Genomic DNA, 55422 nt, shown 5'->3' on the forward strand with positions numbered 1-55422 from the left:
CCCCCCGCCGCCCCCCCCCCCCCCGCCCCCCCCCCCCCCCCCGCCCCCCCCCCCCCCCCCCCCCCCCCCCCCCCCCCCCCCGGGGCGCCCCCCCCCCCCCCCCCCCCCCCCCTCCTGCGCTCCCGCCCCACCCCGACCCCGTTGATCAAGAGGTTTGCGTCACCACGACCGCGATTCCTGACCCAAACCTCTTGATCAACACGGGTGGGCGGGGGTGAAGGGGGTGGAGAGGTGGGGGGTGGCTAGGAGGGTGGGGTTGTGGGTGTGCAGGGCCGTTAGGCGGGAGGCGCGCGCTTCGTCGGGGTCTACCTCGTGGGCGTACGCCAGGGTGGGGTCGATCAGTTGCACCAGGTGCACCAGGAGATCGCCGGTGAGCAGCATTCGCTCGTCGGCCGCTGTCAGGAGCACCGACTGGTGGCCGGGGGTGTGCCCGGGAGTGGGCAGCAGTCGTACCGCAGGGGTCAGGGTTGTCTCGCCGTCGACCACCCGGAGCTGGCCGGCGGCGCGCAACGGCGCGACCAGCCCGGCCGGCAGCCCTGGGTTGATCGCCTCCGCCGCCTCCAGTTCGGTGCGCTGGAGCAGGTAGCTGGCGTTCGGGAAGTACGGCCGGCCCGGTGTGCCGGTGACCGCCCAGCCGATGTGGTCGCTGTGCAGGTGGGTCAGTACGACCGTGTCGACGTCGACCGGGTCGATGCCGGCGGCGGCCAGTTCGGCGGGTAGCCGACCGGGCACCGGCGCCCAGCTCGCGGCGGGTGCGTCGGTCGGGCCGATCCCGGCGTCGACAAGGGTCACCGGCCCGTCACCCGAACGGATCGCGAAGCTGCGAAACGGCAGCCACCACCGCCCGTCGGCGGTGACCGAGGCGGGGTCGCGGCGGTCGGCCTCCTGCCACTGGGCCGCCGTGGCGTGCGGAAACGCCTCCGCGCGGGGCTGGAAGAAGGCACCCTCGCCGTCGGTGAGCGCGGTAACCGTGATAGACCCGAGGGTGCGGCGAAGTGGCATCGAGCGATGGTGTCAGGGAACTGCTGTGTCGTGCAGCCCGGTTCTCCGGTCGGTCGAGGCCGGCTGAGGGCTGCCGGCCCAATTGCAGTACGCTCGTACTGCTTGAGCACGTGTCCCCCGAGAGGAGCGCCGGCCGATGGCGAAGATCAAGGTAAACAACCCGGTCGTGGAGCTCGACGGCGACGAGATGACCCGGATCATCTGGAAGCAGATCCGGGAGCAGCTGATCCTGCCCTACCTCGACGTCGACCTGCACTACTACGACCTGTCGATCCAGCACCGCGACGAGACCGACGACCAGGTCACGATCGACGCCGCCAACGCCATCAAGGAGCACGGCGTCGGCGTCAAGTGCGCGACCATCACCCCGGACGAGGCCCGGGTCGAGGAGTTCGGCCTGAAGAAGATGTGGCGGTCGCCCAACGGCACCATCCGCAACATCCTCGGCGGCGTCGTCTTCCGTGAGCCGATCATCATGTCCAACGTGCCGCGGCTGGTCCCCGGCTGGACCAAGCCGATCATCATCGGCCGGCACGCCCACGGTGACCAGTACAAGGCCACCGACTTCGTCGTCCCCGGCCCGGGCACGGTGACCATCACCTACACCCCGGCAGACGGCGGCGCGCCGATGGAGATGGAGGTCGCCAACTTCCCCGGCGGCGGCATCGCCATGGGCATGTACAACTACGACGAGTCGATCCGGGACTTCGCCCGCGCCTCGTTCCGGTACGGGCTGGACCGCAACTACCCGGTCTACCTGTCCACCAAGAACACCATCCTCAAGGCGTACGACGGCCGGTTCAAGGACATCTTCGCCGAGGTGTTCGAGACCGAGTTCAAGGACGAGTTCGCCGCCGCCGGCATCACCTACGAGCACCGGCTCATCGACGACATGGTCGCCGCCGCGCTCAAGTGGGAGGGCGGGTACGTCTGGGCCTGCAAGAACTACGACGGTGACGTGCAGTCCGACACCGTGGCGCAGGGCTTCGGCTCGCTGGGTCTGATGACCTCGGTCCTGCTCTCCCCGGACGGCCGTACCGTCGAGGCCGAGGCCGCGCACGGCACGGTCACCCGGCACTACCGGCAGTACCAGAAGGGCGAGAAGACCTCGACCAACCCGATCGCGTCGATCTACGCCTGGACCCGGGGCCTGGCCCACCGGGGCAAGCTGGACGGCACGCCGGCGGTGACCGAGTTCGCCAACACCCTGGAGCAGGTCATCATCGACACCGTCGAGGGTGGCCAGATGACCAAGGATCTCGCGCTGCTCATCTCGCGCGACGCCCCGTGGCTGACCACCGACGAGTTCATGAACGCGCTCGACGAGAACCTGGCCCGCAGGCTCGCTGCCTGATTCGACCGCACCAGCACCGGAGCCCGTCGGCACCCGCCGGCGGGCTCCGGCGTGTCTGCCGGCTGACACGCCTGCCGCGTCACCCGGCCTCGCGCGCCTCGTTGACCAGGGTGGACGAGATGCCAGTCGCGTCCAAGGAAGGTTGACCGCGGTCGACCGCGGATGCGTGCCGATCAGCCAGCCTTCCCGGCTGTGTCGAGCACAGCCAGCCGTCCCTTCCCTGCGGGGGGCCCTGTCCCGGGCCCCCCGCGCCCTGTTTCCCGCCAGGCCCGGAACGCCGGCTCTGCCGGCTCGCCAGGCTCAGGCGGCGCGGAGCAGTTCGGCGGCGCGCTCGGGGGAGATGTCGTTGATGAAGACGCCCATCCCCGACTCGGAGCCGGCCAGGTACTTCAGCTTGTCCTTCGCCCGTCGGATGCTGAACAGCTGAAGGTGCAGGTGGCCCAGCTCGCGGTCGATCCGCACCGGCGCCTGGTGCCACGCCGCGATGTAGGGCATCGGCATGTCGAACAGGCCGTCGAAGCGGCGCAGCAGATCCAGGTAGAGCGGCCCGAAGGCGTCCCGCTCGCTTTCGGTGAGCGCCGGGATGTCCGGCACCACGCGGCGCGGCGCGACATGCACCTCGAACGGCCAGCGGGCCGCCGCCGGCACGAACGCCGTCCAGTGCTCGTTCTCGGTGACCACCCGCTCGCCGGCCGCGCGCTCGGCGGCCAGCACGTCCGCGTACAGGTTGCCCCCGCCGGTCCGCTCGGCGTGCCGGCGGGCCGCGGCCAGCAGCGCCCGGGTGCGCGGCGTCACGAAGGGGTACGCGTAGATCTGCCCGTGCGGGTGGTGCAGCGTGACGCCGATCTCGACGCCCCGGTTCTCGAAGCAGAACACCTGCTCCACGCCGGGCAGCTCGCCGAGCACCTCGGTCCGGTCGGCGAGCGCGTCCAGCACGGTGCGGACGCGACGCGGCGGGAGGCTGGCGAAGGAGGCGTTGTGGTCGGAGGTGAAGCAGACCACCTCGCACCGGCCCAGGCCCGGCCGGACCGGCGTGAACGGGGTGATCTCCCCGGGCTCGTCGGCGACGCGGCCACTCAACGACGGGAACCGGTTCTCGAAGACCACCACGTCGTAGTCCGGAGCGGGGATCTCGGTCAGTCGGTCGCCCACCGAGGGGTCGAGCGGGCACTCGTTCGCCGGCGGGAGGAAGGTGCGGGTCTGCCGGTGCACGGCCACGGCCACCCACTCGTCGGTCAGCGGGTCGTAGCGCAGTTGCGACGCGGGTGGCGGTGGCGGCAGGTCCCGGCGGTCCGGCTGGTCGCGGACGGCGTCGTCGTCCTCGTCGAAGTAGATCAGCTCCCGGCCGTCGGCCAGGTTGATCGCGGTGCGCTTCACGTCGCCGTCTCCTCACTCGTCGGCGTGCGCGTCGCGCGGCCCGCCCTTGTTGCCTTTGCCATGATCAATTCGCCCACCTGTTCGCCGAGTACCCGTCGTGCGGGCGGGGGCAACGCCTCGTCGCTGACCAGCACGTGGGCTGCCGACAGCTCGACGATCGAGGAGATGCCCACGGTGCCCCACTTCGTGTGGTCGGCGAGCACCACCAGCCGGTCCGCCGCGGCCACCAGCGCCCGGTCGATCTCCGCCTCCATGAGGTTCGGGGTGGTGAAGCCGGCCCGCTCGGTGATGCCGTGGACGCCGAGGAAGAGCAGGTCGAGGTGCAGCCGCCGGACGGCGCCGACCGCGAGCGGGCCGACCAGCGCGTCCGACGGTGTCCGTACGCCGCCGGTGAGCACCACCGTCTGATCGGGCCGGCCTCCGGCGTGCAGGATCTCGGCCACCGGCAGCGAGTTGGTCACCACGGTCAGGCCGGGAACGTCCACCAGTCGGCGGGCCAGTTCGGCGGTGGTGGTGCCGGCGGAGAGGGCGACCGCCGCACCGGGCCGGACGAGCCGCGCCGCCCGGTCCGCGATCGCGGCCTTCTCCGGCAGTTGCCGGACCGACTTGGCGTGGAAGCCCGGCTCGTCGGTCGAGCTGGGGCCGGCCGCGGTGGCGCCGCCGTGCACCTTGGCCAGCAGGCCGCGCTCGTGCAGGGCCTCCAGGTCGCGGCGGATGGTCATGTCGGAGACGCCGAACTCGGTCGCCAGGTCGCTCACCCGAACGCCACCGGCGGACCGGACCCGATCCAGGATCGCCGACTGCCGCTGCTGAGCGAGCATCAGCCGTGCCTCCCAGGGGTCCACGTACTCTCACGCGGTCGAACGTGTTCCAACAAAGATGAACACTAGCGCGTGCCCGGAACCGGCGGAAGGAAAGGGGTGGGACGACGCCTCAGGCCGACTGGATCTTCAACTCCACCCAGCCGCTCTCGGTCAGGTGGTGCAGCACGGCCTGCACCGCGTCCGCGACGCTCAGGTGGGTGGTGTCGAGCACCAGGTCCGCGTCCGTCGGCTCCTCGTACGGGTCGTCGATGCCGGTCATGCCGGTGAGCAGACCGGCGCGGGCCCGCGCGTACAGGCCCTTGCGGTCCCGCTGCTCGCACACCTCCAGCGGCGTCGCGACGTGCACCAGCACGAAGCCCGCCCCGGCGGACAGGGCCATCTCCCGCGCCGTCGCGCGGGCCGCCGCGTACGGGGCGATCGGGCAACAGATGCTCACCCCGTGGTGCCGGGCGATCTCGGCCGCCACCCAGCCGATCCGCCGGACGTTGAGATCCCGGTCGGCCTTGCTGAAGCCCAGCCCGGCGGAGAGCTCCCGACGTACCACGTCCCCGTCGAGCAGGGTCACCGTCCGGTCGCCGTTCTCCCGCAACGCGTCCGCCAGCCCCCGGGCGATGGTGGACTTGCCGGAGCCGGAGAGGCCGGTCAGGAAGACCACCAGCCCCCGGTGCCGGCGCGGCGGCCGGGCCCGAGCCAACTCCTTCGCCACCGCCGGAGGCGTGTGCCACTCCGGCAGCGGGAAGCCCCGGTCGAGCAGGTCGTCGATCTCGTCCTGGGTGAGCGCGAGGCGGCGGTTGCGCGGCGGGATGTCCTCCCGCCAGCGCCACTGCCCGTCCCGGTTGTCGTACGCCAGCTCGCGCGGCACCAGCACCCGCAGCCCGGCGCCGGAGAGCATGTCCCCGGTCGAGAGCAGGTGGGTGACCCCGTACGCGGCGGAGACGCGCGCACGCAGCAGCGCGTCGCTGATCTCCTCCCGCCGATGCGACAGCGGCACGGCCACCAGGGTGGCCGGGGGCATCCGGTCCCGGGCGGCGAAGATCGTACGCACCAGCGCCTCCGGTGCGAGCCCGCCGACACCGCCCTCGCCGACCGGGATCATCACCAGCAGGTGCGCGGCCAGGGTGCGGGCCGCGTGCGCGATCTGGGCGAGCTGCGGCCGGTGCAGCGGACGGTCGGCGATGACCCCGAGCACCCGACCCGGAGGCAGCAGCGCGCGGACCTCCGCCGGGCTGCGCCGCAACCGCTGGAACGGGCCGTGACCGCCCTCGCCGAGCCGGCGGAGCTGGCCACCCAGGCCCGCCACGCCCTCGCGTACCGGCCAGACGTCCGCGACGTCCAGGGCGGCGACCGGCGCCCCCTCGCCGTCGGTCAGCACCAGGGCCCGGCGGGCCTCATCGCGCGGGTCGAAGCCCTGCGCCAGCGCGGCCGGCACCTGCAGGGTCACCGGAACCTGCCACGGCGTGCCGTCGGCCAGCCGGCCGCGTCGGCTCACCGACACCAGGTCGGCGCGGGTCATGAAGCCGGTCAGGGGGGCGTACGCGCCGGTCAGCAGCAGCTCCAGATCCGCGAGCTCACCGGGACGCGGCGTGTACGCCGGCGCGTCCCGGAGCACCTCGTCGGGCAGCACCCAGCCGTTGCTCATCCACACCCCCCACTCGCTGACCGGCACACAGTTTCGCAGCCGACCGCCGATCGGTCGAGGCCGCCACTCCACGACCCGGACGGTCGGGTCAGCGACGGACCCGGCGACCCACCGCGGACCGCAGCCAGTTCCAGACCTTTCGCTCGTCGCGGATCCGCGGGGGCGCGCCGTCGGCCGGGCAGATGAAGAGCAGCGGCAGCCGCGCGTCCTCGGTCCATCCGGCGTTGGTGATCCGTGCCTTGAGGAGCCAACTGCCCCGCGTACGACCGCCGTTGAGGGCGCGGAAGTCGATCGTGGTGGTGGCGCGGTGCACCAGGTGGACGGTCTCCGCGCCGCCGGGACCGGCGACCCGCTCGGTCTGGAACTGCACCGGCAGGAAGATCTCGTCGCCGGTCTCCCGGCGGCGGGCGACCACGTCGAGGCGGGCCTTGCGGACCTGCGCGGTGGAGTCGAGCACGTCGGGGGAGATCTCACCGACCGGAAGCACCAGCACGTCGCGCCCGTCGTCGGCGCGGAACCCGATCGGCTGGTCCGCGGAGCGCAGCTCGGCGGCAACGGTGACCGTGACGGCGTGCTCGTCCGGCTGGAGCTCGTCGATCCGGCCGTGCCCGGCGATGCCCGCCTCCCACCGGGCCAGCCGCCGCAGGTCCTCGACCCGGCCCCGCTCGGTCAGGTACGCCACGGCCCGTTGCAGCGGCGGCAGGCCGCCGGCTACCCCGGGAGCGAAGCGCTCCTGGATGATCTTCTGGACCTCGGCGGCGACCTGGTCCACCCAGTCGTGGGGAGCCTCCAGCAGTCGCTTGCCGCGCAGCCGGTTGATCATCTCGTTGCGCAGCCACCGCCGGTGCAGCCGGTCGCGCAGCGGTCCCGGTTCGGTGTGGGCGTCGACGATGTCCAGCGCGTCGCGCACGCTCGCGAAGTAGCTCGACGGCTCCAGCCGCGCCGCGGTGACGTTGCGGGCGTCGCCCCGCTGCGCGTGGTGGTAGCAGGTGTAGTCGGACAGCACGCAGGTGCGGCGGGACAGGAAGTAGGCCCGTACGACCAGGGAGTGGTCCTCGAGCCGCCGCTTGCCGCCCTCCGGGAACCGCAGCCCGTGCTCGTCGAGGAAGGAGCGGCGGAACAGCTTGTGGCAGGTCAGGCTGTCGATCAGCGGGGCGTTCGCCAGGGTGGCGTCGAAGCGGTTCTTGCGGAACAGCTCCCGGGGCACGCCGCGCCCGTGCCCGGCCATCTTGCCGATCACCACATCCGCGTCGTACGTCTTCGCGCAGTCGTAGAGCCGTTCCAGCGCCTGGTCGGCGAACCAGTCGTCGTCGTCGGCGAAGAAGACGTACTCGCCGCGGGCCCGCTCGATGCCGAGGTTGCGCGGGCGCGACGGCCAGCCCGAGTTCTCGATGTGCACCACGTGGATGTGCGGGTGCTCGGCCGCCAGCCGGTCCAGCCGCTTGCCCGTGTCGTCGGTCGATCCGTCATCGACGAAGATCGCCTCGAACTCGTCGGCCGGTAGCGACTGGCGCAGCAGCGACGCCACCAGCTTCTCGATGTGGGGGCCGCAGTTGTACGCGGGCACCACGACACTCACCTTGGGGACGCCAACCTCGACCATCACGATCCTTCCGCTTTGGCGGTCGAATATCCCCCGGAACACTGCCCGGTGAACGGGAAGTGAATCGTGCCACTCGGCAGGGGTCTTTCCGGCAGCGGGGTCTGGCCGAACGCACGACCGGCGCAAACGTTCATCGTCGCCGTCGGCGGACCTTAGGGGTGGGTCGCCGCGAGGATCAGGGGAGCACCGGGGGCGCGCCGGTGTCGGTGCGGGGCATCGACTCCCTACGCTGGCGTCGTGACACTGATCGCGACCCAGTCGCTCACCAAGACGTACGGAGGTCGGGTCACCGCGCTCACCGACCTCACCGTCGCCGTCGAGCCCGGGATCATCGGCCTGGTGGGCGCGAACGGCGCCGGCAAATCCACCTTGATCAAGATTCTGCTCGGCCTGATCGCCCCGACCAGCGGTCAGGTCTCGGTGCTCGACATCGACCCGACCACCGAACCGGCGGCGGTCCGTGCCCGCGTCGGCTACATGCCCGAGCACGACTGCCTCCCACCGGACCTGTCCGCCGCCGAGCTGGTGACCCACCTCGGCCGGATGAGTGGCCTGCCGCGCACCGCGGCCCGCGAGCGCGCCTCGGAGGCGCTGCGCCACGTCGGGCTCTACGAGGAGCGCTACCGCCCGGTCGGCGGCTACTCCACCGGCATGAAGCAGCGGGTCAAGCTGGCCCAGGCGCTGGTGCACGACCCGGACCTGCTGCTGCTCGACGAGCCGACCAACGGGCTGGACCCGGCCGGTCGGGACGCGATGCTGGCGCTGGTGCACCGGATCGGCACCGAGTTCGGCATCTCCGTGCTGGTGTGCTCACACCTGCTCGGCGAGGTCGAGCGGATCTGCGACACGCTGATCGCCATCGACGGCGGCCGGCTGCTGCGTGCGGACCACATCTCCGCGATGACCTCGGCCACCGACGTGCTGGCCGTCGAGGTCAGCGAGGGCACCGAGGAGTTGGCCGCCCGGCTCGCGGCGCTCGACCTGCCGGTGGCGCGGGACGGCCGGCTGCTGCTCGTACCGCTCGCCGACGACAGCACCTACGACCTGATCCTCGGCGCGGTCGCCGAACTGGACCTGCCTCTGCACCGGCTGGACCAGCGCCGGCACCGGGTGGCCGAACTCTTCGCCACGAGGGAGCTCACCCATGCCTGAGCTGTCATCCGCCGCCGTGCGGCCCACACCGACCGGCGTCATCCACGACATCGGCTATCAGCGCTACGAGGGCCCACGGCTGGGCCGTCGGCACGTCTTCGGCGCGCTCTACCTGCACGGGCTGCGCACCATCTTCGGGTTCGGGCGCAGCGCCAAGGCCAAGATCTTCCCGTGGCTGGTGGTCGGCATCGTCACCCTGGTCGCGGTGGCCCTGGCCGCCGTCCGCAGCCAGCTCGGCGAGCCGGTCGCCACGTACGCCCAGTTCGCCGACGCGATGAGCTGGCTGGTCCTGTTCTTCGTCGCGGTGGCCGCGCCGGAGCTGGTCTCCCGGGACCTGCGCAGCGGTGTGCTGCCGCTGTACTTCTCCCGACCGCTGCCGCGCGCCGACTACGCGCTCGCCAAGTTGCTGGCGCTGGTCACCGGCCTCTGGCTGCTGCTCGGCGGGCCGCAGCTGGTGATGTTCCTGGGTGCCGCGTTCACCACCAAGCAGGGCATGCGCGGGGTCTGGAACGAACTGCTCGACCTGCTTCCCGGCCTGCTCTACGCCGGCCTGTGGGCGGTGGTCTTCGCCTCGGTCGGGCTGCTGGTCGCCTCGCTGACCGGCAAGCGCGCCTTCGCCGCGGGCGGGGTGGTCGCGGTCTTTTTGATGACCACGCCGATCGTGGGCGTGCTGAGCATCCTGCCGTCGAACACGGCCAACGAACTGGCCGGCCTGGCCTCGCCCTCCACCCTCGTGCAGGGGGTGGGCATCTGGTCGCTGGGTGACCTGCTGGTCGAGGGCGATCCGGGCGAGATGATGATCGGCGACTTCGGCCCGGTCTACGCCCTGGTCGCGGTGCTGCTGGTCGCCGGCGCGACCGCCCTCCTGCTGGCCCGCTACCGGAAGGTCGCCTCCTGATGAGCACGCTGAGCCTGACCGGGGTGTCCCGGTGGTACGGCAACGTGGTGGCCGTCAACGACATCAGCATGGCCCTCGGGCCGGGCGTGACCGGTCTGCTCGGTCCGAACGGCGCCGGCAAGACCACGCTGCTGCACATGATGGCCGGGTTCCTCGCCCCGTCGCGCGGCACGGTGACCCTCGACGACGAGCCGACCTGGCGCAACCCCGACGTCTACCGCCGGCTGGGGCTGGTCAGCGAGCGGGAGGCGGTGCAGAGTTTCCTGACCGCGTACGAGTTCGTGCTCGCCAGCGCGAAGCTGCACCGGTTGGCCGACCCGGCGGCGGCGGCGCGACGGGCCATCGACCTGGTGGAGCTGGAGTCGGCGCAGGACCGCCGGATCGGCACGTACTCCAAGGGCATGCGGCAGCGAGCCCGGGTGGCCGCGGCGCTGGTGCACGACCCGCAGGTGCTGCTGCTCGACGAGCCGTTCAACGGCATGGACCCGCGCCAGCGGCTGCACATGATGGATCTGCTGCACACCCTCGGCGACGCCGGCCGGACGATCCTGTTCAGCTCGCACATCCTGGAGGAGGTCGAGCAGGTCTCCGGGACGGTGCAGGTGATGGTGGCCGGTCGACTGGCGGCCTCCGGTGACTTTCGGACCATCCGTCGGCTGATGACCAACCGCCCGCACGTCTTCGCGGTGCGCTCCACCGACGATCGGGCGCTGGCCGTGGCCCTGATCGCCGAGGCGTCGGTGAGTGGCGTCGAGCTGGACCGCACCGGCCTGACCGTACGCGCCGGCGACTACGGCGCCTTCACCCGGGCGTTGCCCCGGATCGCCCTGAACAAGGGCATCCGGGTGCGCCAGCTGGTGCCGTCCGACGAGTCCCTGGAGAGCGTCTTCTCCTACCTGGTGGAGGCCTGAGAACATGTCGACCATTACCTGGATCACCGCGCGCGGGCTGTTCGGCCGGCGCCGGTTCCTGCTGCTGCTCCCGCTGCCGTTGGTGCTGCTCGGGCTGGCCATCCTCTGCCGGTCGCTGGGCGTGGACCCGGGCGAGTGGGGGCCGCCGGTGCTGGTCGGCCTCGGCCTGGCGGTGGTGCTGCCGGTGGTTGCGTTGATCATCGGCACCGGCGTGCTGGGCGCGGAGATCGACGACGGCACCGTCGTGCACATCCTGACCAAGCCGCTGCCGCGCTGGCAGATCGTGCTGCCGAAGCTCGCGGTCGCCGCCGGGGTCACCGCGGCCACCGTCGCGGTGCCGCTCTACGTCGCGGGCGTGCTGGCCGATTCGGTACGCCTCGGTCTGGCCCTGGCGTTCGCGGCGGCGCTCGGCGCGCTGGCGTACTCGGCGCTGTTCCTCGCGCTCAGCCTCGTCACCCGGCGTCCGGTGCTGCTCGGCCTCGTCTACGTGCTCATCTGGGAGGGGCTGCTGGGCAACTTCGTCAGCGGCACGAAGGTGCTCTCCATCCAGCAGTACGTGATCGCCCTCGCCGACCGGCTCGCCCCCAGCGGGCTGCTGGAGACCACCGTGTCGGTGCCGGTCGCCTCCGTGATGACCGCGTTGGTCAGTGTCGGCTTCACCGTGCTGGCGATCGACCGCCTGCGCTCGTTCAGCGTGGCCGGCGAGACGAGCTGAGGCACATGCGGGGTACGGTTCCGGCCAGCCTCCCGCAACGGGTAGGGCTGGCCGGATGGACCGGCCGGGGTGCCGGGGCCCAGGCTGACTGGTGTGAGCGTCGAAGCGGAGTGGACATCGTTGGCTGAGCCGTACTCGCGGAGCAGCCGGCCGTGGCTCACCAGCCTGGCGGTCGCCGGGCTGGCGTGCGCGACGGTCGCGACGGCCGCCCAGGGCAGCGGCCGGTTCCACTGGTGGGCCGGCTTCATCCTGATCCCGGCCGCGCTGATCGCGGCCAGCGGCGGGCCGTTGCTGGCCCGCGGCGGCGGTCGGGCCTTCGCCGGGTACGTCATCGCCTGCGTCGGCACGCTGGTGTTCGTGGTGGGTGCGTTGCTGATGTTCGGGGCGATGGGGCAGGGCTGGCCGCTGCTGGTGGTGCTGCCCTGCCTGGCGGTCGCCGGCACGTACGGCTGGCGGGCCGCCCACCCCCTGGCCCGTGGCCTGCACCGCGCGGTGGCGCTGCTCGCGCTCACCGGCGCGCTGCTCGGTGTGACCCTGCAACTGATCCACATCCGTCTCATCCACCTGGAGACGGGCTGGTGGGGCGTGTTCCTGATGCTGGCCGGGGCGATCGTGCTGGGCAACGCGGGCGAGCTGACCCGGCATCGGATGCCGTACCGCCTCCAGGCGATCACCCTGCTGGTCGGCCCCGCCGTGGCGGCCATCCTGCTCGGCCTGCGCTTCCTGCGCGGCTGGTGAACGACCGGTCCGCCGCCGCCGGTCGGTGCGGGCGGCGGCGGACTTCGGTCAGAAGGCGCAGGCGATGACGAGTTCCGGGGTGCGGTCGGGCAGCAGGTCGAGCTTGCCGATCCGACCGGCCGCGCGCAGGTCGTCGGCGACCAGGGTGAGCTGCTCCAGCAGCGCCGCCGGGCCCAGTGCCTCGGCCAACGGCACCTCCGCCTTCATGGACAGCTTCCGCTCCGACTTGGCCCGCCGCACCTGGCCCAACGCGTCACCGGCGAGCCGCAGCAGCGCCGGCTCTCCCGTCCCCTCGATCGTCCGGGCCACCTCGTAGGTGGTGGGCCAGGGCGCGCGGTGCACCGACCCGTACCGCCACCAGGACCAGATCTCCTCGGTGACGTACGGCAGCACCGGGGCGAACAGCCGTAGCTGCACCGACAGCGCGCAGGCCAGCGCGGCCCGCGCCGAGTCGGCAGCCGCTCCGGTGCCGTACGCCCGCTCCTTGACCAACTCGATGTAGTCGTCGCAGAAGCGCCAGAAGAACGACTCGGTGGCCTGCAACGCGGCCGTGTGGTCGTAGGAGTCGAAGGCGGTGCCCGCGGCGCTGACCACGGTGGCCAGTTCGGCGAGCATGGCCCGGTCCAGCGGGGCGGTCGCCGGTGCGCGCAACGCGTCCCCGGCGCCCAGGCCGAGCGCGAACTTCGACGCGTTGAGCAGCTTGGTGGCCAGCCGCCGGCCGACCTTGATCTGCGCCGGGTCGAAGGCCAGGTCCATGCCGGGCTTGCCGCTGGCCGCCCAGTAGCGCACCGCGTCCGAGCCGTGCTGCTCCAGCAGCGCCAGCGGGGTGACCACGTTGCCCTTGGACTTGGCCATCTTCTTGTGGTCCGGGTCGAGGATCCAGCCCGACAGCACGGTGTCCCGCCAGGGCAGCACCCCGTGCTCGAAGTGCGATCGGACCACGGTGTCGAACAGCCAGGTCCGGATGATCTCCTGACCCTGCGGGCGCAGGTCCATCGGAAAGACCTGCGCGAACAGGGCCGGGTCGGTCTCCCAGCCACCGACGATCTGCGGGGTCAGCGACGACGTGGCCCAGGTGTCCAGCACGTCCGGGTCGCCGAGGAAACCGTCCGGTTGGCCGCGCTGCGACTCGTCGTAGCCGGGCGCCGGATCACTGGACGGGTCGACTGGCAGCGCGGACTCGTCGGGCGTGAGAGGGTGGGACCAGTCCGGCTCGCCAGCGTCGTCGAGCCGGTACCACACCGGCACCGGCACCCCGAAGAAGCGCTGCCGACTGACCAGCCAGTCCCCGGTCAGGCCGCTCACCCAGTTGTCGTAGCGGTGCTTCATGTGCGCCGGCACCCAGTGCAGCTCCGCGCCCCGGGCCAGCAGCGTCGCCCGCAGGTCGGCGTCCCGCCCGCCGTTGCGCAGATACCACTGGCGGGTCGAGACGATCTCCAGTGGCCGGTCGCCGCGTTCGTAGAACTTGACCGGGTGGGTGATCGGGCGTGGCTCGCCGATCAGGTCACCGGCGTCGGCGAGCATCCCGACGATCTCCCGGCGGGCGCCGTTGACGGTCCGCCCGGCCAGCGCCGCGTACGGCGCCGCGGGCACCCCGGCCGGCGGCTCCGGAAGCAGCCGACCGTCGCGGCCGATGACCACCCGGGTGTCGAGGTCGAGATCCCGCCACCAGGTGACGTCGCTCAGGTCGCCGAACGTGCAGACCATGGCGATGCCGGTGCCCTTGGCGGGGTCGGCGAGCGGATGGGCGTACACCGGCACCTCGACGTCGAACAGCGGGCTGCGCACCGTCTGACCCACCAGGTCGGCGTACCGCTCGTCGTCGGGGTGGCAGACCAGCGCGACGCAGGCCGGCAACAGCTCCGGCCGGGTGGTGTCGACGAGCACCTCGCGCCCGCCCGGCCCGGTGAACCGCAGCCGATGGTAGGCGCCGGGGCGCCCCCGGTCCTCCAGCTCGGCCTGGGCGACCGCGGTGGCGAAGCCGACGTCCCACAGCGTCGGCGCCTCCGCCTGATACGCCTCACCCCGCAGCAGGTTGCGCACGAACGCCCGCTGGCTGGTGGCGCGGGCCACCCGACCGATCGTCGTGTACGTCAGCGACCAGTCCACCGAGAGCCCGAGTCGCCGCCAGAGGGCCTCGAAGACCTGCTCGTCGGCGACCGTCAGTCGCTCGCACAGCTCGATGAAGTTGCGCCGCGAGATCGGGGTGGGGTCGCGGCGCGCGGCCTCGTCAATCGGGGTGGCCGGGGGCCGCCACACCGGGTCGTACGGCAGGGCGGGGTCGCAGCGCACCCCGTAGACGTTCTGCACCCGACGTTCGGTGGGCAGGCCGTTGTCGTCCCAGCCCATCGGGTAGAACACGGCTTTGCCGCGCATCCGCTGGTAGCGGGCGACGGTGTCGGTGTGCGTGTACGAGTAGACGTGCCCCATGTGCAGCTCGCCCGATACGGTCGGCGGCGGGGTGTCGATGGCGTACACGTCAACACGCTTCTTCGAGCGGTCGAAGGCGTACGTGCCGTCCTCCTGCCAGCGGTGCGCCCAGCGCTCCTCGAGCCCGTCCAGACTCGGACGCTCGGGAACGCCGGCGCGGGCCGTCCTCGCCGTATCGGTCATCTGCCGATCGTAGGCATCAGCAGGGTGTCGAGCCACGGACTTGCGCATCGCCGGCTCTACACGAGCGAGTCGCGCCACTGCCGGTGCAGCGCCGCGTAGCGACCGTCGGTGGCGGCCAGCACGGCCGGTGGGCCGTCCTCGACGACCTGCCCGCCGTCGAGGACGAGCACCCGGTCCGCGGTCTCCACAGTGGAGAGGCGGTGTGCGATCACCAGCGCGGTGCGGTCCCGCAGGATGGTGCCGAGCGCCCGCTGCACGAGCCGTTCGGTCGGCACGTCCAGTGACGACGTCGCCTCGTCGAGGATCAGCACGGTCGGGTCGGCCAGGAACGCCCGGGCGAACGCGACCAGTTGCCGCTGCCCGGCGGAGAGCCGGCCGCCGCGCCGGTGCACCTGCGTCGCGTACCCGTCGGGCAGCGCGGCGATGAAGTCGTGCGCGCCGATCGCCTCGGCGGCGGCCCGCACGTCGGCGTCGTCGGCGTCCGGCCGGCCGAACCGGATGTTCTCCGCGACGGTCCCGCTGAACAGGTGGTTCTCCTGGGTCACCAGCACCACCGCGCGGCGCAGGTCGGCGTCGGCCGCCTCGCGCAGGTCGATCCCGTCCAGCAGGACCGCGCCGGCGTCCGGGTCGTGGAACCGGGCGACCAGCTTGGCGATGGTCGACTTGCCCGCGCCGGTCGGCCCGATCAGCGCCACTGTCTGCCCGGCCGGCACGGTCAGGTCCAGCCCGGCGAGGATGGGCGTGCCGGCGCGGTAGCCGAAGGAGACGCCCCGGAAGGTCAGCTCACCGTGACCGGGGCTGGTCGGCAGCGACACCGGCCGGGCGGGTTCGGCCACGGCAGGCCGCTCGTCGAGCACCCCGGCCAGCTTCTCCAGCGCCGCCGTCGCCGACTGCAACGAGTTGTAGAACTGGCTCAGCTCCTGCATCGGCTCGAAGAAGCGGCGCAGGTAGAGCAGGAACGCGGCGAGCACACCGACCTCTGTCCGCCCGCCGAGCACCCGCCATCCGCCGTAGCAGAGCACGACCGCGACCGTGACGTTGCCGATCAGCTTGATCGCCGGCGAGTACGTGGCGATCAGCCGGAACGCGTGCAGGCTGGTGCGCCGGTAGTCGTCCCCGAGCGCCACGAAGATCCGCTGGTTGCGGGGCTCCCGGCGGAACGTCTGCACCGCGCGGATACCCCGCATCGACTCGACGAAGTGCACGATGACCAGCGCCACGGCCTCCCGGGTCCGCCGGTACGCGCCGGCCGAGGCCCGCGCGAACCAGCGGGAGAGGTAGAACAGGAACGGGAACGCGAACAGCGTCACCGCGGCCAGCGGCAGGTCCAGCCAGAGCAGGATGGCGGCCACCGACAGGATCGACAACGCGGCCAGCACCAGGCTGTCGATCCCGCCGTCGACCAGTTCGGCGATCGAATCCAGGTCACTGGTGAGTCGGGACACCATCCGGCCCGACGTGTACCGCTCGTGAAAGCCCACCGACAGTCGCAGGAAGTGCCCGAACACCCGCTGCCGCAGGTCGAGGAGGACCGCCTGGCCGATCCGGGCGCTGAGGGTGAGGAAACCGCGGCGGGCCGCGTACTCGGTCACGGCGGCGACGGCGAACGCGCCGCCGACGGCGGCCAGCGGGACCGCGTTCCCGGCGCGCAGCGGCGCGATGGCCCGGTCGATGCCGACCATGACCAGGTACGGACCGGCCATCGCGGCAGCGTTCTGCGCCAGCAGCAGGCCGACCGCCGCGGCGAGCCCTCTCCGGTGCGGGCGGAGCAGATGGGCCAGCAGGGCTCGACTGTGCCGGCGCAGCCGGGCCACCGCCTCCGGGGTGGTCTCCTCGGCCCGACTCCGGTCGGCCTCCGGGTCGGTGGCCGTTCCCCGCCAGCGGGTCAGCTCCGGCTCCTCGGCGGGAGGCGGGTCGACCTGCTGCGGGGAGTTCACGAGCGCACCAGCCCCCAGCCGTCCGGGGTGGACGCGCCGGGCCCCGCCGCCCGGGTGTGCCCCAGTTCCGGGTTGGTGGCGCCGGCCGGCTGCGCGGGCGGCGGCTCGGCGGCGAGCAACGCCCGGTAGGCGGGCACGCTGGCCAGCAGTTCGGAGTGCCGGCCGATCGCGGAGATCCGTCCACCGTCGAGCAGGGCGACGCGGTCGGCCAGCGCGATAGTCGACGGCCGGTGCACCACCAAAAGCGCGGTGCTGGCCCGCAGGACCTGCCGCAGCGCCGCCTCCACCAGCGCCTCGGTGTGCACGTCGAGGGCGGACAGGGGGTCGTCGAGCACCAGCAGCGCCGGTCGGCCGAGCACCGCCCGCGCCAGCGCCAACCGCTGCCGCTGGCCGCCGGAGAGGGACAACCCCTGCTCACCCACCCGGGTGGCCAGACCCCACGGCAGGTCGTACGCGAAATCGGCCTGGGCCAGCGCGAGGGCGGCCCGGACCTCGTCGTCGTCGGCGTCCGGGCGACCCAGGGTGAGGTTCTCCCACACCGACATGGAGAAGAGCGTGGGCTCCTCGAACGCCACCCCGACCAGTCGGCGCAGCGAGGCCAGCCGCAGCTCGCGCAGGTCGTGCCCGTCCAGGGTGATCCGGCCGCCGGTCACCTCGTGCAGCCGGGGCACCAGGGAGAGCAGCGTGCTCTTGCCGCAGCCGGTGGCCCCGACCAGGGCCACCGTCTCGCCCGGCTCGATGGTCAGGTCGATTCCGTGCAGTACGGCGGTGGTGGCGCCCGGGTAGCGGAAGTCGACCCGTTCGAAGCGGAGTCGGCCGTGGATCGCCTCGCGGGCCAGCGTGCGCGCGTCCGGAGCGTCCACGATCTGCGGCGGAGTGTCCAGCACCTCCTGGATGCGGTCCGCGGCGGTGGCCGCCTCCTGACCGTTGGCGATGATCCAGCCCAGCGACTGCACCGGCCAGATGAGCATCAGTTGGAGGCTGGCGAACGCCACCAGTTCGCCGATGGTGAGCACGCCCTGCGCGGCGGCGGCAGCCCCGGCCACCAGCACCACGCCCAGGGTCACGTTGGGCACCAGGTCGAGCAGCGCCGCGGTGTTCGCCAGCAGCCGGCCCTTGCCCACACCGGTGTCGTGCAGCGTCCGGGTCCCCGCGGCGAAGCGGGCCGCCAACTCGGGCCCCCGGCCGTACGCCTTCATGGTGCGCAGGCCCTGCGCGGTCTCCTCGACGAGCGTCGCCACGTCGCCCTGCTGGTCCTGCATCCGGCGCGACGCGGTGTGGTAATGCCGGCCGAAGCGGCGGGTGATCAGCAGCAGTGGCACGGCGCTGGCGGCGACCAGCAGCCCGAGCGCCGTGTGCAGATGGATCAGCAGCAGGACCACCACCACGTAGGTGGTCAGGTTGAGCACCAGGAAGAAGACACCGAACGAGAGGAAACGGCGGATCACCGACAGGTCGCTGGTGATCCGGGAGAGCAGTTGGCCGGACTGCCAGCGGTCGTGGAAGCTGGCCGGCAGCCGTTGCAGGTGCGCGTACACGTCGGCGCGCAGCGCCGCCTCCATGCCCACCGCCGAGGAGGACTGCACCCACCGCCGGATGAAGATGAGCACCGCCTCGATCACGCCGAGCAGCAGCGCCAGGCCACCGAGCTGGAGCAGGCCGGCGGGCTCGTGCCGGGCCACCGGCCCGTCCACCACCCGCTGCACCACCAGCGGTACGGCGATCCCGGCGGCCGTGCCGGCAAGGCCCGCGACCAGCAACCAGGCGAACTCGGCGGCGTACGGGCGCAGGTAGCGGCGCAACCGCCAGAGGTTGTGCACGGGGTGGCGGCCCGCGGCGACCGGGGCGGCCCGGTCGCCGTCGCTCTCCACAGGCACTACCCGACGGTAGCGTCAATAGGTCTCGATGCTGCTGTCAGCTTGTCGTCAACCGCCGCTCATGACCGAGAAGCCACTTCTTCACGTCCAGCCCCCAGCGGTAGCCGCCGAGCGTGCCGTCGGTGCGCAGCACCCGGTGGCAGGGTACGAAGAGCGCCGCCGCGTTGCGGGCACAGGCCGCCGCCGCGGCGCGCACCGCCGGTGGCCGGCCGGCCAGCGCCGCGTACCCGGTGTAGGTGACCGGGGTGCCCGGCGGAACCTCCCGCAGCACCTGCCAGGCGTGCGCCATGAACTCGCCGCCGGTGTGCTGCCGTACCGGCACCGAGTCGATGGCCGCGAGGTCGCCGTCCAGGTAGGACCGGACGGCCACGGTCGCCGGCCCGAGGTCGGCGCGTTGCCGCAGCGGCGCCCGCAGGGTCGGGTGGATCAGGGGCAGCAGCGCCGCCGGGTCGGGGGTGAAACCGGCCGCCAGGACCTCGCCGTCGCTGCCGGCGAGGATGCTCAGCGGCCCGGTCGGGGTGGTCAGCACGGTGCTGTCGATGCTCATGCCGCTCTCCAGAGTCTGATCGTGGCGTAGGACCGCCAGGGGCGCCATCGTTCGGCGTGCGCCGTGAGGGTCGTGTCGGGCAGGCCGAGCGCTGCTGCGCCGCGGCGGATCGCGAGGTCGGTGTCGAGGAGGACGTCCGGGTCGCCGAGGGCGCGCAGGGCGAGGTAACTGGCGGTCCACGGGCCGATGCCGGGCAGCGCGAGCAGCCGCCGTACGGTCTCCTCCCGGTCCCCACCCGGCGCCAGGTCCACGGTCCCGTCCGCCACGGCGAGGGCGAGCCCACGAATGGTCTCCCGCCGCCGAAGAGGCATCCCAAAGGCGGCATCCGGAAGGGCCAGAACCTCCTCAGGGCTGAGAAACCCCCGCAGGTCAGTCCGTTGATCATGAAGTTGTTGTCGCGACACGCCGTCGTCGGGGGCAACAACTTCATGATCAACGCGGGCGGTCAGGAGGCGGGTGAGGGTTGTTCGCGCGGACGTCACCGAGACCTGCTGGCCGATGATCGCGCGAACGGCCATCTCGAAGCCGTCGACCGCGCGGGGGACGCGGATGCCGGGCTCGGCGGCCACCACCGGGGCCAGCGCCGGGTCCGCCGCGAGCGTGGCGTCGACCGCGACCGGGTCCGCGTCCAGATCGAGCAGGCGTCGGCAGCGGGCTACCGCCGGCGCGAGGTCGCGCAGGTCGGCCAGGCGCAGCGTCGCCGCCACGTGCCCGTCCGCCGGGGTCAGCGCCACCTGGCCGGCGCCGTGCGGCAATCGCAACCCCCGGTGGTACGTCCCGTCGCGCACCTCCTCCACCCCGGGCAGCGCGCGCAGCGCGAGGAAGTCCAGCAGCGCTCGGGCGTGCAGCGGCGGACGGTACGCCAGCCGGAGCGTGATGGTTCCCGCCCCGACCGCCGCCAGGTGCCGACCACGGGCCGTCCGCAGCTCGGACGGTGCGCTCGCGTACACCTCGCGGACCGTGTCGTTGAACTGCCGCACGCTGCCGAACCCGGCGGCGAACGCGATCTCGGCCATGCCGAGGCCGGTCGTCTCGATCAGGATCCGGGCGGTCTGCGCCCGCTGGGCCCGGGCCAGCGCGAGCGGCCCGGCACCCATCTCGGCGCGCAACATCCGGTGCAGGTGCCGTTCGGTGTAGCCGAGGCGGGCGGCCAGCCCCGGCACGCCGTCCCGGTCGACCACCCCGTCGGCGATCAGTCGCATCGCCCGGCCGACCACGTCGGCGCGGACGTCCCACTGTGGCGAGCCGGGTGCGGCATCCGGCCGGCAGCGGCGGCAGGCGCGCAACCCGGCGCCCTGCGCGGCCGCGGCCGACGGAAAGAACCGGACGTTCTGCCGCTTGGGGGTGGTCGCCGGGCAGGACGGCCGGCAGTAGATCCCGGTCGACGTCACGCCGGTGTAGAACCAGCCGTCGAACCGCTGGTCCCGGCTGTCCACCGCGCGGTAGCACCGTTCGAAGTCCATCTCCACGTCACCTATGGTGCCCCGCTGGTCGGGCCCTCGGCTGGCGGGAATCGGACCTGGGCGTGTGCGCGGCGGGCCGGCCGCGCACTGCCGGCCCGGGCACCGCTCAGCGGCGGCGACGGTGCGGCTGGCCGGACCGCTGCCCGGACCGGGCGGGTTGGCCGGACCGGTTCGACTGCCCCGACCGCGTGGACTGCCCGGCCAGCAGGGGCGAGCGGAACACGCCGTCCGGGTCGTACCGCTTCCACAGCCGGCGCACCCGGGCGCCGGTCTCGCCCGGGTAGATCCGGGCGAACGCGGCCGGGCCTGGTCGGCTCTCGAAGTTGACGTACTCGCCGTCGGCTCGCGCGCCGACGGCCCGCCAGGCGGTGTCCAACGCCGCGCCGCCCAGCGGTGGGAACGTCGAGGCGATGACCAGGGTGTTCTGGTGCCGGTGCGGGTAGGCCGTCGCGTCGGCGGCGACATCGTTGACCGCCCCGCCGACCGAGCGCAGTTGGATCACCGCCCGGCCCGGACCGGTGGTCGCCCGCGTGACCGCTCGCGCGACGCCCGGGTCCAGCTCGGCGAACAGGCCGTTGGTGGTCGTACCCCGTTGCTGCCCGACGTTCGGGTGCAGGTGCGCGGTCGGCACCAGCGTCGGGTAGGGCAGCAGGTCGCTGCGGTGTTCGAGCACCTTCCCAATGGCCAGCAGCGGCTCCACGACGGGCCGGACGCGGCGCAGGCTCTCCGCGGCCACCACTGCGGTGACGGACATGAGCGTCGAGCGGCCCTCGGCGAACAGCACGGCGGCGGCGGACAGCTCCCGGGGCGCCTGCGCCAGAAAGCTCGCCCACTCGCGGACGGTACGACCGTCCGGGTGCGCCTCGACGACCAGCTGCGCCACGCCCACGTTGCGCTGCTCGGCGGCCTCGATCTCGAACGCCACCACGACACCGGCCCCCGCGCCGGCGCCCCGGACCAGCCAGAACAGCTCCGGTTCGTGCGCCGCGTCGGCGCGTACCAGCGTCCCGTCCGCGAGCACGACCTCCACCGCGCGGACGCGATCGATGGTGAGGCCGTGGGCGCGTACCAGCCAGCCGACGCCGCCGCCGGTGGCCAGCCCGCCGACGCCGACACCGCCGTAGTCGCCCGAGCTGACCACCAGGCCGTACGGGGCAAGCGCCGTCGCGACGTTCGCCCAGCGGGCGCCGGCCTCGACCCGGACCAGTCCGGCCCGTTCGTCGAGCACCCGCACCCGGTTGAGCATGGACAGGTCGATCACGACGCCGCCGTTGTTGGAGGAGGCTCCGGACAGGCCGTGCCCGCCGCTGCGCACGGCGATCGGCAGTCGCTGCTCCCGGGCGTACCGGATCGCGTCGATCACCTGCGCGGTGGTCTTCGGCAGCAGCACGGCGGCCGGCGAGGCGGTCGTCGTGTACGTCGAGCGCAGCTGCGCGTACCGGCGGTCGCCGGGCGTGACGATCTGCCCCCGCAGGGAGTCGGGCACCCGGGCCATGGCGGTGGTCATCGCTGGCCCTGGGCCGCTCGGCCGTCGTGGTCGGTCATGGCCCAAGAGTGGGGCGGTGGCGACGGCGTTGGCAAACCTCGAGTCGGCCACCAACCATTGGTAGGTGGTCAATGAGCGCGGGGCGGTGACACGCGTTCGGTCGTAGTGACCGGAATCTCCGCCGACGTGGGCGTCCGGGCCGGTCCGACCGAGGCGTGGAGATCACCTCGGTCGGACCGGGCCCGATCACCTCGCGGGGCTGGGGCCCGTGCTCGGCCCGGACGGGCTCGGCTTGATCGTCGGGGAGCCCGGTCGCCCCGGAACGCCCGGCGCACCACCCGTGGTCGGCCCCGGCTCGTCCGGCCTACCCGGCACACCCGGGGGGCCGGGCTCGCCCGGCCTGCCCGGCACGCCGGGGTCTCCCGGCTCGTCGGAGGTGGCCGGCGACGGCACCGGAGCCGGTAGGCCGGGCCGGCTCGGCACGCCGGGCGGCGCCCCGGACGGGTCGGGTACGGCCGCCGGCCCCGCTGGGCTCGGCACGGCTGGCGGAGGCCCGTCCGAGCCGCTCGCGGCCAGGGCGATCGGAGCCGCGATCAGGATCGCCGCGAGAGTCCCCACCGCCCCCATCGTCACCGTGGCGCGGCGTCTGTTGCGGAACCGCCGTTCCGCTCGGTTCAACTGGTCATGCACGATCGGTGCCTCCTCGGCCAGGTCGGTGAGGGTGGATCGGATGAGGCTCTCGAAGGGATCGGTCATCGCCGTACCTCCAGCAGCTCGATCTCCGGCAGCAGGTTGCGTAGCCGCTGGACCGCCCGGTGCGTACGGCTGCGGACGGTGCCCACCGAGCAGCCGAGCAGCTCGGCCACCCGAGCTTCGGGCAGGTCCTCGTAGTAGCGCAGGACCACCACCGTCCGCTGTGCCGGTGGCAGCTGGCGCAACGCGGCACGCATCGCCAGCCGTACGTCGGAGCCGCCGCTCGGGTCCGCGCCGACCGGCTCGTCGGCCGGGTTGAGCGGCGTCTCCCGCCGTCGGCGAAGTCGCCGCCACCAGCTGATCTGCTCGCGGTACATCACCACGCGGAGATATCCCTCGGGATCGGCGTGCCGGATGGTCTCCCACTTCGGGATGGTCCGCGCCAACGCCGACTGGAACAGGTCCTCGGCGGCGTTGCGGTCCCCGGTCAGCAGGTACGCGACCCGCATCAGCGCCGGTGTCCGGTTGCCGACGAACTCGGCCAGCCGAGCGCGTTCGTCCTCGTCCACCCACCACCCCCGTTTCGTTGTCACCCATACAGACGCCCCAGGTCATCGTTGCTATCCGCGATCCGGGGTGTTTTTCCGGCCCGGAAGTGTCGGTCGTGACGGGTACCGTCCGGCCACCAACTGAAGAAGGGATGCGGGACATGACGAGCGTGGCGGGTTGGGCGGCGGCGTCGACACCGGGCGCGTTCCCGCCGCTGCCCCGCGCGGTGGCACAGTCCTTCTACCGCCGGATGCGGGCCGTCGCGCCGGCCGCCGTCGGCGCCATCGAACGGGACCGGGCGGCCGATCCCGAGCAGGTCTTCGCCGACACCGCCTGTGGCCGGTTGGCCGGCTCACTCGACGACGCGGGCCTGCGCGCACTCGGGATGTGGACCCACCACTGGTGCATGCGCTTCTACGACGACGACACCCGCGTCGGTCGGCGGTTGGTGCGCGAGATCGCCGCGCGGGCCGAGTTGGGCTGGACGGCCGACGAGGTGCGCTGGATGCTGCGCGAGTCGTTCTCGGCCGGCCCGGCCGCCGCCGACCGGTTCACCCTGCCCCGTGCCGCCGCGGCGCAACTGCCCCCGGCCGACCGGCCGCCCGCGGACCACTGGCCCGAGGTCGAGGTACCCCGCCAGCGCAGCGGCCGGCACGTGGGCGCGTGACCGGCCGCTTCGTGGCTGCGGCAGGATGGACGCCGCACCGCCCCGACGGAAGGACGCCCGATGCCCGCCAGCGAGCCGACCATCATCGCCACCAGCATGGGCTTCTCCCGGGGCGACCGAGGGCCGTACGACATGCGCCCCAGCCCGGTCTTCGAGCTGGCCGCCGAGCTGGCCGAGGCTGGTCCGCAGCCGCGGATCTGCTACCTCGGGCAGGCCCTCGGTGACCAGCCCACCTCGTTCGCCGCCGTCTACGGCGGGTTCGCCGAGACCCGGTTCCGCCTGTCGCACCTCGCGCTGTTCCCGATGCCGAACGTCGACGACGTCCGCGCCCACCTGCTCGCCCAGGACGTGATCTGGGTCTGCGGCGGCAGCGTCGCCAACCTCGTCGCGGTCTGGCGGGTGCACCGGCTCGACGAGATCCTGCACGAGTGCTGGCAGGCCGGCGTGGTGCTGGCCGGCGTCTCGGCCGGCTCGATCTGCTGGCACGTGGGCGGCGCCACCGACAGCTTCGGGCCCCGCCTGCGCGGGTTCACCGAGGCGTTGGGCTGGCTGCCGTACGGCAACGGCGTGCACTACGACAGCGAGGCCCAGCGCCGACCGCTGATGCACGAGCTGGTCGGCGACGGCACGTTGCCGACCAGCCACTGCACTGACGACGGCGTCGGCCTGGTCTACCGGGGGACCGGGCTGGTCGAGGCGGTCGCCGACCGCGAGGGCGTCTCGGCGTACGAGGTGAGCCGCAACGCGGACGGCAGTGTGCGGGAGGCGGTCATCGCGCCCCGCCTGCTTGGTTGAGCGCCGGTCAGACCCGATCCTCGAAAGCGGCGCACACGGTCGCCCGCACCTGCGGCCCCTCGATCGATCGCAGCAGCTCCCGGGCGAGGGCGATCTGGTGCGACTCGTCGACTGACCGGTCCATCGGGGTCAGCTCCACCCGCCACCGGAAGTAGAGGTAGTCGTCCTCGTCGGTGGCGGCGAGCCGCGGGTCGGCGTCCTCGTTGGGGTTGATCTCCAGCAGGTTGCCCCGGACGTCCACCGAGTCGCGGCGGTAGGGCACCGCGTCGGGCAGCCGGGTTCGGATCAGGTCGAGCAGCTCCGCCGCCGTCAGCGGGCCGTCGACCATGATGAGGAACTGCAACGTCGTCTGCACGTCTGCCACCTTGCCAGATGCGGAACCGCTCAATCGAGCGGGAGGAACGGGCCGTTGTCGAACTTGCCGCCCCGGCGCAGCACGGAGAACTGCACCTTGTGCGGCACGTGCGTGTCCATGAGCTCACGACGCAGGTGGGTGAAGTCGGTGCCCAGATCGAAGCTGGCGAGCTGACCGTTCTCGTTGATCCGGCGCAGCATCGTCTTGCGCAGCCGGGTCCCGTCCGGCGCCCGGGACAGGGAGCGTTCGGCCAGGTCGAAGAAGGTCTTGTCGTCGACGATGAGCGCCACATCGATGTCGGAGTCCGGGCGGGCGGTGCCCTTCACCCGGCTGCCGTGGGCGACCAGGTCCCCGTCGGGCAGCCCGGCCTGCCGTTGGGTCTGCCGGGCGCCCCGGGCGAACCGGGTCCACTGGCGTTCGGTGAAGCCCTGCGGGATCTGCCGGGCGGCCCGGGTGGTCGCCGCCTCGGCAGTCTCGCCCGCCACGTCGTCGGCCCGTCGCATCATGCTCCGGGCGGCCTGCGCGACGATGCCCCGAGCGGCCGTCGTGGCGCCGTCCGGCAGGTCCCGTCGACGGCCGGTCATTCCAGCCCGCCCGACTGGCGGCGGCGCAGCACGGCGTCGAAGACCTGCGCCAGTTCGGCGGCGTCCTCGCCGGCGTGGTGGGTGTGCGGTACGTCGTGCAGACCCAGCTCGTGCTTGATCTTGCCCTTGCGGGTCTGGACCCACTCGCTGCCGGTCAGCCCCATCCAGTAGCTGCGGAGGTCGACGCCGGAACCGGTGGCGCCGAACGGGCTGTGGCCGACGAAGCGCACGAAGTACCAGTGCACGAACATGCCGTCCCAGACAGCGGGAGCGGCGAGGAAGACCGGGCGGCCGATCCGGCGCAGTCCGTTGACCCAGGCCGCCGCCGCTGCCATCGCCTCCGGCGCGGTGGGCGCCTCGCGGAGCAGACGGTCCCGGTCCAGACCCGACACGGCCAGCGCGGCCGGCACGAACTCGTCGGAGATGGGACGCAGTTCGGTGTAGAACGTCAGATCCGGGCGACCGGCCACGGCCATGCCCAACGAGATCATGCTGTTCGGCCCGGGGATCGGCCCGTCCGCCTCCACGTCGACGCCGACGTACAGCTCGGGCAGCGGAGAGGTCATCCCAGCACCACCCCGATGGCCTGGTCGATCAGCATGTTCAGGACGATGTCGGTGAGCTTCTTGAAGACGGGGATCTCCAGCAGCGAGGCGCCGAACGTCGGAGCGGCCGTCGCGATCGCCTGGATGATCTGCACCAGCAGGATGATCAGCTGGACGATCACGTTGATCTTCAGGGCGAGGACGATCAGCGCGCACACGAAGAGCGTCGCCGCCACCATCTGTGCGCCGGTGCCGCCGTCCCGCAGCACCGACATCGCCGAACCGTCGGCCTCCCAGCGCTCCTGGAACGCGGTCAACGCATCGCCCTGGTTGCCGGTCAGCACCCGCTGCGCGGCCGCCGTACCCTCCGCCGCCGCGTTGTGCAGCGAGTCGGCCATCTCCATCCACATCTGGCCCAGCTCGAACATCTTCGTCTCGTCCGACTTGGGCCAGGTGTAACCCAGCTCGTTCAACAGGCCGGCGAGCTCGCCGGGCAGCATGATCCCCATCGGCCCGCCTACCAGCTCATCGTCGTGAACTGGGCGTCGTTGTCCTGCTCGACCGAGTCGTACTGGTCGGCCATCAGGCCCAAGCCGGCACCGAAGCCGCGCAGCCCGTCGACGACCGACCCGAGGCACTCCGCCGCGATCTCCTCGGCCACCTGGTACGACATGCCGATCAGGCCGCCCACGTCGTCGTCGCCGAAGATGTCGCCCATCGAGGCCGTCCGCGCGAGCAGCACCTCCCACTGCGCGGCGAGCTGCTCGGCCACCGTCGTCAGGTGGCCGCCGCCCTGCCGCAGCGCGGGCGGGTGCACCTGTAGGTCCTCGCGCATGACATCACCTCGCTGCCTGCTGGATGCGCCGCACCGCGTCGGTGAGCGCATCGGTCATCGCCGCCATGCTGCGCACCGACTCGTTCTGCAACTCGTCGAGCTGCTGGCCCAGCGCCACCGGGTCGACCGCGGGCGCGTCCGCGGCCTCGCCGGCCGCAAGGCGCAGGTCGTCCAGCGCGGCGTTGACCGCCATGGTGATCTGCTCGCCGAGCATCTCGGCGCCCATCCGGAGCGCGCGCGGGTCCACCGTCACCGACTCGACATGCTGGCCGACCGCCACGACCTCGACCTGACCGCCCGCCGCAGACCCGGTGCCCCGTGCCGGCTCGACCTCCAGATCGTCGGGGACCTGCCCGGTCGAACGCATCGACGCCAGTGCCTGTCGGGTTTGCTGGAACAGTCGGTCGAATTCCGTCACCTGGTCCACAACGCCCCCTCACGTCGCACGCGACATCGAGAGGGTAGCAACGGGACGCCACCTGCCGTACCCGCCGATGCGCGACCCGGGGCAGCGTCCGGCCCGGTGGAATCGGAGCCGCCTGGACCGGCGCGTCCGGCACCGGCGTAAGCTGGCCCGTCGTGAGTCTCACCATCGGCATCGTCGGCCTGCCCAACGTCGGCAAGAGCACGCTTTTCAACGCGTTGACCAAGAACGACGTGCTGGCGGCGAACTACCCGTTCGCCACCATCGAGCCCAACGTCGGCGTGGTCGGGCTGCCCGACGAGCGGCTGGGCAAGCTGGCGGAGATCTTCTCCTCGCAGAAGGTGCTGCCGGCCCCGGTGTCGTTCGTCGACATCGCCGGCCTGGTCCGTGGCGCGTCCAAGGGGCAGGGCCGGGGCAACGCCTTCCTGGCCAACATCCGCGACGCCTCGGCGATCTGCCAGGTCGTCCGCGCGTTCTCCGACCCGAACGTGGTGCACGTCGACGGCAAGATCTCCCCGGCCGACGACATCGAGACGATCAACACCGAGCTGATCCTCGCCGACCTGCAGACCCTGGACAAGGCGCTGCCCCGGTTGGAGAAGGAGGCCAAGCTCCGCAAGGACCGGTCCGCCGCGGTCGCCGCCGCGAAGGCCGCGATCGAGGTGCTCGACGGCGGCACCACCCTCTACTCCGGGGCCGGCGCAGCCAAGATCGAGCTGGAGCACCTGCGCGAGCTGCACCTGCTCACCACCAAGCCCTTCCTGTACGTCTTCAACGTCGACGAGGCCGAGCTGGCCAACGAGACGTTCCTCGACGAACTGCGTGCCCTGGTCGCCCCCGCCGAGGCCGTCTTCATGGACGCCAAGATCGAATCCGAGCTGGTGGACCTGCCCGAGGAGGAGGCCCGCGAGCTGCTGGAGTCGATCGGGCAGAACGAGCCCGGCCTCAACCAGCTCGTCCGCGTCGGCTTCCGTACGCTCGGGCTCCAGACGTACCTCACGGCCGGCCCCAAGGAAGCGCGCGCCTGGACCGTCCCGGTCGGCGCCACCGCGCCGGAGGCCGCGGGTGTCATCCACTCGGACTTCCAGCGCGGCTTCATCAAGGCCGAGGTGGTCTCCTACCACGACCTGGTCGAGTACGGATCGATGGCCGCGGCCAAGGCGGCGGGCAAGGTCCGCATCGAGGGCAAGGAGTACGTCATGCAGGACGGCGACGTGGTGGAGTTCCGCTTCAACGTCTGAATCCAGCTCTCCCTTCCGCGGACGCGGTCGACGGCGGCCCTGATCGACTCGGATTCCTGGAAAGCGGGGTATCCGGACGGCTGGAACACCCCGACATCCAGAAATCCGAGGGATGATGCGGGTCCGGCACGGACAGGCAGAGGGACGGTGCCTTGTGGGGGAACGGACGTTGCTCAGTTCGTCGTTCGGCTCGGCCGCGTCCGCGTACGCCGAGCATCGCCCGGATTACGCGCAGGCCGCGGTGCGGTGGGCGCTTGAGTTCGCGCCCGGCCCGCGAGTGCTCGACCTTGGTGCCGGCACCGGCAAGCTGACCCACACGTTGGTCGCCGTTGGCGCGGACGTCGTCGCGGTCGAACCCGACCCGGCGATGCTCACCGAGCTGCGCCGTGCCAGGCCAACCGTTCGTGCCCTGCCGGGTAGCGCCGAGGCGATCCCGTTGCCGGACGCGTCCGTCGACGCCGTGCTGGCCGGCAACGCCCTGCACTGGTTCGACATGGCCGTCGCGGGGCCGGAAATCGCCCGGGTCCTCGCACCCGGAGGCGTCCTGGCGGGCCTGTGGAACATCATGGACGACCGGATCGACTGGGTCGCCGAGCTCGAACGTGTCAGCGGGAGTGCGGCGATCGGCCCGCGTGACACGCGCGCCAGTTGGCGCGCGGCGACCGCTGCCATGGTCGTTCCGAGCACCGGCCTGGCCTCCCGTTTCGGTTCGTCGGAGCAGGCCGAGTTTCCGCACGGTCAGCGCCGAACCGCCGACTCCCTCACCGCGACACTCGCGACCCGGGCCGGGATGCTGGTCATGCCGGAACCGGACCGGGAGACCACGCTCGGCCGAATCCGCGACTTCCTCGCCAGTAGGCCCGAAACCGCCGAGGGTGAGTTCAACCTGCCGATGCTGACCGGCGTGCTGCGCGCCCGTCGGCGCCGACGGTCAGCAGGTCACGTGCGGTAGTAGTCGGCTCTCCAGCGCGACTGCTCGGCTACCGAGAAGCCGTCGAAGTCACCGGCGGCCTCGCACTCCAGCAGGTACTGAAGTGCGTCTGCGGCGTCCGGGGAGCCGTCGGCCTCCAGGTGGGCCTTGGTGGCGGCCAGTCCGGCGCCACACAGCAGTTGGACGTCGATGGAGCAGTGGGCGTCGAAGCTCGCTTCCTTGGCCTGCCAGATCACGAGCACGTCGCTCAGCTGGCCGGCATTGAACAGTTGCAGGCAGCACAGCTTCATGAGTTCCGTGTCCTGGTCCTGCTGGTCAGCTTCCGTCAGGAGGATCTCGCGGATCTGCGGCAGGTCCGCGGAGGACGGCCGCAGGCCGTAGCGGCGAAGGCTTTCGTCTTCGTTCACAGGCTCTCCGATACTGGGCTCACACGATTATGGAACGATCGCCGATGGTGGCCGCCGACCGAGGGCCGACGGGTCCCCGCTGCTGAATACACTCGTCGACCGTGACGCCCCGGGATGTGCGTAGATACGGCTGCGGCTACCTGATGCTGTGGTTCGCGATCGTTGGTGCTGGCATCGCCGTCGGCGACGACCTCATGGTCTGGCTGGTCGACGCACTGTCCGGGACATGGCTGCCGCTGCTCGTCGTGCTGAGCTGGCTGCCCTTCGGGTTGATCATGCTGTTCCTCCTTGCGGACTCGGCACGGATCGACGCGCCGGCGATGCGGCAGCCCTGGCTCACCCTGACAGCGGTGTGTGGCCTCGCGCTGGCCCTCCAGGTCCCGACCCTTCTTCGCAAGGAGCGGCGTTCCTCGGAGGCCTATCGGCTGGCCACCCATACCCCCGTCGGTGAAGCGCTGATCGCCGGTCTGATCGGTGCGCTCGGCGCCGCCATGGTCTGGACATTTGTGTTCCAGAGTGGGAGCTGGCTGCGCGGCAGGATTCGCGGCGAGCGGGTGCCGTTCTGGGACAGGGCCTGGGGAATGCGGCCCCGAAGCAGACGTGTCTTCGCGGTGGGCGCCGCGGCTTCGGTGCTGATGGGCCTCGGGGTCGCGCTCGTCGTGTGAGTGCGGGGTCGGCGAGCTGGACCGGGACGGCACGGTGGATCAGACAACGCGTGCGCGCGAGTGGTGACCGGCGCCGGACGACGTCCAGTTCAGCGGCGGGCACCGATCTCGGCGACGGCTGAACCGCCCGGGGTTCCCGCGCTCCGCCGCAGCGTCGCGAAGCCCGCGGCGACCAGGCCGAGGACCAGGATCGCCACGGCGCAGAGCAGCAGCGTCGGGCGCGCGCCGAAAACCCCCACCAGGGGCCCGCCCAGCATGGTGCCGAGCGGCACCGCGAGCACAAGGACGGCGCCGTTCGCGGCGAGCACCGCGGGGAGTTGCTCGGTGGACGCGCTGCGCTGGAACAACGCCATCGACGTGGACATGTACGGCGCCCAGATCAGGCCTGCCAGGGCGAACGCCGGCAGGGACAGGCCGATAGGGGCGCCCAGGCCGAGGGGCAGCATGGCGACGCCGAACCCGATGACGATGCCGATCGTGGTGGCACGCAGCGGCCAGTGGCGAAGGTGCCCGGCCACCACACCGCCGACGAGGCCGCCGACGCCAAAGGCGGTGTAGTACGCGCCGAGCAGCGTCGCGGACGCGTGCAGGTCGTCGGTGACGTGCAGCGGCATGGCGACGTACACCGGGCCGAAGAGGAAGAAGAACGCGACGCTCAGCATCAGCAGGCCGAGCAGCGCGGGCTGACGGCGGATGACCGCGAAGCCCGCGGTACGAGAGGCGCCGCGCTCGTACCGATGAATCATGTCGGTGGCGGGAAGGGCGAGGCGATAGGTGAGCGCCAGCACGGCGAACGTCGCGGCGTCGACGGCGATGACCCAGACCGGGCCCGCCCAGCCGATCAGGATGCCCGCCAGCGGCGGGCCGACGATGGTGGCGAACCCGGAGATGGTGGTGAGCACCGCGTTGGCCGGCAGGTGGTGGCGCTGCGGCAGCAGTTCGGCGATCAGGGTGAACCGCCCGGCGGAGCCCCACGAGTGCAGCAGCGCGGAAGCGGCGAGCAGGACGACGTACAGCCCGATGGTGAGCATGCCGGCGAGGTGGGCGATCGGGATCGCCGCGAGCGCTGCGGCTCGCAGGATCGCGTCCCAGCCGGCGAGCTGAGCGCCGCTGCGCTCGCGCAGCAACCGACCGAAGATGACCGTCCCGGCCGCGCTGGGCAGGGTGTACGCGGCCACCGCGACCGCGATCCACAGGAGGCCGCGCTGGCCCTGCGGCGCGAGCTGGATGGCCAGCCAGGTCACCGCGACCACCGCCATGCCGTCGCCGAGGGCGGACACGGCCAGCCCGGGCAGCACGCGCCGCAGCAGGGGATGACTGACCACCGGCCAGTAGGGCGAGGTACGCGGGAATCGAGGCATGGAGACAGTCGACCCGCCGTGGGCCGGATCGGCCAGCAACGACTGCCGACAGCAGAATCAGCCCGGAGCGAACGGCCGGCCCTCGTCCGTGGCTGACGGTGATCGACTCCGGATCGCGCGGGTGGGGGTCACGCACACCCTGCACGGGACCGGAGCCGATCGACCGCCGCTACTCCGCTCGGTAGACGGAGATGTGTGCCGGGCTGTCGGCGGCGAACGGCCGCCGGTGCCAGTCGGCGTACCGCTCGGTGAGCCGGAGCCCCGCCTGCCGCGCCATCTCGTCGATCTGGTGCGGCCAGGCGTAGCGCATGGCGAACGGTTTCAGGTGCACACCGTCACCGTCGAAGGTGATGGTCTGCCGGATGAACCGCTGCGCGGGCCGGTCGTACCGGTGCAGTCGGATCGTCGCGGAGTCCTCGGTCACCTCGCGGACCTGCACCTGCTCGTCGGCGTCGAAGCTGCGCGGGTCGGGTACGAACGTCTCGATGACGAACGCTCCGCCCGGCGACAGCACCCGGGCGACGTTGCGGAAGCAGTCCGCCTGCCGCTCGGCGTCCACCAGGTTGAACAGGGTGTTGAAGACCAGGTAGGCCAGGCGGAACGGGCCCTGCACATCCACGTCGGCCATGTCGCCGACGACCGCGGGGATCTGGTCGCCGCCGGGCTTGGCCCGCATCTGGGCCAGCATCTCCTCGGACGCCTCGATGCCGTGCACGCTGAGGCCACGCTCGGCCAGGGGCAGCGCGACGCGGCCGGTGCCGATCGCCAGTTCGAGGACCGGGCCGCCATCGGCCAGATCGGCCAGGAAATCCACGGCGGGGGCCGGGTCGGGGTTGGTGCCGCCGTCGTCGTATCCGGCGGCCCAGAGCCGGCCGAAGAGGCCGGGATCGTCGAAGACCGACATCAGCGGCCTCCGGGGTTGGGATCAGTGGCGCCCAGCAGCGCCAGGGGAACGGTCCTGCTCACGAAGTCTCGATTCCTCGGATCGGATGAGGTTGGGTCGGAGGGACTTCGTCGAGTGGGGCATGTCGGCTGCTCCTTTCGCGCGGCTGTGGACCGAGGACACCAGAGACGCCGCAGGCCCGGCAAGGCAATTACGCCAGCCGGGCCCGCGACGGGACGCGGTCAGGAGATGTGGTGCAGGATCACGTTGTGTACGTGGTGGCTCTTCTGCGCGCCACGGAACTCCACCTCGTAGGTGTGCGTGCCGACGTGGATGGCGATGGCGCCGGTGGAGAAGAACGAACCACCCCACGACTTGTTGCTGACCACGCTCACGCTGGTGATCTTCGAGTACGGGATACTGGTGATCGCGAACCGCTTCCCGACGAACGAGCGGTCCTGGATGATCACGCGGCGGTCGGTCAGCCCGATGAACCCGGTGCCGGTGCCGACAGCGTCGTAGACGGCGATGATCTGCTCGCCGTCGAGGAGGCCACTCTCGATCTGCTGGACCTGCTCTTTGCGGTCGTACGCGATGTTCGCCATGCGACCCAGGTTAGGCAACCGGTGCCAGTGGGTCGGGTGGGTCGTCAGGCCTCGGTGACCGCGCGGTACGCGTCCTCGATGCGGGCGGCCAGCAGGACCTCGCCCTCGGTCAGCGGCTCGTCGTTGCCGTGCCCGACCCGGATCTGGGTGCTGTCGGACCGGCGGCTGATCTCGGGACGCAGGTGCAGAGCGTCGGCGACGACCTTGACCCGTTCAGTTAGCGCCGCGTGTTGGGTATCGTCGATCACGAGCGTCCGCCGGATCTGTTCACCCTCCCGCGTCCAACCGGTTAGCAAGGTCAACGCGTCGGACAGGTAGTCGTGCTTGGCTCGGCTGTTGAACAGCACGCGCATCACCGCACCCCCCAAGCGCCGTTGCCGGCTTGTGGCCAAATCGTCGCCATCCCGTGTCTTGTCGGTGCCTTCTAGTCTGTCGTCGCTCGGTAAGGGTGTCCACGCCCACACTTCCGTGTTCTGTTGGACTAGCGGACGGCGTCGGTACCCAAACCGCCGATTGATCTGGCACCCTGGACGCCCGTGCAGACCGAACGGGCTAATGGCGGCGGGCAGGCCGAACGACGGGACCTGAAGGTGATCGTGGGGGCGGCGATCATCCGGGACGGACGGGTGCTCGCGTGTGCGCGCTCCGCCCCGCCCGAGGTGGCCGGCATGTGGGAGTTCCCAGGCGGGAAGGTCGAGCCGGGGGAGGGGGAGACCGAGGCGCTGATCCGGGAGTGCGCCGAGGAGTTGGCCGTACGCGTGGAGATCGGTGACCGGGTCGGCCGCAACGTCCGGATGGCCCACGGCCGCTCGGTGCTCAAGGTGTACGCGGCCCGCCTCCTGCACGGCGACGAGCCGCTGGCGTTGGAGCACCAGGCGCTGCGCTGGCTCGCCGCCGACGAGCTGGACTCGGTCACCTGGCTCCCCGCCGACGCACCGATCGTCGCCGCCCTGCGACCCCGCCTCCTCGCTGGTTGATCATGAAGTTACTGCCGCGACACGCCGGTCGGCAGGGCAATAACTTCATGATCAACAGAGCCGGTCGGGTGGGGGTATGCGGACGGGGGCCCCGGCTATTGCCGGGGCCCCCGTCCGGGTGGTCGTGCTCAGTGCTTGTCGTCCTGGTCGGGGTGCGCGAAGTTGAGGTGCTCCGGAGGCATCGGGAAGGTCACGTCGTCGCCGAACGGCGACGGCGCGGCGGCCCGGTCGAAGGTGAGCTCGGTCAGCGGCAGCCGGCCCCGGTCGTCGACCGCCGGCGCGGTGGGGTGGGGCACCTCCCGGTGCCAGTTGACGCCGCTCTGCGCCTGCGCCTCAGCCTGCGGGTCGTGCGAGCCACCCGCGTGCGAGTGCCCCCCGCCCCGGCTCGTTCCCGGCAGGCTCGCCGAGCCCGGACGGGCGGTGGTCACGCTGGTCTGGGGCGTCTCGCCCCGACGGAAGATCTTGCTACCAAGCCACACAAGGGGATCGTACCTGCGGTCGACGACGCGTTCCTTCATGGGGATGATCCCGTTGTCGGTGATCTTGATGTGCTCGGGGCAGACCTCGGTGCAGCACTTGGTGATGTTGCAGAAACCGAGGCCCTGTTCGGCCTGCGCGTACTCCCTGCGGTCGGTCCGGGCGTCCAGCGGGTGCATGTCCAGCTCGGCCGCCCGGATGAAGTACCGCGGGCCGGAGAACGCCTGCTTGTTCTCCTCGTGGTCGCGGATCACGTGGCAGACGTTCTGGCACAGGAAGCACTCGATGCACTTGCGGAACTCCTGCGAGCGCTCGACGTCGACCTGCTGCATCCGGTAGTCGCCCGGGGCGACGTCCGCCGGAGGGGCGAACGCCGGGGTCTCCCGCGCCTTCTCGTAGTTGAACGAGACGTCGGTGACCAGGTCCCGGATGACGGGGAAGGTCCGCAGCGGCGTGACGGTGACGGTCTCCTCGTCGCCGAAGGTCGACATCCGGGTCATGCAGCCCAGTCGCGGCTTGCCGTTGATCTCCATCGAGCAGGAGCCGCACTTGCCGGCCTTGCAGTTCCACCGGCAGGCCAGGTCGGGCGCGTCGGTGGCCTGCAGGCGGTGGATGACGTCGAGGACGACCTCGCCCTCGTTCACCTCGACCATGTAATCCTGCAGGTCGCCGCCGGTCTCGTCGCCCCGCCAGATCCGGAACTGACGCTTCGCGCTCATCGGTTGTCCGCCTCTCCAGCGTCGGCGACGGAAGCGTCGAAGTCGGCGAGCTCCTCGTCGGTGAGGTACTTGGCCAGCTCGGCCCGGTCGAAGAGGCTGATCAGCTCCGGCCGCATCGTCGGCAGCGGCTTACGGGTCAGCCGTACGCTGTCGCCGTCCAGCGAGCAGACCAGGTTGACCTGCCGCCACTTCGGCTCCATCGCCGGATAGTCCTCCCGGGTGTGCCCGCCGCGCGACTCCTGCCGCTCCAGCGCCGCCTTCGCGGTGCACTCCGAGACCACCAGCATGTTGCGCAGGTCCAGGGCCAGGTGCCAGCCCGGGTTGTAGCGCCGGCCGCCGGCGGCGCTCACCTTGGCGACCCGCTCGCGCAGCTCGGCCAGCCGCACCAGCGCGTCGGCCAGCTCGCCTTCGCGCCGGATGATGCCGACGAGATCCCCCATGACCGCCTGGAGGTCCTGCTGGAGGGTGTACGGGCTCTCGCCGGTGTCCCGTTGCAGCGGCGCCAGGGCGGTCTCCACCGCCGCCTCGACCGCGTCCACGGCCACCTTCGGCCGGGCGGCCAGCCCGTCGGCGTAGCTGGCCGCGTGCCCGCCCGCCCGCTTGCCGAAGACCAGCAGGTCGGACAGGGAGTTGCCGCCCAGCCGGTTGGAGCCGTGCATACCGCCGGAGACCTCACCGGCGGCGAACAGCCCGCGTACGTGGCCGAAGGCGGCGCCCGAGTCCGGGTCCACCTCCACGCCACCCATCACGTAGTGGCAGGTCGGCCCGACCTCCATCGGCTCGGCCGTGATGTCGACGTCGGCCAGCTCCTTGAACTGGTGGTACATCGAGGGCAGCCGGCGGCGGATCTCGTCGGCCGAGCGCCGGCTCGCGATGTCCAGGAAGACACCGCCCGCGGGGGAGCCCCGCCCGGCCTTGACCTCACTGTTGATCGCGCGGGCCACCTCGTCGCGGGGCAGCAGCTCCGGCGGACGCCGGTTGTTGTCCGGGTCGGTGTACCAGCGGTCCGCCTCCTCCTCGGTCTCCGCGTACTGCTTGCGGAAGACGTCGGGGACGTAGTCGAACATGAACCGCTTGCCCTCGGAGTTCTTCAGCACGCCGCCGTCGCCGCGGACCGACTCGGTGACCAGGATGCCCTTCACCGAGGGCGGCCAGACCATGCCGGTCGGGTGGAACTGGAGGAACTCCATGTTGATCAGCGTCGCCCCGGCGCGCAGCGCCAGGGCGTGCCCGTCCCCGGTGTACTCCCAGGAGTTCGACGTGACCTTGTAGGAGCGCCCGACACCCCCGGTGGCCAGCACCACGGCCGGCGCCTCGAAGAGGATGAACTCGCCGGACTCGCGGTAGTAGCCGAAGGCGCCCGCCACCCGGTCGCCGTCGAGCAGCAGCTCGGTGATGGTCGTCTCGGAGAACACCCTGATCCGGGCGTCGTACGAGCCGAACTCGCGCTTGTCCTCCTGCTGGAGCGAGACGATCTTCTGCTGGAGGGTGCGGATCAGCTCCAGGCCGGTCCGGTCGCCCACGTGCGCCAGTCGGGGGTATTCGTGTCCGCCGAAGTTGCGCTGGGAGATCTTGCCGTCCTTGGTGCGGTCGAAGAGCGCGCCGTACGTCTCCAGCTCCCAGATCCGCTGCGGCGACTCCTTCGCGTGCAGCTCGGCCATCCGGAAGTTGTTGAGGAACTTGCCGCCGCGCATGGTGTCGCGGAAGTGCACCTGCCAGCTGTCCCGGCTGTTCACGTTGCCCATCGCGGCGGCGGCGCCGCCCTCGGCCATCACCGTGTGCGCCTTGCCGAACAGCGACTTGGAGATGATCGCGGTCTTCTTGCCGGCGAGCCGGGCCTCGATGGCGGCGCGCAGGCCGGCGCCGCCGGCCCCGATGACGACGACGTCGTAGTGGTGTCGTTCGATGCGAGTGGTAGTGGTCATGTCAGGGGCCCTTTAGTTGATGAACCGCAGGTCGTTGAACCAGCCGGCCGCGAGCGCCATCACGTAGAAGTCGGTAAGCGCGAGGGTGCCGAGGGTGATCCAGGCGAGCTGCATGTGCCGGACGTTCAACGCCGAGACGAAGGTCCAGGCCCGGTAGCGCACCGGGTGCTTGGAGAAGTGCTTGAGCCGCCCGCCGATGATGTGCCGGCAGGAGTGGCAGGAGATGGTGTACGCCCAGAGCATCACCACGTTGAGCAGCAGGACGAGGTTGCCCAGGCCGAAGCCGAAACCCTTCGGCGAGTGGAAGGCGAGGATCGCGTCCCACGTGTTGATCAGCGAGATGATCGCGGCGGCGTAGAAGAAGTAGCGGTGCAGGTTCTGGCCGAGCAGCGGGAAACGGGTCTCCCCGGCGTACTCCTTGTGGCCGTCGGGAACGGCGCAGGCCGGCGGCGACAGCCAGAACGACCGGTAGTACGCCTTGCGGTAGTAGTAGCAGGTGAGCCGGAACAGCAGCAGGAACGGCAGGGTCAGCGCCGCGTCCGGGATGATCCACCAGCCGGGCAGGAACCGGCCGAAGTGTGAGGCCTCCTCGACGCACCGGTCCGTCACGCACGGGGAGTAGAACGGGGTCAGGTAGTGGAACTGGTCCACCCAGTACCACTTGTGCATGAAGACCCGGACCGTCGCGTACGCGACCCAGGCGCTGAGCCCGATCACGGTGATCAGCGGGGCGAACCACCAGCGGTCGGTACGCAACGTCTTCGCCGCGATGGCGGCGCGCGCCCGCGCTCCCCGCGGCCTCGTTGCCGTTGAAGTCATTCGAGTCGTCTCCTCGACGGGCCCGTACGGGCGGGCTGGTCTCTCTCCGGTCGGCACGCGGACCGGCGAACCCGCACCCGCTGCCACGTCATGCGCACACCAACGACCACGCCGGATCGACCGACGCAGCTAAGTGACACACGTTACGCCGATCTCTGCGAGCCGTCCGCGCAAGGGAGTGTCCCGTGTGTCTGGCCTGCGGAAAAGCCCTCAGCGCGCGGGTTTGCGGCGCGTCGTCGAGAAACGTCAGCCGGAGGCGCCGCCGGTGAAGTGCCAGGACGCGAGCCGCACCGACGGCGCCGCCCACCAGGCACCGTCCACCCGGTCCGGTTGACGCACCGCCCGCGAGCCCAGCCCGAGCACCGCGCCCGGCCCGAGCGCCCGAGGGTACGACTCGGTGAACCGCAGGTCGCGGACCGCCCGGACGACCGTGCCGTCCTCGATCAGCCAGACCCCGTTGCGGGTCAACCCGGTGACGACGAGGCTCTTCGGGTCGAGCACCCGCGTGTACCACAGATCGGAGACCAGCAGCCCGCGCCGCACCCCGGCGACCAGCGCGGCGGTGTCCGTGTCCACCACCGCGCCGGCCGCCGTGCCCGTGGTGCTCCGGCCCACCGCGCTGGCCGGGCCCACCGCCGCGGGAGAGAGCCGCAGGTTGCGGGCCATCGGGCCCCAGGTGGCGCCGCCCGCGATCGCGTGCCCGGTGGACTCCGCGCCCGCCTCGGCGGCCGTCCGGCGGTCGTGCGCGACCGCCCGCGTGGTGCCCGCCTCGACCAGGGTCACCGCCCGCCGGCCGGTGCCCTCGGCGTCGAACGGCAGACCCGATGCGCCCAGCGGGTCATCCACCAGGGTCACCTGTCGGTCGAACTGGGCCGCGCCCGGCTCGGCGAAGGACTGCCGCTCCGCGTACCGCTTGCCGTTGAAGCCGAACCAGGAGAGGTTCTGCAGCAGGTCCGCCACGGCGGCCGGCTCGAACACCACCTCGTAGCGCCCCGGCGGCAGCTCGACCGGGTCGGCCGCCGCCTGCGCCTTCGCGGCGGCGTGCGCGCCCAGCTCCGCACCGTCGAGGTCGGACAGCCGGTCGACGCAGCGTCGGGCCACCCCGTCCGCGCCGTCGCGCCGGGCGATGCCGTCCATCGCCGCCTCCGCCGAGCGACCGTACGCGGTGTGCCCGGCCGAGTTGGCGAACGCCGACGAGCGGTGCGCGGTGCGGCAGTATCCGGCCGTGATGAGGCTCCCGGCGGCGGCCACGAACGCGCCGACCCGGTCGGCCCGCTGGTCCGGCTCGGCGTGGGCGGTGGCCTCGTCGACGGGCGGGGCGTCCGGTGTGGGCGTCGGCGGGGCCAGCCCCGGCCAACCCGGGTCGGGCGGGCAGAGCCGCGCCGCCGCCAGGGTGCGCTCGACCAGCGCGCCCAACCCGTCGGTGGTGACCACGCTGCCGCTGCCAGCGGCGGTCCGTCCGTCGACGTGCACCCGCAGCCGGACGCCGACGGTGGACTCGGCGACGTTCTGATGGATGGCCGAGTTGGCGAACCGGGTCAGCGCCAGGTCCGCCCGGGTCACCACCGCCTCGGCCTGCGCGGCCGGCCCGCCGAGACGCCGAACCAGCTCGATGACCTGCCCGGCCAGCTCCAACTCCGTCGAACCACTCACGGCAGCTCCTTCAGTCGCGACTGCGCGGCTCGCACGGCCTTCACGCCGACACCCCCACGCGGACGTTGCGGAAGCGGGCCGGCGCGGCCGGATGGCCGGTGTGCCCGATCTGGCCCGGCTGGCCCTTCCCGCAGTTGGGCGTCCCCCAGGGCACCGTCTCGCCGGAGAGCATGTCCATCGAGCGCCAGAAGAGCGGGCCGATCCCGGTGTACGTGGGATTGCGCAGCATCCGCCCCCGGCGACCCTTCTTGATCTCCCAGCCGACCTCGCAGCCGAACTGGAAGTTGAGCCGCTTGTCGTCGATCGACCAGGACCGGTTGAGGTCCATTAGCACGCCGTCGTCGGTGGCCGCGATGATCTCCTCCAGGGTGTGCGGGCCGGGTTCCAGGCCGACGTTGGTCATCCGCACCATCGGCAGCCGGGCCCATCCGTCGGCGCGGACGCTGCCGCCGTAGTCGAGGCCCGCCATGGCCGCCGAGTCCCGGCCGGCGAGCACTCCCACCCAGCGACCGTCGCGCACCGCGTCCCGCTTGACCGCCGGTGAGCCCTCGTCGTCGAAGCCGAAGCTGCCCAGCGCGCCGGGGATCGTCGGGTCGATCGTGATGTTCATCAGCTCGGAGCCGTAGCGCAGCGAGCCGAGCTGGGCCAGGTCCAGCCAGGACGTGCCGGCGAACGCGGCCTCCCAGCCGAGGATCCGGTCCAGTTCGATGGCGTGCCCGACCGACTCGTGGATCTGCAGGGCCAACTGCTCGCCGCCGAGGATCAGATCCGTCTCGCCGGCCGGGCAGGGCGGCGCGGTCAGCAGCGCCCGGGACTCCTCGGCGATCTGCGCGGCGTGTGCGGCCAGGTCGAGCGACTCGACCAGTTCCCAGCCGGTGGTGCCGTACTGCCCGCGGTAGCTGGGCCAGGAGCGCCGCTGTGTCTCGCCGTCACCGATCGAGGTGGCCGAGATGCCGCCGCCGCACTCGCGGATCCGCTGGTCGATCCGGTGGCCCTCGCTGGAGACGAACCACTTCGCGGTGTCCCAGATCTGGTACAGCCCCTCGGCCAGGTCCGCGCCGTGCTCGGCCATCGTGCGGGTCGCGCCGACCAGCAGGTCGCCCTTGTCCGACAGGGGCACCCCGAGCGGGTCGATCCGGCAGTCCGAGGCCCAGCTCGCCGCGACCGCCTCGACCGCGACCAGGTCGACCGGCGGGCCGGGCACCCGCGCGCTCGCCATCGCGGTCCGGGTCGCGCGCCGGCCAGCGTCGCGGGCGGCGGCGTCGGACAGATCGGGTACGGCGTGAAAGCCCCAACTCGCGCCGACCAGCGCCCGGACGCCCAGCCCGATGCTCTCGTCCTGGGTCAGCTCCTCCACGTCGCCGTTGCGCGCGGTCATCGACTCGTAGCGGCGGTGCATCACCCGCGCGTCTGCGTACCGCGCTCCCGCGTCGAGGGCGGCCTGGACGGCGGCGGTGGCCGCGTCGAACTCGGTCATGGACCGACCCTAGGCCAGCCGACCGACACCCGTCAGGGGACGAGATCCTCTGGCCGGATAGTGGCCCGCACTGGCTCGGTCAGTTCCAGAACCTCGCCGCGCTTCGTCGTTGCCCTCTCCACGTAGTGGCCACCCTGCCGCTGGTAAAGGCGCATGGCACCCGTCCCCTGCTCCACCAGCAGATACCACTCAATGCCCGCTGCGGCGTAGTAATGCATCTTGAGGACCTTGTCGGTGGAGGCGTTGCTCGGCGAGATGATCTCGCAGACCAGTCGCACATCAGCTGACTCGATGTTGGGCTCGTCGAGATCGACTGCGTTGGTGACGACGAGATCAGGAATCGGTATTCGACCTGGTCGGAGCCGGACGTTCACCGCCTCCAACAGCTCAAGGTCGGCTGCCTCCGCGGCTGCTTCCAGGATATTGCCGAGCTTGCGGGAGATTCGTTGATGCCGTGGGGTGGGTCCTGGGGTCACGTGGAGGCTCCAGTCGAAGAGTTCGACGCGATCCTGCGTCTCGCCGAGGGCGAGGAACTCCTCTTCGGTCCACGGACCTTCGTGATCGAACACCGCCGCGGTCATGGGTCACCTCCACCTCGTGCCACGGACATCCTCTGCTGGCTGCTCGCCCAATGATCGCACTTGACGTGCGATCAGAGCCATGAACGGGCGTGGATGGCGAGGTGACAGGGGATGCGGGGCCGATGCGGACTCGTTACGCTCGGGCCCGCTGACACGTGCCGACTTTGTAGCTTATTTTCACCCTCGGGACTTTGTTGTAAGTTCTCTTCGTCACTGAGGGAGGTGGCCGTGGACAGCTCGGAACCGTCGCCGTCCGGGGACCCGGACGACCGTCCCGCCGTGCCGGCACAGCGCTCCGACCAGGACGCCTACCTGCGGGTGAGTGACCTGCGGGTCCGGTTCGACACCTCCGACGGCGTGGTGCGCGCGGTTGACGGGGTGTCGTTCGCCGTCGAGCGGGGCCGCACTCTCGGCATCGTCGGCGAGTCCGGCTCCGGCAAGAGCGTCACGTCGCTGGCCATCCTCGGCCTGCACGACCCCAAGCGGGCCACCATCACCGGCGAGATCTCCGTCGGCGGCCGGCAGCTGGTCGGCCTGCCCGACGAGGAGGTACGCCGGCTGCGCGGCCGGGACATGGCGATGATCTTCCAGGATCCGCTGTCCGCGCTGCACCCGTACTACAGCGTCGGTCGGCAGATCGCCGAGGCGTACCGGGTGCACCACCCGAAGGCCAACCGGCGCGAGTCCCGCCAGCGCGCGGTGGACATGCTGGACCGGGTCGGCATCCCGCAGCCGGCCCGCCGCTTCGACCAGTACCCGCACGAGTTCTCCGGCGGGATGCGCCAACGGGCGATGATCGCGATGTCCCTGGTCAACGACCCCGCGCTGCTGATCGCCGACGAGCCGACCACCGCGCTGGACGTCACCGTGCAGGCGCAGATCCTGGACCTGCTCGCCGACCTCCAGGCCGAGTTCCACTCCGCGATCATCCTGATCACCCACGACCTCGGCGTCGTCGGCCAGGTCGCCGACGAGGTGCTGGTGATGTACGGCGGGCGGGCCGTCGAGCACGGCAGCGTCGAGCAGGTGCTCCGCTCGCCGCAGCATCCGTACACCTGGGGGTTGCTCTCCAGCGTGCCGTCGCTGCACGGCGACGCGGACGCGGACCTGGTGCCGATTCCCGGCAACCCGCCCAGCCTGATCAACCTGCCGACCGGCTGCGCCTTCCACCCACGCTGCCGTTACGACGACCGCGTCGGCGACCGGTCCCGCACCAAGGTGCCCGAGCTGCGCCCGGCCGGGGCCGACGGTCACCTGGTGGCCTGCCACCTGAGCGCCGAGGAACGCGCAGCGATCTACGCCGAGAACGTGGCATCCGTGGGGGTGGCCCGATGACCGACGAACCACTGCTGCGCGTGCGCGGACTGACCAAGCACTTCCCGGTCCGCCAGGGGTTGCGCGGCACCGGCCTGGTGCGGGCGGTCGACGGTCTCGACTTCGACGTACGCCCCGGCGAGACGCTCGGCCTGGTGGGGGAGTCCGGCTGCGGCAAGACGACCACCGGCCGGATGCTGGTGCGGCTGCTGGAGCCGACGGCCGGCACCATCGAGTTCGACGGGCGGGACATCACCCACGCCGGCCGCCGGGAGCTGCGCCCGCTGCGACAGGAACTTCAGATCATCTTCCAGGACCCGTACGCGTCGCTGAACCCCCGGCACACGGTGGGTCGGATCGTGGCGATGCCGTTGCAGGTCAACGGGATCAAGCCGCCGGGCGGGATCAAGGCGCGGGTGCAGGAGCTGCTGGAGCTGGTCGGGCTGAACCCGGAGCACTACAACCGGTATCCGCACGAGTTCTCCGGCGGCCAGCGCCAGCGCATCGGTATCGCCCGCGCGCTGGCCCTGCGGCCCAAGCTGATCGTCGCCGACGAGCCGGTGTCCGCGCTGGACGTCTCGATCCAGGCGCAGGTGGTCAATTTGCTGCGCGACCTGCAACGGGAGCTGGGCCTGGCGTTCGTGTTCATCGCGCACGACCTGGCCGTGGTCCGGCACTTCTGCCAGCGGGTAGCGGTCATGTACCTGGGGCGGATCGTGGAGATCGGCGACCGGACGGACATCTACGAGCGCCCGCAGCATCCGTACACCCGGGCTCTGCTCTCGGCCATCCCGGACGTCACGCAGCTCGGCCCGGCGGGCCGGATCCGGCTGACCGGCGACGTGCCCACCCCGCTCGACCCGCCGTCGGGCTGCCGGTTCCGCACCCGGTGCTGGAAGGCGCAGGACATCTGCGCCACCGAGGAGCCGGCGCTGGTGCCGCGCGACGGCGGTCGGCAGGCCACCGCGTGTCACTTCCCCGAAGGGGCGGGGTCGATCACCCAGGTCGTCGAGGAGGTGTCGTCGTGAGCCTGTCTCCGGTGGAGGGTGTGGCGCTCGCCGAGATCGAGTCCAGCGCGGACGCGGGCGGGCCCGAGACCAAGGGCGTCGTCGGGCGTTCGCCCGGGCAGCTCGCCTGGCTGCGGCTGCGTCGTGACCGGACGGCCGTGGTCAGTGGCGTACTCCTGGTGTTCTTCCTGCTCTTGGGGCTCTCCGCCCCGCTGATCGAGATGGTCTACGGGATCGGGCCGCGCGAGCAGTTCCAGAACCTGCTGGACGGCTTCGGCATGCCGCTGGGTTACGTCGGCGGTGTCACCGGGGACCACTGGTTCGGGCTGGAGCCAGGATTGGGCCGGGACATCTTCATCCGGTTGATCTACGGGCTGCGGACGTCGTTGTTCATCGCGTTCGCCGCCGCGCTGATCACCGCCACCATCGGCATCGTGCTCGGCGCGCTGGCGGGTTACCTCGGCGGCTGGCTTGACGCGGTGATCAACTGGATCACCGACCTGACGCTCGCGATGCCGTTCCTGATCATCGCGCTGGCGCTCACCCCCACCATCACGCTGCGCTTCTACGGCGAGCGGGGGCAGGTGTCGTCCGCCTTCGGGGTGGGCGTGCTGATCGCCGTGTTCGCCATCTTCGGTTGGACCAGCACGGCCCGCCTGGTCCGCGGGCAGGTGATCGCGCTGCGCGAACGAGAGTTCGTGGAGGCCGCCAAGGCCAGCGGCGCCGGGCTGGGGCACATCATCTTCCGGCAACTGCTGCCGAACATCTGGGCGCCGATCCTGGTGTCGTTCTCCCTCGCCGTGCCGCAGTTCATCACCAGCGAGGCCGCGCTGTCGTTCATCGGCGTCGGCCTCAGCGACGAGACGCCGAGCTTCGGCCGGATGATCTACCGCAGTCTGGACTTCCTCCAGACCGACCCGGCGTACGTGTTCTTCCCGGGCATCACGATCTTCGCGCTGGTGTTCGCCTTCAACCTCTTCGGCGACGCGTTGCGGGACGCGCTCGACCCGAAGTCGTCCCGGTAGGGGTGGACTCATGTCACGGTTTCTGATCAAGCGGCTGTTCTCCGCGACGCTGACCCTGTTCGCGGTGAGCGTGCTGACCTTCCTGATGTTCTTCGCCCTGCCGCGCGACCCGGTGACCGGCATGTGCCCGAAGAACTGCAACCCGGAGCGGCTGGAGCGGGTCCGTGACGACCTGGGCCTCAACGACCCGCTGATCAGCCAGTACGCCGGTTACATGAAGGGCATCGTCACCGGTCGTGATCTGGGCAGCGCCCAGGGCGGCCGGTGTGACGCGCCCTGCCTGGGCTGGTCGTACGTCTCCAACGAGGCGGTCTCGGACACCATCGCCCGGGTGCTGCCGGTGACGCTGAGCATCGTGATCCCCGCGGCGATCCTCTGGCTGCTGCTCGGGGTGGGGCTGGGCATGATCTCGGCGCTGCGCCGGGGCACCTGGCTGGACCGCCTGGCCATCGGCTTCTCCCTGACCGGCGCGTCGTTGCAGCTCTACTTCGTGGGCGCGGTGCTGCTGCTGGTGTTCGTCTACAACCTGCGGCTGCTGCCGGTGCCCAGCTACACGTCCCTGTTCGACAATCCGGCGAAGTGGGCCAGTGGGCTGGTGCTCGCCTGGGTCGCGCTGGCCTTCCTCTTCTCGGCCATCTACGCCCGGCTGTCGCGGGCGCAGATGCTGGAGACGCTGTCGGAGGACTTCGTCCGGACCGCGCGGGCCAAGGGCCTGGCCAAACCGACGGTGTACGGGCGGCACGCGCTGCGCGCGGCGATCACCCCGGTGGTGACCATCGCCGGTCTGGACGTGGGCGGGGCGCTGGGCGGCACGGTGATCACCGAGACGACGTTCGGCATCCAGGGGCTGGGGCGTACGGCCGTGGACGCGGTGCGCTCGGGTGACCTGCCCACCATCATGGCCACCGTGCTGATCGCGGCCGTCTTCGTGGTGCTGGCGAACGTCCTGGTGGACCTGCTCTACGCGGCCATCGACCCCCGGGTCCGGCTGCGCTGACCCGAGGGGTGGTCACTGCGCGGCTGGTGGCGAAATTTATCGACAACTGTTACACAACTCGTAGGTTTTCTTCCTTACGATCCTCGGGACGTCGGCGGTTCTCGCCCCGGCGAAACCGCACGGCACATGGGTGAAGGGGGTACTTCATGAGACCACGCGTGGTGGCTGCCGCAGGCGGCGCGATCGCTCTGGTGGTGGCATTGGGTGCGTGCTCGAAGAACACGGGCGAGGGCACCACCGTGGACACCGAACGGCAGCAGTCCGGGGTCATCGCGACCGACCCGAAGGACTCGCAGGGCCCGGCGGCCGAGGTGAGCGGCGCCGCGAAGGGCGGCACGTTCACCATCATCCGGGAGTCGCCGATCTCCCACCTGGACCCGCAGCGGACGTACTCGTTCGCCGGCCTGATGACCAACCCGCTCTTCGCGCGCTACCTGACCACCTGGAAGGACGACGGCAAGGGCGGCCTCGTCCTCGTCGGTGACCTGGCCGAGACGCCGGGCAAGAACGTCAACAACGACTGCAAGGTCTGGGAATTCACCATCAAGGACGGGGTGAAGTTCGAGGACGGCCGGCCGATCACCTCCAAGGAGATCGCGTACGGCATCGCCCGCTCCTTCGACCCGGACCTCTCCGGCGGCCCCACCTACATTCAGGAGTGGCTGGCCGACACCCCGCAGTTCGACACCAAGTGGGACTTCAAGAAGAACAAGACGTCGCTGCCGCCCGGCCTCACCACGCCGGACGCAAAGACGCTGCGCTTCGAGTTCGCCAAACCCCGCTGTGACCTGCCGTTCGCGGTTTCGCTGCCGACCACCGCTCCGCTGCCCGCGGACAAGGACACCGGCGTCGACCTGGACAAGCAGCCGTTCTCGTCCGGCCCGTACAAGGTCGCCAAGAACCAGGTCGGCGTGCAGATCACCCTGGACCGCAACCCCAACTGGGACCCGAAGACCGACCCGGTCCGCCACCAGTACCCGGACCGGTTCGTGTGGACCTTCGGCCCGACCGCGGACGCCGCCAACAACCGGGTGATCGCCGACAACGGCGCCGACCAGAGCGCGCTCGCCTTCAACACCGTGCCCGCCTCGCTGGTCGCCAAGGTGGCCGGGGACGCCGCGCTCAAGTCGCGCACCATCCTCTCGCCCACGCCGAGCGCCAACCAGCTCGTCATCAACAACCAGCGGGTCACCGACCTGAAGGTCCGTCAGGCGCTCAACTACGCCATCGACCGCGAGGGCCTCATCAAGGCGATGGGCGGGCAGACCGTCGCCGCGCCGATGACCACGCTGATGCCGTCGGCCACCATCGGCTACAAGGCGTACGACGCGTACCCGGCGGGCGCCAACGGCAACGTCGACAAGGCCAAGGAACTGCTCGGCGGCAAGACGCCGGAGCTGGTCCTCGGCGTCGCCGACAACTCGACCGAGCAGCAGCAGGGCGCCCAGCTCAAGGCCAACCTGGAGCGCGCCGGCTTCAAAATCACGCTGCGGAACATCTCGGACGACGCCAAGCTCGACGAGGTCAAGAAGAAGGACAACCCCTGGGACCTGTACATCGGTAATTGGGCGGCGGACTGGCCGAGCGGGGCGTCGATCCTGCCGGTGCTCTACGACGGCCGCACCATCAAGGCCGAGGGCAACAGCAACCAGTCCTACTTCAACGACCCGGCGATCAACGCCGAGATGGACCGCATCCAGGCGATGCCCGCCGCCGACCAGGGCCCGGAGTGGGCCAAGCTCGACGAGCGGATCATGAAGGAGCACGCGCCCGTGGTGCCGCTCTTCGTCGACGTGGCCTACAACGTGCACGGGTCCAAGGCCGGCGGGGTCTTCATCTCCAGCGTCTTCGGCTACCCGGCGTTCGTGAACGCGTACGTCAAGCCGTAGGTCGTATCGCAGGCAGGCAGGGTCCCCTCCCGACAGCGTCGTCGGGTGGGGGCCCTCGCCGTTTCCGCCGGTCGGCTCACTGATCCGATCCGGCCGCGCCCGATCGCGATTGGTAGGTGCGGGGCAGATCAGTGCGCGTGATGTCGTATGAGCATCAGGGCCGGGTGGCGCCGTCAACGGTGGTGCTTCCCTGCGGGCGAAGTGCGACTAGCAGGCTGTCGAGTTGACCCCAGGCCCGCGCGCTGGCGATGTGGTCGATGTAGTCCCGCGACTCGATGATGAGCCCGTCGCGGATGCGCATGACAAACACGCATGGCACGGTGAACGCCTCGCCTGTCTCCTCGACTCGCCCCTGATAGGCGAACTCGGCGACGATCACCTCCGGGTCGGCGGTGTCATGAATCGTGATGTCGACCGGATTGCGGTTCAGCGTCCGGCCGGCCGGTGGCGGCGCGGTGAAGTGCTCGTGCAGTTCGCCGCGGCTGCGTAGCGGCGGCGGGTCGAGTGGGTGGAACGGGTGCGTGACGTGGGTCTGCTCGGCATACAAGTCGGCCAAGTCCTCGTACGGACCGTCGCAGACGCCGTTCACCAGTCGTAGGAAAGTTTCGCGGGGGTTGCTCATGCGGGGCTTCCTTTGAATCGGCGGTCTCACTGTCGGCACACCGAGGGCCGTACCGGACGGCCGATTCCCATCGGCGGGCCTACTCGGGCGACGTGTTGTACTGGTCGAGCGTTGCCTTCGACGTGGAAGCATCCCGGAAAGTCAGCTCCCATGGCCCGGTGTTGACGTCCATGTCCTTGCCGAACCCGACCCATTTGCCGGCCATCCGTCGGCCGGTGGGCTCCACCAGGAGCTGGATTGCGCCGTGGTACCGGGCTCCCCGGTAGTAGCCGGCGGGATCGGTCTGCTCCACCCAGGTGCCGGTGACCACCGCACCGTCGATGGTGAGATCCATTGACAGCGACGATGCTGCTGAGCCGGGCAGGCTGCGCACGGTCAGTCGGTCGCCGTGCTGGAGCACGACCACGAAGTGCTGCCCGGCGAATGATTCTCCCCGGCCGCTGGAATGGAACTGGTAGCGGCTGAGCCAGACACCCTCGTACGACGGGCGGACTGCGAGTGGCTTGGGTGTTGGCGTGGCCAGTTTGGACATGGGCGAGGCCAGATCGTGGCCACCGTGTTGGTCATCGACTGCATGGCCGTCGGGTATCGCAGCGAAGCCGAGCAGCGAGACCGGTAGACCGGTGACGACCTCCAGGGCGCGGGCATAGACGGGCCGTGGTGCGGCGATCGCGCCGGACTCCCAGCGCTGGACGAGTCTCTTGTTGGCGTCGTTCGGCTCGCCGACGCGGCGGCCGGCGGCCTGAAGCGCGCGGGCGAAGTCGTCTTGGCTCATGCGCATCCCGGTGCGGACCGCGCGTAGGGCGGTGTTCGGGGCATTCATGTTCGCCACAATACCGCTGTGTCGTCTGAATGTCGCCGTCAATGTGACCGGTATGCCGCATCCTGTGCCGTCGCGTCCGACGACAGTTAGGCGTCACTGTGGATGGCACGCGACGGCTGGGCCTGCCGGTGCGCCCAGCAGCAGAGGTGATGATGCCCAGTTCTGACGACGAGCCGGTCAGCCGGGGCGAGCAGATCGACGCCGCCGAGCGGGAAGACGCCAAACGCCGGTTGCTCGCGCGGGCCGAGGCTGAGCGGATACCGGTGCAGGAGACGACTCGGGCGGTGCCGGATCGGCGGTGGCGCGGTGAGCCGTGACCCGCTGCCGATCGGCCGACGCGTCGCCTACCTGCGGGTGCGGCGCAGGTTGTCGCAGCAGTCGTTCGCGGATCGATTGGGAAAGTCGAAGAGCTGGGTGGACAAGGTCGAGCGCGGGGTCCGCTCCCTGGAGCGACTGTCGACCATCCGGGAGATCGCGGGAGTGCTGAGGGTCGATCCCGCAGCGCTGCTTGGTCGTGATGTTCAGCCTGCCGAGGTTGCCGAGCGCAGCGAAGGCGTCGCGCGGATTCGGGCCGCGCTGTCCGCGTACCCAATGGCTTTTGGTCGTCAGGCGGACCGCGCGGTGATGCCGCCCGATCGGTTGGCTCGGAGGTGCGGCACGCGTGGACGACCTACCAGCACGCCCGGTACCCACGTCTGATCGAGCTGCTGCCCACGGTGGTGACCGAGGTTCACCGCGCCCACGGTCAGCACCCGGACGCCGGGCGGGCAGCGGTGGTGGAGGTGTACCGGGTGGCGGCGGCGTTGCTGGTCAAGCTGGGGGAGGGGAGCCTCGCCTGGTTGGCCGTTGACCGGGCGATGTCCGCCGCCGCCGGTGATCGGGTGTTGCTGGCCTGCGCGGCGGTGCAGCTCGGCCAGGTGTTGCGGGGGTCGGCGCGGGTAGGGCCGGTGATGCTGGCCGCCGCTTCCCAGATCGCCGCTGGCACGCCGGAAGAACTGTCGCTGCGTGGATCGCTGCTCGTGCAGGCCGCCCTGATCGCGGCCAGGGCGGGTGACGACCGGATGGCCGGACGCCTGCTGGACGAGGCTGCCGAGCTGGGCGACCAGGTGGGCGACGGGCACGACCATTACCGGACGGCGTTCGGGCCGGCGGCCGTCGAGGTGGCGCGGGTCGCCGCCGCCGTGAAGTTGGGCGACGGGCCGGAGGCGGTCGCCCGGCACGAGAAGACGATCGGTAGGAACGGGTGGCGGTGGCTGCCGGTCGAGCACCGCGCCGCGCACCTGATCGACGCGGCGCGCGCCTACCTCCAGACGGACGACCCAGCCGCCCCAGCCACGATTACCCAGCTCGCCATCAACCTCGGAGTGCTGTGAGCATGACGGCCAATACCGTCCCGGCTGTGGCGGCCAGAGCAGCGGCATGGCACACGTGTCAGCCGTCGGCGGTGACCGTCGGTCACCTCCGTCGGGTCGGGTGCCCTATTGAGCGGTATACCTCAGAGTCATATTCATACCTCTGAGGTATACCGCTCAACAGCACATCGGCAGGCCGGGCCAGCCAGAGTGCGGGAAGGGCTCAGCGCCCCGCGTTCAGATAGCGCAGCACGGCGAGCACTCGCCGGTGGTCGGTCCGCGCCTGGGGTAGGTCCAGCTTGGTGAAGATGGCTGTCACATGCTTCTCCACGCTGCGCGGGGCGAGATGGAGCGACTCGCAGATGGCAGCGTTGGAACGGCCCTCGGCCAACATCCCCAGGACCTCTCGTTCCCGCTCGCTGAGGCGGGCGACGCCCGCGTCCACCGCCACTGTGAGAAGACCAGCACGCCGACGTCCGGGTGGGCCGTACGGATCGCCAATGCCGCCCGCAACCCCTCGTCGGTGAAGGTCGGTGGCATCCGCACGTCGACCACCGCCGTGTCCGGCCGGTGCTCCCTGACCGCCGCCCGCAGGTCGTCGCCGTTGTCCACCGTCGACACGACGGTGATTCCGTGATCGGTCAGCAGCAACCTGATCCCGTCGCGCAGTAACGGGTTGTCCTCGGCGATCACTACTCGCATGGCAACTCCACGGTGATGGTCGTCGGCCCACCCGACGGACTGTCTACCCACAGCGCGCCGTCGAGCGACTCGGCCCGCCGGATCAGCCCGGCCAGACCCGTACCCTCGCCCCCGGGCCTCGCCCCACCGCCCCCGTCGTCGGTGACAGTCACGCGCAGCATGCCACCCAGCGTGCGAAGGTCCAGCCGGATCCGGCTGGCCGCAGCGTGCTTCGCCACGTTGGTGAGCAGTTCGGCGGCGCTGAAGTAGAGCGCCGACTCCGTCTCGGGCGGTGGCCGCTGGGGCAGGTCCACGTGCACGACGACGGGCACCGCGCTGCGCGCGGCCAGGGTCTCGATCGCGGTGCTGAGGCCAGCGTCCAGCGCGGGTGGGTGAATGCCCCGCACGATGTCCCGCAGCTCGGAAAGCGCCTCCACCACCGCGCCCTGGGCTTGCGCCACCATCGTCCGCAGCTCCGGCTCGCCGGCTCGCCGCTCGATGCGCGACAGCGCCACGCCCAGCGCGACCAGCCGGGCCTGCGTACCGTCGTGCAGGTCCCGCTCCACCCGCCGCAGCAGCGCTGCGGCGTCCGCCCGCAGCGCGGCCCGGCTGGCCTCCAGCGCCGCTATCCGGGCTCGCTCCGGGCCCGGCTCCAGCAGCGCCCCCACCAACCGCCGGTCCAGCCACACGATGAGCCGGAAGTACCACGGAAACACCAGCAGCGCGGCCAACCCCTGCGCGGCCAGACCCCAGGGACCGCCCCAGGGCGGATCTTGCGGAAACCGGTGCATCCACACGGGATAGGTGATGCCCAGCAGCCCGCCGGCGATGAGGACTCCGCCGAGGTAGGCGGCCGCGGCCATCAGGGGCAGCCGGGCGAAGCAGTAGGCGAGGGCCTTCCAAGCGCTGGCGTCCGTCAGCACCGCGCCGGCCCAGCGCACCGGACCCGGCCCGCGGCGGCGTAGGCCCCAGCCCCAAGGGCCTGCGGCGCACGCCGGTCGATGACGACGCCGCCGCTCCCGTTCAGGAACGACCGATGGATCGGTCGAGAAAGTCGCGGATCATCGGCGCAGCGACGTCGAGCTTGTCTTCCAGCAGGAAGTGGCCGGTGTCGAGCAGGTGGAACTCGGCCGACGGCAGGTCGCGCCGATAGGGGTGGGCACCCTCGGGTGGGAAGATCGAGTCGTTCTGGCCCCAGATGATCAGCGTCGGTGGCTGATGGTCGCGGAAGAAGGCTTGGAATTCCGGATACAGCGTGACGTTGCTGCCGTAGTCGTAGAACAGATCCAGTTGGATGTCCGCGTTGCCGGGGCGGGCGAGCTGGGTGGCGTCGTGGGTCCACTGGTCGGGGTCGAGTCGGCTGAGGTCGTGCACCCCCTGCGTGTACTGCAACTTGACCGTGTCGGGGTCGAGGATGAAGGCGATGGCCTGGCGGCGCTCGTCGGTCTTCTCCGCCCAGTAGGCCTTGATCGGATCCCAGAAATCGCTCAGGCCCTCCTCGTACGCGTTGCCGTTCTGCACGATGAGCGCGCCGACCCGCTCGGGCCCCTTGAGGGCCAGCCGGAACCCGGTCGGCGCCCCGTAGTCGAAGCAGTAGAGCGCGTAGCGATCCACGCCGAGCTGGCCGAGGAGGCCGTCCATCAGATCCGCGAAGTTGGCGAAGGTGTAGTCGAACGTCGACCGGTCCGGGCTGGCGCTGTGGCCAAAACCCGGGAAGTCCGGCGCGATCACCCGGTACCGGTCCGCGAGCAGCGGGATCAGGTGGCGGAACTGCGAGGACGACGTGGGAAATCCGTGCAGCAGCAGGACCGCCGGGCCGTCGGCCGGTCCGGCCTCGCGATAGAAGATGTCGATCCCGTTCACCGTCGCCGTACGAAAGTGCGTGACCGGCAACTCGCCTTCCTGAACGGCGGCGGTCGACGGTTTCTGCGCAATCCCCACCATGGTGGAGTCCTTTCGGCATAAGGAAAGCGGTGCCGCCCCGGGGAATCGCCCGGTCGGCTCATGCTTCGGCCAGCATGGCATGCGGCAGGGGACCCCACCTGCCGAAATCACTTACCGAATGCCGCTCAGCGCAGGTGGGTGCGGAGGAAGTCGAGTTCCAGGGGGAGCAGCCGCTCGGCGGTGCCGTTCGCGGCCATGTGGGTGGCGCCGGTCAGCGGCAGCACGGCGTGCGGGCGGCCGGTGCTCAGCAGGGCCGCGGAGAGCCGGAGCGTGTGCGCGGCCACCACGTTGTCGTCGGCCAGGCCGTGCACCAGCAGCAACGGGCGGGCCTGGTCCGGGCCGGTGACCGGCTCCGCGGCCAACTCGATCAGCGAGTGGTGCGCGTACACGTCCATGCCGTCCTCCGGCAGGCCGAGATAACGCTCGGTGTACGCGGTGTCGTACAGCGCCCAGTCGGTCACCGGGGCGCCCGCGATGCCGCACTTGAACAGCTCCGGGTGGCGCAACACCGCCAACCCGGCCAGCCACCCGCCGAATGACCAACCGCGCACCCCCACCCGACCCAGGTCCAGGTCCGGGTGCTTGCCGGCGAGCGCGGTCAGCGCGTCGATCTGGTCGGCCAGGATCACGTCGGCGACCCGCCGATGGATCGCCTTCTCGAACGATGGCGCCACGCCCGGCGTACCCCGGTTGTCGATGGTGACCACCGCGAACCCGGCGTCGGCCCACCACTGCCGCTCCAGCCACGCGGCCCGGGCCGCCACCACCTCCTGGTGTCCCGGACCGCCGTAGATGTCCAGCAGCACCGGCAGCCGCCGGCCCGTCACATGGTTGTCGGGGTAGAGCACCGCCGCCGGCAGCCGCCGGTCGGTCACCCGCTCCAGCAGGGGCAGCGGAGAGTACGGCGGGTTGGCGGCCAGTGACCGCAGCTCGGCCAGCTCCTGCCCGCCGCGCGACACCGTCCACCGCACCCCGGCGTGGTCCAGCGAGGCGCTTCCCACCACCAGGACGTCCCCGCCGACGGCCGCCGTGTGCCAGCCCGAGTCGGTGGTGAGCCGCCGGGCGTCCACCCCGCCCCCGATGGTCGTACGGACCCGGAACAGGTGCCGTTCGCTCGGCTCCCCGTCACTCGCCTCGACCAGCAGGTCGGCGGGACCGCTGACGGCCGGCAGTCGACCCACCACCCGTCGCACGTACAGCGACGGGGGAGTGAGCAGGGTGCCGTCGGCGAACAGGCAGCGGGCGTCGTACCCGTCGTGGGCCAGCTCGCCGCCGACCAGCACCCGGCCGTCCGGCAGGTGTGCCGGCGTGCCGGCGACCGGCTCCACCCAGCGCGGATCGGCCAGCTCGGCGTGCACCTGCGTCTCACCGGTGCGCGGGTCCACCGCGAGCACCAGCCCGTGCTGCTGCGAGCGGCGCAGCACGGTGATCAGCGGGCTGGCCTCGCCCCAGCTCACCCCGGTC

Annotated in this window: 53 protein-coding genes and 4 pseudogenes (1 of these 57 only partly in view); 20 read left to right on the forward strand and 37 right to left on the reverse strand. The window is 71.4% G+C overall.

Features of this window, described 5'->3' with window-relative positions:
• Positions 1 to 195: 195 nt before the first annotated feature.
• Complete coding sequence (locus ACFYPR_RS03355) at positions 196 to 1002, reverse strand: MBL fold metallo-hydrolase (RefSeq protein WP_387258460.1); 807 nt, start codon at positions 1000 to 1002, stop codon at positions 196 to 198.
• A gap of 136 nt (positions 1003 to 1138) precedes the next feature.
• Here ACFYPR_RS03355 and ACFYPR_RS03360 point away from each other — a divergent pair, with 136 nt between their 5' ends.
• The gene (locus ACFYPR_RS03360; RefSeq protein ID WP_354857130.1) at positions 1139 to 2356 is read left to right on the forward strand and encodes an NADP-dependent isocitrate dehydrogenase; all 1218 of its coding nucleotides are present in this window, start codon (positions 1139 to 1141) and stop codon (positions 2354 to 2356) included.
• A 300-nt stretch (positions 2357 to 2656) separates the two neighbouring features.
• Here the strand turns inward: ACFYPR_RS03360 and galT are convergent, their stop codons facing one another.
• From galT to ACFYPR_RS03380, 4 genes are all read right to left on the reverse strand, one after another.
• Positions 2657 to 3733, reverse strand: a complete 1077-nt coding sequence (gene galT / locus ACFYPR_RS03365; RefSeq protein ID WP_387258462.1) for a galactose-1-phosphate uridylyltransferase — start codon at positions 3731 to 3733, stop codon at positions 2657 to 2659.
• Positions 3730 to 4554 carry a DeoR/GlpR family DNA-binding transcription regulator gene (locus ACFYPR_RS03370; protein ID WP_387258464.1) on the reverse strand — a complete coding sequence of 275 codons (825 nt, stop codon included), beginning with the start codon at positions 4552 to 4554 and terminating at the stop codon, positions 3730 to 3732. Before ACFYPR_RS03370 ends, galT begins: the two co-directional genes overlap by 4 nt.
• A 112-nt stretch (positions 4555 to 4666) precedes the next feature.
• Complete coding sequence (cysC, locus tag ACFYPR_RS03375; protein ID WP_355138206.1) at positions 4667 to 6196, reverse strand: adenylyl-sulfate kinase; 1530 nt, start codon at positions 6194 to 6196, stop codon at positions 4667 to 4669.
• 88 nt (positions 6197 to 6284) lie between these two features.
• Positions 6285 to 7799 carry a glycosyltransferase family 2 protein gene (locus tag ACFYPR_RS03380; RefSeq protein ID WP_354857121.1) on the reverse strand — a complete coding sequence of 505 codons (1515 nt, stop codon included), beginning with the start codon at positions 7797 to 7799 and terminating at the stop codon, positions 6285 to 6287.
• Between the two features lie 237 nt (positions 7800 to 8036).
• Between ACFYPR_RS03380 and ACFYPR_RS03385 the strand changes: the two genes are divergently transcribed.
• The 5 genes from ACFYPR_RS03385 to ACFYPR_RS03405 all read left to right on the forward strand — a co-directional run bounded on the left by ACFYPR_RS03385 (position 8037) and on the right by ACFYPR_RS03405 (position 12213).
• Positions 8037 to 8951 carry an ABC transporter ATP-binding protein gene (locus ACFYPR_RS03385; RefSeq protein ID WP_354857119.1) on the forward strand — a complete coding sequence of 305 codons (915 nt, stop codon included), beginning with the start codon at positions 8037 to 8039 and terminating at the stop codon, positions 8949 to 8951.
• The gene (locus ACFYPR_RS03390; RefSeq protein ID WP_354857116.1) at positions 8944 to 9849 is read left to right on the forward strand and encodes an ABC transporter permease; all 906 of its coding nucleotides are present in this window, start codon (positions 8944 to 8946) and stop codon (positions 9847 to 9849) included. Before ACFYPR_RS03385 ends, ACFYPR_RS03390 begins: the two co-directional genes overlap by 8 nt.
• A complete protein-coding gene (locus ACFYPR_RS03395) occupies positions 9849 to 10760 on the forward strand; it encodes an ABC transporter ATP-binding protein (protein ID WP_354857113.1) in 912 nt (303 codons plus the stop codon). Before ACFYPR_RS03390 ends, ACFYPR_RS03395 begins: the two co-directional genes overlap by 1 nt.
• A 4-nt stretch (positions 10761 to 10764) precedes the next feature.
• On the forward strand, positions 10765 to 11475 hold the full coding sequence (locus ACFYPR_RS03400; protein WP_354857112.1) for an ABC transporter permease subunit: 711 nt from the start codon (positions 10765 to 10767) through the stop codon (positions 11473 to 11475).
• Between the two features lie 93 nt (positions 11476 to 11568).
• Entirely contained in the window at positions 11569 to 12213 is a 645-nt protein-coding gene (locus ACFYPR_RS03405; RefSeq protein WP_354857111.1) for a hypothetical protein, read from the forward strand.
• 48 nt (positions 12214 to 12261) lie between these two features.
• Here the strand turns inward: ACFYPR_RS03405 and valS are convergent, their stop codons facing one another.
• The 8 genes and pseudogenes from valS to ACFYPR_RS03445 form a co-directional block, all read right to left on the reverse strand.
• Positions 12262 to 14826 (reverse strand): valine--tRNA ligase, encoded by a 2565-nt coding sequence (gene valS / locus ACFYPR_RS03410; protein WP_387258466.1) that lies wholly within the window; start codon positions 14824 to 14826, stop codon positions 12262 to 12264.
• A gap of 56 nt (positions 14827 to 14882) precedes the next feature.
• Positions 14883 to 16763, reverse strand: coding sequence for an ABC transporter ATP-binding protein (locus ACFYPR_RS03415; protein WP_355138198.1), 1881 nt, complete (start codon positions 16761 to 16763; stop codon positions 14883 to 14885).
• Positions 16760 to 18640, reverse strand: a complete 1881-nt coding sequence (locus ACFYPR_RS03420) for an ABC transporter ATP-binding protein (protein ID WP_355063776.1) — start codon at positions 18638 to 18640, stop codon at positions 16760 to 16762. Before ACFYPR_RS03420 ends, ACFYPR_RS03415 begins: the two co-directional genes overlap by 4 nt.
• Positions 18641 to 18677: 37 nt before the next feature.
• The gene (locus ACFYPR_RS03425; protein WP_355138196.1) at positions 18678 to 19187 is read right to left on the reverse strand and encodes a methylated-DNA--[protein]-cysteine S-methyltransferase; all 510 of its coding nucleotides are present in this window, start codon (positions 19185 to 19187) and stop codon (positions 18678 to 18680) included.
• Positions 19184 to 19540: pseudogene (locus ACFYPR_RS03430) on the reverse strand (DNA-3-methyladenine glycosylase family protein); the annotation flags it as partial. The pseudogene ACFYPR_RS03430 and the gene ACFYPR_RS03425, both read right to left, overlap by 4 nt.
• A 92-nt stretch (positions 19541 to 19632) precedes the next feature.
• Positions 19633 to 20656, reverse strand: a pseudogene (locus ACFYPR_RS03435) (bifunctional transcriptional activator/DNA repair enzyme AdaA); the annotation flags it as partial.
• Positions 20657 to 20756: 100 nt separating this feature from the next.
• Entirely contained in the window at positions 20757 to 22157 is a 1401-nt protein-coding gene (locus ACFYPR_RS03440; protein ID WP_355138194.1) for an FAD-dependent oxidoreductase, read from the reverse strand.
• 731 nt (positions 22158 to 22888) lie between these two features.
• Complete coding sequence (locus ACFYPR_RS03445; RefSeq protein ID WP_355138190.1) at positions 22889 to 23398, reverse strand: SigE family RNA polymerase sigma factor; 510 nt, start codon at positions 23396 to 23398, stop codon at positions 22889 to 22891.
• Positions 23399 to 23538: 140 nt separating this feature from the next.
• Here ACFYPR_RS03445 and ACFYPR_RS03450 point away from each other — a divergent pair, with 140 nt between their 5' ends.
• Positions 23539 to 24045 carry a hypothetical protein gene (locus ACFYPR_RS03450; protein ID WP_355138188.1) on the forward strand — a complete coding sequence of 169 codons (507 nt, stop codon included), beginning with the start codon at positions 23539 to 23541 and terminating at the stop codon, positions 24043 to 24045.
• 60 nt (positions 24046 to 24105) lie between these two features.
• Positions 24106 to 24840, forward strand: a complete 735-nt coding sequence (locus ACFYPR_RS03455; protein WP_355138186.1) for a peptidase E — start codon at positions 24106 to 24108, stop codon at positions 24838 to 24840.
• A 7-nt stretch (positions 24841 to 24847) separates the two neighbouring features.
• Here ACFYPR_RS03455 and ACFYPR_RS03460 read toward each other — a convergent pair whose 3' ends face one another.
• From ACFYPR_RS03460 to ACFYPR_RS03485, 6 genes are read right to left on the reverse strand one after another with little or no spacing between them, the layout of a single operon-like run.
• Positions 24848 to 25195 carry a hypothetical protein gene (locus ACFYPR_RS03460; RefSeq protein WP_234583867.1) on the reverse strand — a complete coding sequence of 116 codons (348 nt, stop codon included), beginning with the start codon at positions 25193 to 25195 and terminating at the stop codon, positions 24848 to 24850.
• Between the two features lie 29 nt (positions 25196 to 25224).
• Positions 25225 to 25779: a nucleotidyltransferase domain-containing protein gene (locus ACFYPR_RS03465; protein ID WP_354857090.1), complete on the reverse strand. Its 555-nt coding sequence runs from the start codon at positions 25777 to 25779 to the stop codon at positions 25225 to 25227.
• Positions 25776 to 26345 carry an exonuclease gene (locus tag ACFYPR_RS03470; RefSeq protein ID WP_354857087.1) on the reverse strand — a complete coding sequence of 190 codons (570 nt, stop codon included), beginning with the start codon at positions 26343 to 26345 and terminating at the stop codon, positions 25776 to 25778. Before ACFYPR_RS03470 ends, ACFYPR_RS03465 begins: the two co-directional genes overlap by 4 nt.
• Positions 26342 to 26833, reverse strand: coding sequence for a hypothetical protein (locus ACFYPR_RS03475; RefSeq protein WP_354857085.1), 492 nt, complete (start codon positions 26831 to 26833; stop codon positions 26342 to 26344). The genes ACFYPR_RS03470 and ACFYPR_RS03475 overlap by 4 nt, the downstream gene beginning before the upstream one ends.
• 8 nt (positions 26834 to 26841) lie before the next feature.
• Positions 26842 to 27159 carry a hypothetical protein gene (locus tag ACFYPR_RS03480; protein ID WP_354857083.1) on the reverse strand — a complete coding sequence of 106 codons (318 nt, stop codon included), beginning with the start codon at positions 27157 to 27159 and terminating at the stop codon, positions 26842 to 26844.
• Between the two features lie 4 nt (positions 27160 to 27163).
• Entirely contained in the window at positions 27164 to 27577 is a 414-nt protein-coding gene (locus ACFYPR_RS03485; RefSeq protein ID WP_354857081.1) for a YbaB/EbfC family nucleoid-associated protein, read from the reverse strand.
• Between the two features lie 161 nt (positions 27578 to 27738).
• On the opposite strand from ACFYPR_RS03485, the gene ychF reads away from it, so the two are divergent.
• Both ychF and ACFYPR_RS03495 read left to right on the forward strand, forming a co-directional pair.
• Positions 27739 to 28824 (forward strand): redox-regulated ATPase YchF, encoded by a 1086-nt coding sequence (gene ychF, locus ACFYPR_RS03490; protein WP_354857078.1) that lies wholly within the window; start codon positions 27739 to 27741, stop codon positions 28822 to 28824.
• 115 nt (positions 28825 to 28939) lie between these two features.
• Complete coding sequence (locus ACFYPR_RS03495; protein WP_355063800.1) at positions 28940 to 29776, forward strand: class I SAM-dependent methyltransferase; 837 nt, start codon at positions 28940 to 28942, stop codon at positions 29774 to 29776.
• On the opposite strand, the gene ACFYPR_RS03500 is transcribed toward ACFYPR_RS03495, so the two are convergent.
• Positions 29764 to 30162: a hypothetical protein gene (locus ACFYPR_RS03500; protein ID WP_355063760.1), complete on the reverse strand. Its 399-nt coding sequence runs from the start codon at positions 30160 to 30162 to the stop codon at positions 29764 to 29766. The two genes, ACFYPR_RS03495 and ACFYPR_RS03500, sit on opposite strands and share 13 nt — an antisense overlap.
• A gap of 101 nt (positions 30163 to 30263) precedes the next feature.
• Here ACFYPR_RS03500 and ACFYPR_RS03505 point away from each other — a divergent pair, with 101 nt between their 5' ends.
• Complete coding sequence (locus ACFYPR_RS03505; protein WP_355063758.1) at positions 30264 to 30827, forward strand: hypothetical protein; 564 nt, start codon at positions 30264 to 30266, stop codon at positions 30825 to 30827.
• A gap of 89 nt (positions 30828 to 30916) precedes the next feature.
• Here the strand turns inward: ACFYPR_RS03505 and ACFYPR_RS03510 are convergent, their stop codons facing one another.
• From ACFYPR_RS03510 to ACFYPR_RS03525, 4 genes are all read right to left on the reverse strand, one after another.
• Positions 30917 to 32188 (reverse strand): MFS transporter, encoded by a 1272-nt coding sequence (locus ACFYPR_RS03510; RefSeq protein ID WP_363938820.1) that lies wholly within the window; start codon positions 32186 to 32188, stop codon positions 30917 to 30919.
• A gap of 169 nt (positions 32189 to 32357) precedes the next feature.
• Positions 32358 to 33092, reverse strand: coding sequence for a class I SAM-dependent methyltransferase (locus ACFYPR_RS03515; protein WP_387258471.1), 735 nt, complete (start codon positions 33090 to 33092; stop codon positions 32358 to 32360).
• Positions 33093 to 33313: 221 nt separating this feature from the next.
• Entirely contained in the window at positions 33314 to 33676 is a 363-nt protein-coding gene (locus tag ACFYPR_RS03520) for a PH domain-containing protein (protein WP_203147864.1), read from the reverse strand.
• 44 nt (positions 33677 to 33720) lie between these two features.
• Positions 33721 to 34029, reverse strand: a complete 309-nt coding sequence (locus tag ACFYPR_RS03525) for a 4a-hydroxytetrahydrobiopterin dehydratase (protein ID WP_354857066.1) — start codon at positions 34027 to 34029, stop codon at positions 33721 to 33723.
• Between the two features lie 183 nt (positions 34030 to 34212).
• On the opposite strand from ACFYPR_RS03525, the gene ACFYPR_RS03530 reads away from it, so the two are divergent.
• On the forward strand, positions 34213 to 34653 hold the full coding sequence (locus tag ACFYPR_RS03530; protein ID WP_355063750.1) for a (deoxy)nucleoside triphosphate pyrophosphohydrolase: 441 nt from the start codon (positions 34213 to 34215) through the stop codon (positions 34651 to 34653).
• A gap of 128 nt (positions 34654 to 34781) precedes the next feature.
• On the opposite strand, the gene ACFYPR_RS03535 is transcribed toward ACFYPR_RS03530, so the two are convergent.
• The 6 genes from ACFYPR_RS03535 to ACFYPR_RS03560 all read right to left on the reverse strand — a co-directional run bounded on the left by ACFYPR_RS03535 (position 34782) and on the right by ACFYPR_RS03560 (position 42304).
• A complete protein-coding gene (locus ACFYPR_RS03535; RefSeq protein WP_354857062.1) occupies positions 34782 to 35849 on the reverse strand; it encodes a succinate dehydrogenase/fumarate reductase iron-sulfur subunit in 1068 nt (355 codons plus the stop codon).
• The gene (locus ACFYPR_RS03540) at positions 35846 to 37774 is read right to left on the reverse strand and encodes a fumarate reductase/succinate dehydrogenase flavoprotein subunit (RefSeq protein WP_354857059.1); all 1929 of its coding nucleotides are present in this window, start codon (positions 37772 to 37774) and stop codon (positions 35846 to 35848) included. Before ACFYPR_RS03540 ends, ACFYPR_RS03535 begins: the two co-directional genes overlap by 4 nt.
• Positions 37775 to 37786: 12 nt before the next feature.
• Positions 37787 to 38593, reverse strand: a complete 807-nt coding sequence (locus ACFYPR_RS03545) for a hypothetical protein (protein WP_354857056.1) — start codon at positions 38591 to 38593, stop codon at positions 37787 to 37789.
• A 246-nt stretch (positions 38594 to 38839) separates the two neighbouring features.
• Positions 38840 to 40246, reverse strand: coding sequence for a metallopeptidase TldD-related protein (locus tag ACFYPR_RS03550; protein WP_354857054.1), 1407 nt, complete (start codon positions 40244 to 40246; stop codon positions 38840 to 38842).
• Positions 40247 to 40286: 40 nt separating this feature from the next.
• Positions 40287 to 41723, reverse strand: coding sequence for a TldD/PmbA family protein (locus ACFYPR_RS03555; RefSeq protein WP_387258472.1), 1437 nt, complete (start codon positions 41721 to 41723; stop codon positions 40287 to 40289).
• 32 nt (positions 41724 to 41755) lie between these two features.
• On the reverse strand, positions 41756 to 42304 hold the full coding sequence (locus ACFYPR_RS03560) for a Uma2 family endonuclease (protein ID WP_354857050.1): 549 nt from the start codon (positions 42302 to 42304) through the stop codon (positions 41756 to 41758).
• Positions 42305 to 42583: 279 nt separating this feature from the next.
• Between ACFYPR_RS03560 and ACFYPR_RS03565 the strand changes: the two genes are divergently transcribed.
• The 5 genes from ACFYPR_RS03565 to ACFYPR_RS03585 all read left to right on the forward strand — a co-directional run bounded on the left by ACFYPR_RS03565 (position 42584) and on the right by ACFYPR_RS03585 (position 48536).
• Entirely contained in the window at positions 42584 to 43639 is a 1056-nt protein-coding gene (locus tag ACFYPR_RS03565; RefSeq protein WP_387258692.1) for an ABC transporter ATP-binding protein, read from the forward strand.
• Positions 43636 to 44646 carry an ABC transporter ATP-binding protein gene (locus ACFYPR_RS03570; RefSeq protein WP_387258474.1) on the forward strand — a complete coding sequence of 337 codons (1011 nt, stop codon included), beginning with the start codon at positions 43636 to 43638 and terminating at the stop codon, positions 44644 to 44646. Before ACFYPR_RS03565 ends, ACFYPR_RS03570 begins: the two co-directional genes overlap by 4 nt.
• On the forward strand, positions 44643 to 45650 hold the full coding sequence (locus tag ACFYPR_RS03575; RefSeq protein ID WP_354857045.1) for an ABC transporter permease: 1008 nt from the start codon (positions 44643 to 44645) through the stop codon (positions 45648 to 45650). Before ACFYPR_RS03570 ends, ACFYPR_RS03575 begins: the two co-directional genes overlap by 4 nt.
• 10 nt (positions 45651 to 45660) lie before the next feature.
• Positions 45661 to 46647 carry an ABC transporter permease gene (locus tag ACFYPR_RS03580; RefSeq protein ID WP_354857043.1) on the forward strand — a complete coding sequence of 329 codons (987 nt, stop codon included), beginning with the start codon at positions 45661 to 45663 and terminating at the stop codon, positions 46645 to 46647.
• 146 nt (positions 46648 to 46793) lie between these two features.
• Positions 46794 to 48536, forward strand: a complete 1743-nt coding sequence (locus ACFYPR_RS03585) for an ABC transporter substrate-binding protein (RefSeq protein ID WP_387258476.1) — start codon at positions 46794 to 46796, stop codon at positions 48534 to 48536.
• A 154-nt stretch (positions 48537 to 48690) separates the two neighbouring features.
• Here ACFYPR_RS03585 and ACFYPR_RS03590 read toward each other — a convergent pair whose 3' ends face one another.
• Together ACFYPR_RS03590 and ACFYPR_RS03595 are read right to left on the reverse strand one after the other, a co-directional pair.
• Complete coding sequence (locus tag ACFYPR_RS03590) at positions 48691 to 49158, reverse strand: nuclear transport factor 2 family protein (protein WP_354857040.1); 468 nt, start codon at positions 49156 to 49158, stop codon at positions 48691 to 48693.
• Between the two features lie 79 nt (positions 49159 to 49237).
• Positions 49238 to 49981, reverse strand: a complete 744-nt coding sequence (locus ACFYPR_RS03595; protein ID WP_387184431.1) for a helix-turn-helix domain-containing protein — start codon at positions 49979 to 49981, stop codon at positions 49238 to 49240.
• Positions 49982 to 50130: 149 nt separating this feature from the next.
• Here ACFYPR_RS03595 and ACFYPR_RS03600 point away from each other — a divergent pair, with 149 nt between their 5' ends.
• From ACFYPR_RS03600 to ACFYPR_RS03610, 3 genes are read left to right on the forward strand one after another with little or no spacing between them, the layout of a single operon-like run.
• The gene (locus tag ACFYPR_RS03600; RefSeq protein WP_387258477.1) at positions 50131 to 50298 is read left to right on the forward strand and encodes a hypothetical protein; all 168 of its coding nucleotides are present in this window, start codon (positions 50131 to 50133) and stop codon (positions 50296 to 50298) included.
• The gene (locus ACFYPR_RS03605; protein ID WP_387258479.1) at positions 50288 to 50680 is read left to right on the forward strand and encodes a helix-turn-helix domain-containing protein; all 393 of its coding nucleotides are present in this window, start codon (positions 50288 to 50290) and stop codon (positions 50678 to 50680) included. The genes ACFYPR_RS03600 and ACFYPR_RS03605 overlap by 11 nt, the downstream gene beginning before the upstream one ends.
• The gene (locus ACFYPR_RS03610) at positions 50632 to 51354 is read left to right on the forward strand and encodes a hypothetical protein (RefSeq protein ID WP_355063736.1); all 723 of its coding nucleotides are present in this window, start codon (positions 50632 to 50634) and stop codon (positions 51352 to 51354) included. The genes ACFYPR_RS03605 and ACFYPR_RS03610 overlap by 49 nt, the downstream gene beginning before the upstream one ends.
• Before the next feature lie 202 nt (positions 51355 to 51556).
• Here the strand turns inward: ACFYPR_RS03610 and ACFYPR_RS03615 are convergent.
• From ACFYPR_RS03615 to ACFYPR_RS03635, 5 genes and pseudogenes are all read right to left on the reverse strand, one after another.
• Positions 51557 to 52035 (reverse strand): annotated as a pseudogene (locus ACFYPR_RS03615) (response regulator transcription factor).
• Complete coding sequence (locus ACFYPR_RS03620; RefSeq protein ID WP_387258694.1) at positions 52026 to 52703, reverse strand: sensor histidine kinase; 678 nt, start codon at positions 52701 to 52703, stop codon at positions 52026 to 52028. The pseudogene ACFYPR_RS03615 and the gene ACFYPR_RS03620 overlap by 10 nt, the downstream one beginning before the upstream one ends.
• Positions 52680 to 52982: pseudogene (locus ACFYPR_RS03625) on the reverse strand (sensor domain-containing protein); the annotation flags it as partial. The pseudogene ACFYPR_RS03625 and the gene ACFYPR_RS03620, both read right to left, overlap by 24 nt.
• A gap of 55 nt (positions 52983 to 53037) precedes the next feature.
• Positions 53038 to 53958, reverse strand: a complete 921-nt coding sequence (locus ACFYPR_RS03630) for an alpha/beta hydrolase (protein ID WP_355138156.1) — start codon at positions 53956 to 53958, stop codon at positions 53038 to 53040.
• A gap of 125 nt (positions 53959 to 54083) precedes the next feature.
• A protein-coding gene (locus ACFYPR_RS03635; RefSeq protein WP_387184436.1) for a prolyl oligopeptidase family serine peptidase crosses the window boundary here: on the reverse strand, positions 54084 to 55422 show its 3' portion. 806 nt of this gene lie beyond the right edge of the window; the window shows 1339 of its 2145 coding nt (coding positions 807-2145); its start codon lies beyond the right edge, outside the window — the gene reads right to left on this strand; it ends in the stop codon at positions 54084 to 54086.

The sequence above is a fragment of the Micromonospora sp. NPDC005254 genome (assembly GCF_042872525.1).
Taxonomy (GTDB): Bacteria; Actinomycetota; Actinomycetes; order Mycobacteriales; family Micromonosporaceae; genus Micromonospora.

Coding starts and splice junctions, on each gene's coding strand:
- ACFYPR_RS03355 (WP_387258460.1), bottom strand. CDS start 1,002: ATGCCACTTCGCCGCACCCTCGGGTCTATCACGGTTACCGCGCTCACC.
- ACFYPR_RS03360 (WP_354857130.1), top strand. CDS start 1,139: ATGGCGAAGATCAAGGTAAACAACCCGGTCGTGGAGCTCGACGGCGAC.
- ACFYPR_RS03370 (WP_387258464.1), bottom strand. CDS start 4,554: ATGCTCGCTCAGCAGCGGCAGTCGGCGATCCTGGATCGGGTCCGGTCC.
- cysC (WP_355138206.1), bottom strand. CDS start 6,196: ATGAGCAACGGCTGGGTGCTGCCCGACGAGGTGCTCCGGGACGCGCCG.
- ACFYPR_RS03380 (WP_354857121.1), bottom strand. CDS start 7,799: ATGGTCGAGGTTGGCGTCCCCAAGGTGAGTGTCGTGGTGCCCGCGTAC.
- ACFYPR_RS03390 (WP_354857116.1), top strand. CDS start 8,944: ATGCCTGAGCTGTCATCCGCCGCCGTGCGGCCCACACCGACCGGCGTC.
- ACFYPR_RS03395 (WP_354857113.1), top strand. CDS start 9,849: ATGAGCACGCTGAGCCTGACCGGGGTGTCCCGGTGGTACGGCAACGTG.
- ACFYPR_RS03400 (WP_354857112.1), top strand. CDS start 10,765: ATGTCGACCATTACCTGGATCACCGCGCGCGGGCTGTTCGGCCGGCGC.
- valS (WP_387258466.1), bottom strand. CDS start 14,826: ATGACCGATACGGCGAGGACGGCCCGCGCCGGCGTTCCCGAGCGTCCG.
- ACFYPR_RS03425 (WP_355138196.1), bottom strand. CDS start 19,187: ATGAGCATCGACAGCACCGTGCTGACCACCCCGACCGGGCCGCTGAGC.
- ACFYPR_RS03440 (WP_355138194.1), bottom strand. CDS start 22,157: ATGACCACCGCCATGGCCCGGGTGCCCGACTCCCTGCGGGGGCAGATC.
- ACFYPR_RS03450 (WP_355138188.1), top strand. CDS start 23,539: ATGACGAGCGTGGCGGGTTGGGCGGCGGCGTCGACACCGGGCGCGTTC.
- ACFYPR_RS03455 (WP_355138186.1), top strand. CDS start 24,106: ATGCCCGCCAGCGAGCCGACCATCATCGCCACCAGCATGGGCTTCTCC.
- ACFYPR_RS03465 (WP_354857090.1), bottom strand. CDS start 25,779: ATGACCGGCCGTCGACGGGACCTGCCGGACGGCGCCACGACGGCCGCT.
- ACFYPR_RS03470 (WP_354857087.1), bottom strand. CDS start 26,345: ATGACCTCTCCGCTGCCCGAGCTGTACGTCGGCGTCGACGTGGAGGCG.
- ACFYPR_RS03475 (WP_354857085.1), bottom strand. CDS start 26,833: ATGGGGATCATGCTGCCCGGCGAGCTCGCCGGCCTGTTGAACGAGCTG.
- ACFYPR_RS03480 (WP_354857083.1), bottom strand. CDS start 27,159: ATGCGCGAGGACCTACAGGTGCACCCGCCCGCGCTGCGGCAGGGCGGC.
- ACFYPR_RS03495 (WP_355063800.1), top strand. CDS start 28,940: ATGCGGGTCCGGCACGGACAGGCAGAGGGACGGTGCCTTGTGGGGGAA.
- ACFYPR_RS03510 (WP_363938820.1), bottom strand. CDS start 32,188: ATGCCTCGATTCCCGCGTACCTCGCCCTACTGGCCGGTGGTCAGTCAT.
- ACFYPR_RS03515 (WP_387258471.1), bottom strand. CDS start 33,092: ATGTCGGTCTTCGACGATCCCGGCCTCTTCGGCCGGCTCTGGGCCGCC.
- ACFYPR_RS03520 (WP_203147864.1), bottom strand. CDS start 33,676: ATGGCGAACATCGCGTACGACCGCAAAGAGCAGGTCCAGCAGATCGAG.
- ACFYPR_RS03525 (WP_354857066.1), bottom strand. CDS start 34,029: ATGCGCGTGCTGTTCAACAGCCGAGCCAAGCACGACTACCTGTCCGAC.
- ACFYPR_RS03535 (WP_354857062.1), bottom strand. CDS start 35,849: ATGAGCGCGAAGCGTCAGTTCCGGATCTGGCGGGGCGACGAGACCGGC.
- ACFYPR_RS03540 (WP_354857059.1), bottom strand. CDS start 37,774: ATGACCACTACCACTCGCATCGAACGACACCACTACGACGTCGTCGTC.
- ACFYPR_RS03545 (WP_354857056.1), bottom strand. CDS start 38,593: ATGACTTCAACGGCAACGAGGCCGCGGGGAGCGCGGGCGCGCGCCGCC.
- ACFYPR_RS03555 (WP_387258472.1), bottom strand. CDS start 41,723: ATGACCGAGTTCGACGCGGCCACCGCCGCCGTCCAGGCCGCCCTCGAC.
- ACFYPR_RS03560 (WP_354857050.1), bottom strand. CDS start 42,304: ATGACCGCGGCGGTGTTCGATCACGAAGGTCCGTGGACCGAAGAGGAG.
- ACFYPR_RS03570 (WP_387258474.1), top strand. CDS start 43,636: ATGACCGACGAACCACTGCTGCGCGTGCGCGGACTGACCAAGCACTTC.
- ACFYPR_RS03580 (WP_354857043.1), top strand. CDS start 45,661: ATGTCACGGTTTCTGATCAAGCGGCTGTTCTCCGCGACGCTGACCCTG.
- ACFYPR_RS03585 (WP_387258476.1), top strand. CDS start 46,794: ATGAGACCACGCGTGGTGGCTGCCGCAGGCGGCGCGATCGCTCTGGTG.
- ACFYPR_RS03590 (WP_354857040.1), bottom strand. CDS start 49,158: ATGAGCAACCCCCGCGAAACTTTCCTACGACTGGTGAACGGCGTCTGC.
- ACFYPR_RS03595 (WP_387184431.1), bottom strand. CDS start 49,981: ATGAATGCCCCGAACACCGCCCTACGCGCGGTCCGCACCGGGATGCGC.
- ACFYPR_RS03600 (WP_387258477.1), top strand. CDS start 50,131: ATGATGCCCAGTTCTGACGACGAGCCGGTCAGCCGGGGCGAGCAGATC.
- ACFYPR_RS03630 (WP_355138156.1), bottom strand. CDS start 53,958: ATGGTGGGGATTGCGCAGAAACCGTCGACCGCCGCCGTTCAGGAAGGC.